40 protein-coding genes and 1 riboswitch (2 of these 41 running past the window's edge) are annotated in these 57,671 nt (G+C 58.2%); of the genes, 23 read left to right on the top strand and 17 right to left on the bottom strand.

Annotation, left to right across the window (positions count from 1 at the left end):
- The 4 genes in view from TU76_RS13990 to TU76_RS13975 are tightly spaced (at most 30 nt apart) and all read right to left on the bottom strand, a layout consistent with a single transcriptional unit that may run on beyond the window.
- Positions 1-332 carry the start of a sugar kinase gene (locus tag TU76_RS13990; protein ID WP_048351877.1) on the bottom strand. 628 nt of this gene lie to the left of the window's left edge, so the window shows 332 of its 960 coding nt (coding positions 1-332); the start codon lies at positions 330-332; its stop codon lies beyond the left edge, outside the window.
- A gap of 1 nt (position 333) precedes the next feature.
- A complete protein-coding gene (locus TU76_RS13985; protein WP_048351876.1) occupies positions 334-1,863 on the bottom strand; it encodes a UxaA family hydrolase in 1,530 nt (509 codons plus the stop codon).
- A 30-nt stretch (positions 1,864-1,893) separates the two neighbouring features.
- Positions 1,894-3,033, bottom strand: a complete 1,140-nt coding sequence (locus tag TU76_RS13980; protein WP_048351875.1) for a mannitol dehydrogenase family protein — start codon at positions 3,031-3,033, stop codon at positions 1,894-1,896.
- A gap of 10 nt (positions 3,034-3,043) precedes the next feature.
- Entirely contained in the window at positions 3,044-4,054 is a 1,011-nt protein-coding gene (locus TU76_RS13975; protein WP_048351874.1) for a zinc-binding alcohol dehydrogenase family protein, read from the bottom strand.
- 469 nt (positions 4,055-4,523) lie between these two features.
- Between TU76_RS13975 and TU76_RS13970 the strand changes: the two genes are divergently transcribed.
- Complete coding sequence (locus tag TU76_RS13970) at positions 4,524-5,195, top strand: GntR family transcriptional regulator (protein ID WP_019827248.1); 672 nt, start codon at positions 4,524-4,526, stop codon at positions 5,193-5,195.
- A gap of 63 nt (positions 5,196-5,258) precedes the next feature.
- Here the strand turns inward: TU76_RS13970 and TU76_RS13965 are convergent, their stop codons facing one another.
- Both TU76_RS13965 and melA read right to left on the bottom strand, forming a co-directional pair.
- A complete protein-coding gene (locus TU76_RS13965; RefSeq protein ID WP_019827249.1) occupies positions 5,259-6,569 on the bottom strand; it encodes an oligosaccharide MFS transporter in 1,311 nt (436 codons plus the stop codon).
- 176 nt (positions 6,570-6,745) lie between these two features.
- Positions 6,746-8,071 carry an alpha-glucosidase/alpha-galactosidase gene (melA, locus tag TU76_RS13960; protein ID WP_019827250.1) on the bottom strand — a complete coding sequence of 442 codons (1,326 nt, stop codon included), beginning with the start codon at positions 8,069-8,071 and terminating at the stop codon, positions 6,746-6,748.
- A 146-nt stretch (positions 8,072-8,217) separates the two neighbouring features.
- Here melA and TU76_RS13955 point away from each other — a divergent pair, with 146 nt between their 5' ends.
- The 9 genes from TU76_RS13955 to TU76_RS13915 all read left to right on the top strand — a co-directional run bounded on the left by TU76_RS13955 (position 8,218) and on the right by TU76_RS13915 (position 17,189).
- Complete coding sequence (locus TU76_RS13955) at positions 8,218-9,150, top strand: helix-turn-helix transcriptional regulator (RefSeq protein WP_037032591.1); 933 nt, start codon at positions 8,218-8,220, stop codon at positions 9,148-9,150.
- Between the two features lie 148 nt (positions 9,151-9,298).
- Positions 9,299-9,943: a T3SS effector cysteine hydrolase SpvD family protein gene (locus tag TU76_RS24465; protein ID WP_048351873.1), complete on the top strand. Its 645-nt coding sequence runs from the start codon at positions 9,299-9,301 to the stop codon at positions 9,941-9,943.
- A gap of 491 nt (positions 9,944-10,434) precedes the next feature.
- Positions 10,435-11,253, top strand: a complete 819-nt coding sequence (locus TU76_RS13945) for an ABC transporter substrate-binding protein (protein WP_019827253.1) — start codon at positions 10,435-10,437, stop codon at positions 11,251-11,253.
- 10 nt (positions 11,254-11,263) lie between these two features.
- Positions 11,264-13,036 (top strand): cis-3-hydroxy-L-proline dehydratase, encoded by a 1,773-nt coding sequence (gene lhpI / locus TU76_RS13940; protein WP_048351872.1) that lies wholly within the window; start codon positions 11,264-11,266, stop codon positions 13,034-13,036.
- The gene (locus TU76_RS13935) at positions 13,029-13,694 is read left to right on the top strand and encodes an amino acid ABC transporter permease (protein WP_048351871.1); all 666 of its coding nucleotides are present in this window, start codon (positions 13,029-13,031) and stop codon (positions 13,692-13,694) included. Before lhpI ends, TU76_RS13935 begins: the two co-directional genes overlap by 8 nt.
- 10 nt (positions 13,695-13,704) lie before the next feature.
- Entirely contained in the window at positions 13,705-14,355 is a 651-nt protein-coding gene (locus tag TU76_RS13930; protein ID WP_019827256.1) for an amino acid ABC transporter permease, read from the top strand.
- Entirely contained in the window at positions 14,348-15,070 is a 723-nt protein-coding gene (locus tag TU76_RS13925) for an amino acid ABC transporter ATP-binding protein (protein WP_019827257.1), read from the top strand. Before TU76_RS13930 ends, TU76_RS13925 begins: the two co-directional genes overlap by 8 nt.
- 65 nt (positions 15,071-15,135) lie before the next feature.
- Positions 15,136-16,164: a trans-3-hydroxy-L-proline dehydratase gene (locus tag TU76_RS13920; RefSeq protein WP_048351870.1), complete on the top strand. Its 1,029-nt coding sequence runs from the start codon at positions 15,136-15,138 to the stop codon at positions 16,162-16,164.
- 107 nt (positions 16,165-16,271) lie between these two features.
- Positions 16,272-17,189 carry a dihydrodipicolinate synthase family protein gene (locus tag TU76_RS13915; RefSeq protein ID WP_019827259.1) on the top strand — a complete coding sequence of 306 codons (918 nt, stop codon included), beginning with the start codon at positions 16,272-16,274 and terminating at the stop codon, positions 17,187-17,189.
- A gap of 195 nt (positions 17,190-17,384) precedes the next feature.
- On the opposite strand, the gene TU76_RS13910 is transcribed toward TU76_RS13915, so the two are convergent.
- The 3 genes from TU76_RS13910 to TU76_RS25620 form a co-directional block, all read right to left on the bottom strand.
- The gene (locus tag TU76_RS13910) at positions 17,385-18,392 is read right to left on the bottom strand and encodes an Ldh family oxidoreductase (RefSeq protein WP_046809020.1); all 1,008 of its coding nucleotides are present in this window, start codon (positions 18,390-18,392) and stop codon (positions 17,385-17,387) included.
- A gap of 61 nt (positions 18,393-18,453) precedes the next feature.
- On the bottom strand, positions 18,454-20,580 hold the full coding sequence (mtlD, locus tag TU76_RS13905) for a bifunctional mannitol-1-phosphate dehydrogenase/phosphatase (RefSeq protein ID WP_048351869.1): 2,127 nt from the start codon (positions 20,578-20,580) through the stop codon (positions 18,454-18,456).
- 625 nt (positions 20,581-21,205) lie between these two features.
- Positions 21,206-22,480, bottom strand: a complete 1,275-nt coding sequence (locus TU76_RS25620) for a hypothetical protein (RefSeq protein ID WP_048351947.1) — start codon at positions 22,478-22,480, stop codon at positions 21,206-21,208.
- 398 nt (positions 22,481-22,878) lie between these two features.
- Here TU76_RS25620 and TU76_RS13895 point away from each other — a divergent pair, with 398 nt between their 5' ends.
- From TU76_RS13895 to TU76_RS13875, 5 genes are all read left to right on the top strand, one after another.
- Positions 22,879-25,068, top strand: a complete 2,190-nt coding sequence (locus tag TU76_RS13895) for a TonB-dependent siderophore receptor (protein WP_048351868.1) — start codon at positions 22,879-22,881, stop codon at positions 25,066-25,068.
- 366 nt (positions 25,069-25,434) lie between these two features.
- On the top strand, positions 25,435-26,679 hold the full coding sequence (gene mexE / locus TU76_RS13890) for a multidrug efflux RND transporter periplasmic adaptor subunit MexE (RefSeq protein WP_019827265.1): 1,245 nt from the start codon (positions 25,435-25,437) through the stop codon (positions 26,677-26,679).
- 15 nt (positions 26,680-26,694) lie between these two features.
- A complete protein-coding gene (locus TU76_RS13885) occupies positions 26,695-29,874 on the top strand; it encodes an efflux RND transporter permease subunit (RefSeq protein ID WP_019827266.1) in 3,180 nt (1,059 codons plus the stop codon).
- On the top strand, positions 29,871-31,280 hold the full coding sequence (locus tag TU76_RS13880) for an efflux transporter outer membrane subunit (RefSeq protein ID WP_046810712.1): 1,410 nt from the start codon (positions 29,871-29,873) through the stop codon (positions 31,278-31,280). Before TU76_RS13885 ends, TU76_RS13880 begins: the two co-directional genes overlap by 4 nt.
- Positions 31,281-31,572: 292 nt before the next feature.
- Positions 31,573-32,628 (top strand): tetratricopeptide repeat protein, encoded by a 1,056-nt coding sequence (locus TU76_RS13875; RefSeq protein WP_019827268.1) that lies wholly within the window; start codon positions 31,573-31,575, stop codon positions 32,626-32,628.
- A gap of 219 nt (positions 32,629-32,847) precedes the next feature.
- Here TU76_RS13875 and TU76_RS13870 read toward each other — a convergent pair whose 3' ends face one another.
- The 5 genes from TU76_RS13870 to TU76_RS13850 form a co-directional block, all read right to left on the bottom strand.
- Positions 32,848-33,225, bottom strand: a complete 378-nt coding sequence (locus TU76_RS13870; protein WP_003445176.1) for a response regulator — start codon at positions 33,223-33,225, stop codon at positions 32,848-32,850.
- Positions 33,226-33,291: 66 nt separating this feature from the next.
- Positions 33,292-34,485, bottom strand: a complete 1,194-nt coding sequence (locus tag TU76_RS13865) for a hybrid sensor histidine kinase/response regulator (RefSeq protein ID WP_046810719.1) — start codon at positions 34,483-34,485, stop codon at positions 33,292-33,294.
- Complete coding sequence (locus tag TU76_RS13860) at positions 34,479-35,066, bottom strand: chemotaxis protein CheB (RefSeq protein WP_048351867.1); 588 nt, start codon at positions 35,064-35,066, stop codon at positions 34,479-34,481. The genes TU76_RS13865 and TU76_RS13860 overlap by 7 nt, the downstream gene beginning before the upstream one ends.
- A 17-nt stretch (positions 35,067-35,083) precedes the next feature.
- A complete protein-coding gene (locus TU76_RS13855) occupies positions 35,084-35,899 on the bottom strand; it encodes a CheR family methyltransferase (RefSeq protein WP_019827271.1) in 816 nt (271 codons plus the stop codon).
- Positions 35,900-39,376, bottom strand: coding sequence for a response regulator (locus TU76_RS13850; RefSeq protein ID WP_048351866.1), 3,477 nt, complete (start codon positions 39,374-39,376; stop codon positions 35,900-35,902). It lies immediately after the preceding gene.
- Between the two features lie 176 nt (positions 39,377-39,552).
- Between TU76_RS13850 and TU76_RS13845 the strand changes: the two genes are divergently transcribed.
- The 5 genes from TU76_RS13845 (at position 39,553) to cobM (ending at position 42,490) form a co-directional block, all read left to right on the top strand.
- Positions 39,553-39,915 (top strand): response regulator, encoded by a 363-nt coding sequence (locus tag TU76_RS13845; protein WP_046810714.1) that lies wholly within the window; start codon positions 39,553-39,555, stop codon positions 39,913-39,915.
- Between the two features lie 133 nt (positions 39,916-40,048).
- Positions 40,049-40,260: riboswitch (cobalamin riboswitch) on the top strand.
- Between the two features lie 95 nt (positions 40,261-40,355).
- Complete coding sequence (locus TU76_RS13840; protein WP_019827274.1) at positions 40,356-40,544, top strand: CbtB domain-containing protein; 189 nt, start codon at positions 40,356-40,358, stop codon at positions 40,542-40,544.
- Between the two features lie 11 nt (positions 40,545-40,555).
- The gene (locus tag TU76_RS13835) at positions 40,556-41,257 is read left to right on the top strand and encodes a CbtA family protein (RefSeq protein WP_019827276.1); all 702 of its coding nucleotides are present in this window, start codon (positions 40,556-40,558) and stop codon (positions 41,255-41,257) included.
- A complete protein-coding gene (locus tag TU76_RS13830) occupies positions 41,254-41,679 on the top strand; it encodes a cobalamin biosynthesis protein (RefSeq protein ID WP_048351865.1) in 426 nt (141 codons plus the stop codon). The genes TU76_RS13835 and TU76_RS13830 overlap by 4 nt, the downstream gene beginning before the upstream one ends.
- 64 nt (positions 41,680-41,743) lie before the next feature.
- The gene (gene cobM / locus TU76_RS13825; protein WP_048351864.1) at positions 41,744-42,490 is read left to right on the top strand and encodes a precorrin-4 C(11)-methyltransferase; all 747 of its coding nucleotides are present in this window, start codon (positions 41,744-41,746) and stop codon (positions 42,488-42,490) included.
- Between the two features lie 207 nt (positions 42,491-42,697).
- On the opposite strand, the gene nfuA is transcribed toward cobM, so the two are convergent.
- Both nfuA and TU76_RS13815 read right to left on the bottom strand, forming a co-directional pair.
- The gene (nfuA, locus tag TU76_RS13820; RefSeq protein ID WP_019827280.1) at positions 42,698-43,282 is read right to left on the bottom strand and encodes a Fe-S biogenesis protein NfuA; all 585 of its coding nucleotides are present in this window, start codon (positions 43,280-43,282) and stop codon (positions 42,698-42,700) included.
- 111 nt (positions 43,283-43,393) lie between these two features.
- Positions 43,394-45,691, bottom strand: a complete 2,298-nt coding sequence (locus TU76_RS13815; RefSeq protein ID WP_048351863.1) for a fatty acid cis/trans isomerase — start codon at positions 45,689-45,691, stop codon at positions 43,394-43,396.
- Between the two features lie 154 nt (positions 45,692-45,845).
- Between TU76_RS13815 and metH the strand changes: the two genes are divergently transcribed.
- On the top strand, positions 45,846-49,556 hold the full coding sequence (gene metH, locus TU76_RS13810) for a methionine synthase (RefSeq protein ID WP_048351862.1): 3,711 nt from the start codon (positions 45,846-45,848) through the stop codon (positions 49,554-49,556).
- A gap of 38 nt (positions 49,557-49,594) precedes the next feature.
- Here metH and TU76_RS13805 read toward each other — a convergent pair whose 3' ends face one another.
- Positions 49,595-55,984 carry an NEL-type E3 ubiquitin ligase domain-containing protein gene (locus tag TU76_RS13805; RefSeq protein ID WP_048351861.1) on the bottom strand — a complete coding sequence of 2,130 codons (6,390 nt, stop codon included), beginning with the start codon at positions 55,982-55,984 and terminating at the stop codon, positions 49,595-49,597.
- A gap of 161 nt (positions 55,985-56,145) precedes the next feature.
- Here TU76_RS13805 and TU76_RS13800 point away from each other — a divergent pair, with 161 nt between their 5' ends.
- Positions 56,146-56,364, top strand: a complete 219-nt coding sequence (locus TU76_RS13800) for a DUF2970 domain-containing protein (protein WP_048351860.1) — start codon at positions 56,146-56,148, stop codon at positions 56,362-56,364.
- Positions 56,365-57,566: 1,202 nt separating this feature from the next.
- Positions 57,567-57,671, top strand: partial view of a nitrite/sulfite reductase gene (locus tag TU76_RS13795; RefSeq protein WP_019826450.1) — the beginning only. The gene runs 1,554 nt beyond the window's last position; only the first 105 of its 1,659 coding nucleotides appear in the window; the start codon lies at positions 57,567-57,569; the stop codon falls past the right edge of the window.

Below are 57,671 nucleotides of genomic sequence, written 5' to 3'. Positions count from 1 at the left end.
TACTCGATGTCCGGGTCGCCACCGTCGGAACGGCGCGACTTGAACATCAAGCCGGTGGCGTGTTCGTTGTCTTGCGCGGTATGCCGGTGATCAATGCCGTCACGGGTCATGACCTCACGCAGCCAGTGGCCGAGGGTGTCATCCCCCAGGCGACTGATGTAGCCGACACGAAAACCAAGACGTGCCAGGCCGGTGGCCACATTCAACTCAGCGCCCGCCGCGGCGCGCACATAGTGCTCGGCCTCACGCAGGCTGCCGTCGGTCTGGGCGCTGAACAAGCCCATCGCTTCGCCGCAGGTCACAATATCGATCGTTTCAGTGGAATGGCTCATGTCACATCACCGCACCGATTTGCCACGGCAGAAACTCGTTGTCGCCCATGCCGTTTTCTTCGCTGCAAGTGGGGCGACCCGACGCGGTTGCGAGCATCAAGTGGAAGAGACGCGCACCGGCTTCGGCCACCGACTCTGTACCCTCGACAATCGCACCGGCATTGAAATCCATGTCCAGCGTCATGCGCTTGAACAGCTGGGAATTGGTGGCGATTTTCAGCGACGGCGTCGGTTTGCAGCCGTAGGTCGAGCCGCGACCGGTGGTGAAGCAAATCAGGTTCGCACCGCCCGCCACCTGGCCGGTAGCAGACACGGGGTCATAGCCTGGGGTGTCCATGAACACCAGGCCTTTTTGCTCGATCGGCTCGCCGTATTCGTAAACCCCCATCAGGCCGGTAGCGCCCGCCTTGGCTACGGCGCCAAGGGACTTTTCAAGGATGGTGGTGATGCCGCCGGCCTTGTTGCCCGGCGACGGGTTGTTGTTCATGTCGCCGTCATGATGGCGCACGTAGTCTTCCCACCAATGAATCCGGCTCATCAGTTTTTCAGCGATTTGCGGTGAAGCGCAACGGGCGGTCAGCAAGTGCTCGGCGCCATAGATCTCCGGCGTTTCCGACAAAATCGCCGTACCGCCGTGGCGTACCACCAGATCCACCGCTGCCCCCAAAGCCGGGTTGGCGGTGATCCCCGAATAGCCATCCGAACCACCGCACTGCAAGCCCACAGTGAGGTGTCGGGCCGACACATTGCTGCGCTGCTGAGTGTTCACAGGCGCCAGCATTGCCTGCACCAGCGCGATTCCCCGCTGCACGGTTTCACGGGTACCGCCCGCTTCCTGGATCACCAGGCTGGCCTTGAGTACTGCCGGACGATCGGCCAGTTGCTCCATCAACGGGGCCAATTGGTTGACTTCACACCCCAGGCCAATCACCAGCACACCGGCAAAATTCACATGATCTGCATAGCCGCGAAGGGTGCGCTTGAGGATCTCGATGCCATCGCCCTTGGCGCCCATGCCACAGCCGCTGCCGTGGGTGATTGCAACCACACCGTCCACATTGGGGTAATCGCGCAGGTAGCCGGCATCGAACGCCGCAGCGATCTGCTTACACACCGTGGCCGAACAATTGACGCTGGAAATGACCCCGATGTAATTGCGCGTGCCCACTCGGCCGTCGGCACGGACATAGCCGTCAAAACTGACGTCGTTGTCGTTGAAAACAGTGGGCTGGTAGACGTTGGCCAGGGTGTGGGTGGAACTGCCCGAGGGCATTTCAAGGTTGTGTACATGGACGTAGTCACCGGGCTTCACGACGGTGGAGGCCTGGCCGATGATCTGACCGTATTTGCGAATCGGCTGCCCGCAAGCCACACCGCGCAGGGCAATCTTGTGGCCCGAAGGAATGTCGGCCAGGGCGATGATGGCCAGGCCGTCGGCATGCAGGACCTGACCTTTGGCGATATCGCCGCGTGCGACTGCGACGTCATCGCCGCTTGTCAGTACCAGTAAGGATGAGCTTGCAAGGTTCATGGTGGATCCTCAACGGTTATGGCGCGCCACTCAGTGCTGGCTGAGCAGGACGGCCCGCAACATCGGCTGCTCAAGACCCGGCGCAAGCTGTGCAGCAAGTTCGACCAGGGGCAGCAAACGGCGCTCTTTCTTGTCTTTATGGTTAACGGCAATATCGGCGAGACGGTGTTGCAGAAACGGATTGCCAAAGCGCTCGCGCACGCTGTCGACATAGCGTCGGGCTGCGTCGAGCTGGCCGAGGGCATCGAACACCGGCAACACTTCGCTGGCCCACAGGGCTTCCAGGTCGGCGCGCAATGCAGGGTTTTGCATCGCCTGGTAGACGGTCTCGGTGGCAGGCCGACCATCACTCAACCAGCGTTCGGCCAGATAGCTGTGGCCCAGGTTCAGGGTGAACAGCTTGAGGCGCTCGAAATCGTCCAGGCTATCGGTCAATACGATGGCGTCATGACTACACGGCAGCGTCAGCCCCTCCTGGCGCTCGATCGCCCACAGGGCATAAGGTTCAGCCACCGCCCCCACCGGTTCCAGGGCCTGGGAAACAATGCGGTCGACCAGGGAGTTCGCCCAGCGGCAGTTCTGTATCAGGTAGGTCTGGAATGCATCGTCCAGCGCCCAACTGCGCGCCAGCGCTACCAGCAGGTCACGCAGTACATCGCCGTTACGCGCTACCAGTTCACAGGGGAACAGCGACAAGGTGGACTGCGGGCTGTGTTTCCAGCGGTCATGCAGCAGCACCAACAGTTTGGCCGGGAAGCTGATCGGGGCCGGGGCATGCGCAGCGAGCAACGCCTGAGTGTCCCGTGAATCCAGTTGATAACCCCGGTCCCCGGTATTGGAAACCACGACCTTGACGTGCTCGACAAAGCCCTGGCGCAGCAGCGGCCATTGCTCGGTGGCATGCACGGCGCGGCAGATTGCCGAAGCCCAGTGGCTCTGCTCCACCACCTGGCCCTTGTCGATGCCCTGGATCAACACCCGGTACGGCGTGCCGCTGGCCAACGCTGCGGTCCGCGCAGTACTGGCCGGGCTGTCGGTGCTCTGGACTACGGCGATCCGGCCAAGGGCTTCGCCACGTTCAAGTGCTTGAGACACGAATAAGTCAACGTGAGCCTGAAGAAATCGACTGGTACCGAATTGCAGGATCGGCGGAAATTGGCTATCGCTCATCACCACGCTCCTAGCACTCGATGATGGCTTTGACCACGCCTTGCTGCGGATCCAGCAGCGTGGTGAATTGGTTAACGACTTCGCTGAGCGGGATGCGGTGGGTATTGAGCGCTTGGTCCGGGATCAAGCCATCACGCAGGCATTGCTCAACGTAGCGGAAGTCTTCGACGGTGGCGTTACGGCTGCCCATCAGGGTGGCTTCGCGCTTGTGGAACTCGGGGTCAGAGAAGGTGATCGAGTCACGCACCACCGAGATCATGACGTAGGTGCCGCCGTGGGCGATAAATTCAAAACCGCGTTCCATGGCACGGGCGTTGCCGGTGGCGTCGAACACGACGTCATAGAAATCGCCTTCAGTGAGGTCGGCGAGCGCCTCTTTATCCCCTTCGCCAATTTTCACTGCCGCGTGAATATTGAGGTGCTTGCGGCAAAAATCCAGGCGGTCGTCACGGGTGTCGAGCACGGTGACAATGGCCCCGCGCAATCCTGCAAAAATCGCTGCTGCCATACCAATCGGCCCAGTACCGACGATGAGCGTGCGTTGCCCGGCCTGAATGTTCGAGCGCCTCACAGCGTGGGCGCCGATGGACAGGAACTCGATCATTGCCGCCTGGTCCAGCGACACACCCTCGGCCTTGTGGATGAACTGATGGGCAACGCTCAGGTATTGGGTAAAGGCGCCGTCGCAATGCACACCCAGCACCTGGATACGGGTGCAGCAGTTGGTCTTGCCCTGGCGGCAGGCGATGCAGGTGCCACATGAGATGTAAGGCATGACGTAGACCACGTCGCCAGCGACCAGACCACTGCCCTCTTCACTGGCTTCGACGATGCCGGAAAACTCGTGGCCCATGACCCGTGGGTACTCAAGGAAGGGCTGATTGCCGGTGTAAATGTGCAGGTCGGTGCCACACACACCTACGCGCTTGACCCTGATCAGGGTTTCGCCGGGCTGGCGGTCGGGAATCGGACTTTCGATAGCGGTGAGCGAGCGCGGCTCGTTACAAATCACAGTCAGCATTTTTTATTCTCCGTCGTTAGCCCAAGGGCTACGGGGTACAGGCGAGTTCAAAGAGGGGTGACAAACAGAGGGGGCTGCAGCAACGCAGACGAAGAGACAGGGCATCTGGATCTCCTCTTATTGTTTGCAGGCTTGAGTGCCGCTTGGATGATCACGGTTCGAAAACTACACGCAGCCAAAAATATTGGCAAGACCAATTGTTAATTTAATTAAATTGGCCTTACCAGATTGAAATGGAGCGAGGCATACCGAGAAAGGGCATTCGAAGCCCGCAAACCCTGCGTTGTGAGGCGTGCGTTACTGCGCGGGAATGGTTGCGAACAAAGATGGAAGCTCGTGCGGATTCATTTCATCGGTGCGGGGAATAATCAACAACAGCGCTACACAAAGGCCCGGCCGACCATCGGCACAAGGAATACCAGTCAAATTTCGTATACCATATCTTTTTTACCTGCGAATGATGACGACCGTGGCCCACCCAAAATTCAACGCTCCCGACCTGGGCAATTCACCTTCCACGTCGGAAATCATCACCCTGCATCTGCGCGACGCCATCGTCGCGGGGCACTTCGCTGAAGATGAGCCTATTCGTCAGGACGAAATCGCCCGCCAGTTCAATGTCAGCAAGATTCCTGTGCGCGAAGCGCTCAAGCGCCTGGAAGCTGAGGGCCTGGTCATGTTCCAGCGTAATCGCGGGGCCATGGTCACACGGATTTCCGAGGCCGAACTGGCCCAGATGTTTGAAGTGCGCATGCTGCTCGAAGACAAGTTGTTGCGTCTGGCCATCCCCAACATGACCGCGGACACCTTCGCTCGCGCCGAACGCATCTGTCAGGAGTTTGTGGGCGAGGATGACGTGGGTCGCTGGGCCGAACTCAACTGGGAGCTTCACGCCTGCCTCTACGAGCCGGCGCAGCGGCCCTTCATGATCAGCCTTATTCGCTCGGTCAACGACAAGCTTGAGCGTTATCTGCGCATGCAAATGAGTTTGTCGGCAGGCAAACACCGCGCTGATCACGAACACCGGGAAATACTCGACGCTTGCCGCGCCGGCGATGTGGAACGGGCTGTCGGGCTGCTGGACGAGCATATCGCCGGGGTCTGCAAAACCCTGTTCGAGCACCTTCCCCAAAGTCACTGACCCCGAAACCAAAAGGCGCGCAGCCCGACGAACAGGCCACGCGCCGGGGTACAGGCGGGAATGTTACTTGGCACCTACTGGCCGCAGCGCCTGCTCATCAACCACCACGTTTAGCGGCTTGCGCAAGTCCAGCCGAGCAGGCTTCCTGTGCTTGCCACTGTCGAGGCTGAACATGGAGATGATGGTGAACAACAAGGCCGAGCTCCCCAGCACTATGTAGGTGTGGCGAAAGCCGAAGACTTCGTACATGTGCCCAGCCAAGGGTGACAGCAGCGTTGCCCCTACCCCCTTGGCAAAGACAAACCCCACCATGTAAATCGTTGCCGACAGGCGTGTACCGAAGACATCCCCGATGTACTTGAACATGCCGATAAACACCAGAGGCACTTCCAGGGCATGCAGCATCTTCAACGCCACCATTTCGTAAGGCGTGGTTGCGAACCCTGAACCGGTGATCCGCACCCACATCACCAGCCCCGCAATGATCAGGGCATTCTTGCCGCCGATTCGACTCAGCACGCCGGGCATCAGAAACATGCCCAGTGCAACCATGCACTCCGTGAGCGTGGTGACAAACCCGAACACTTGCATGCCTTGCTGTGGCGACTTGAAGAAGCTGCGGAAGTAATTCACAAATTGCTGATCAAAAATGTCGTACAGGCAGGCGACACCGACCACATAAAGCACCAAAAACCAGAAGCGCCTATCCAGCAACAGGCTCCCGATGGCGGCATAGGACACCGGTGCCGATTTCGTCGCCGACTCACCCGTGGACAAGACGCCCAGGCGTGGTTTGATCCGGTAGACAAGCACGGCCATCAGCACCGCACACAGTGAGCCTATCCAGAAAATCGATTCGGGACTGGTGCTGATCAGCATCCCCGAAATCGCCGCCGAGAAGCCGAAACCAATAGCACCGAACATCCGCACCCGACCATAAGGTATATGGTTGGCCCGGCAGGCTTTTTCGATGTACACCTCCAGCGCGCCACCTCCAGCGGCGAAGGTAATCCCCAGGTACACGCCCCCCACCAGTGCCGCTAGCATCAGGTGGGTGCGTAGCAGCGGCGCAAAGACCCAGTTCATGAAAGGCGCCAGCAGGATCAGCAGACCGATGACCACACACAACAGATGCTTGCGGTGATCCAGGCGATCACTCAGCACACCAAACAGCGGCTGAAACAGCATTGCAAACACCGCCTGAGTGCCGAACATCAAACCGATGGAGCCAGCATCCAGTCGGCCGACATCTCCCAGCCAAACCGCGAGAAAAGGCCCCGTCCCGCCTGTGATGAAATGGTAGAAAAAAAAGATCATGCCGTATCTAAAAAACGGCAGAACCCCGCCAATTGCAGTACCGAGCGTCACGTTCATAGGTCCACCCTGGACTCATTGTTTTTATGGACAAACGTGCCTTGAGTGCTCACTCGCGCAAGCTTGAGCGCCAGGCCCGGCGGATCCGCAGATCGCGCAGGGGCTGGCCACCGTTCAAGACAGTTTGACTGGTACTTCGGGTAGAATTTCAGGCCAAGACAGCAGGTTTCCTGCGCTTAACCCAAGTGCGGCAACCAGCCTTCGTGGGCCTCGATCAGGTCATCAACCATGGTCGCGATTTCGTCGAGGCTCAGCTCTGCGGCCGCGTGGGGATCAAGCATTGCGGCCTGTTTGACATGTTCACGACGACCGCTGGCCAGGGCTTCAACGGTCAGGAGTTGAACATTGATATTAGTTTGCATCAGAGCGGCAAGACCTACCGGAAGATTGCCCACCCGGGTAGGTTGAATACCATTGTGATCCACAACGCAGGGCACCTCTACGCAGGCATTATCTGGCAGATTAGCGATCAGTCCAGCGTTGATCACGTTGCCGTTAATAACGGTCGGAATACCTGTGAGCTCGGCCTCGATGATTTTTGAGGCGTATTCATGGCTGCGGCACACCTCGAGCCCCTCACCGTTGATCAGCGCCTGCTCTTGCACGCCCCACTCGCTGATCTGCTCTTCGCAACGACGCAGGTATTCATCCAGCGGGATGTTGAACTGTTCGATCAGTTCCGGGCGATTGCGCTTGATGAACCAGGGCACATACTCGGCGAGGTGTTCGGACGATTCGGTCGGGAAATGGCCGAAGTGCTTGAACACTTCATAGCGCACCCGGTTCCAGTCCGGGACCTTTCCTTCATCAACAACGGCGCGAATACGCGGGTAAAGATCCTCGACACTGCCATCGGCCAGCAAACGCTCGAACGAGGTGTAGAAGGACATGTGGTTGATGCCGGCACAGCGGTATCGGATTTCTTCTATCGGCACGCCGATATCCAGCGACAGCTCTTTGGCCGTGCCCTGCACGGAATGGCAGAGCCCCACTGTACGAACCTCAGGAACGAAGCGATTGAGTGCCATGCAGTTAATGGCCATCGGGTTGACGTATTGCAGCATCAAAGCTCCGGGGCAGAGTTCGCGCATGTCCTTGGCGATGTCCACCAGCACCGGAGCGGTGCGCAAGCCACGCATGATGCCGCCAATGCCCAAGGTGTCGCCGATGGTCTGGCGCAGGCCAAAACGCTTGGGAATCTCGAAGTCGGTCACGGTGCCCGGTTTGTAGCCTGCGACCTGAATCATCGTGACCACATAATCGGCTCCTTCCAGCGCACGCCGGCGGTCGGTCGTCACTTCGAATCGAGGTGACACACCGAGGGACTCGGCAATCTTGCCCGCCACCATTTTCGAAGTTTCCAGGCGATGCAGATCGATATCCATCAACGCAATGTGCGCATGGCGCAACAGTTCGATGTGCAACAGATCGCCCAGCACGTTTTTCATGAATACCGTGGAGCCGGCACCTATCAGGGCGATCTTCGTGGTCTTGAAAGTCATCTGCTTATCCTTGTTCTATTCGCAGTGGACACAGGTAAAAAAATATCAGAGCATCACCGCGGTTCATGCCTGTAGAGGCCAGCCGGGAACCGCTTGATACCTATGGTAGGAGGCGACCCACCACCTGAATAGACGAGTTTTATGCGATGACGGGTAGTTTTGTGCTCAGTGACATGATGGCTAGAGGGCCGTCAACGAAAGTCATTTCCCTGCCCCGGGGCAGGCACCAACTGCACACCATGCCCACCAATGCCGGTTACGACCGGGCGCTGGATGCTTCCTATTGCTGGGACGGTCGCAGGCGTGGGGACACTCCCTTTGTGATCTTGCAGCACACCCTTGCCGGCGAAGGCAATTTGCGTTTCGAGGGGCGCCACTACCGTCTCCACGCCGGGGACACCATGTTGCTGCTGGTTCCCCATGACCATTGCTACTGGCTGGAAGCAGGCAAAAGCTGGGAGTTCTTCTGGATTGCCATGTACGGCAAGGAGGCACTGCGGCTGCAACGGGCATTGCTGGCAGAGCGCGGGCCGGTGCTGCAGCTGAGCAACCAGACCATTGACGCGCTTGCCACTACTATTGATACCTTGATCCACACCCCGGACCTGACCGCAGGCCGGGCATCCGCGCTGGCTTATGACGCACTGATGCTGCTGCATGATGATTTGAGCGTACAGGATTGCACGCTCCCCACCCGAGGTTCAGGTGTGGTCGCGACCATCCAGAATCATGTGCACGCCTGCCTGCAAACGGGGCCGGACAGACACACTCACCCCACAGTCACGGATGAGCTGGATGTGGCCAGTCTTGCCCGCATCGCCGGCTTGAGCCGTGCCCATTTTTCTCGGGTTTTCACTCGCAACGCCGGTATGTCACCGGCAGAGTATGTTTTGCACGAACGCATGAAACGTGCGGCGCACCTGCTCGAATTGACCGATCTGTCGATCAAGGCGGTGGCATTGTCAGTGGGGATTGGCGACCCCAATTATTTTTCCAAGCTGTTCCGTCGTGCCTTCTCCCTGTCCCCCAGTGAGTTTCGCTTGAGCGGTTTTTACGTCAACAACCTGGGCACCCCCTAGTCCGGCTGCTGCGCCTTGATGGAACAGATTTGCGGTTTGGCTCACTAATGCCTGAACCGGCTGCAGCGCAGCCGTGATTCGGGACTGGCAGCTGACGCGACTGTCATCCCTGACCTCGCCAACCCGTGAACTTGAACGGACATTGCCCATGAAAGTATTTGGCCCCGCTGCACAGGATCATGCTCAAGCCTTGCGCTTCACCCAGCGCCAGATTGAAGACAATGAAACCCATGACCTGAACAGAATCAAACAGTCCCTGCACATTGCCACCGACCCTTCCCCCCTGCCTGAACACCTCGACATCGAAAGCCTTCGTCAACTCGCCAGCTTCACCAATTTCACCTATCTCCATTATTCAGGTAACTGCTGCCTGTTATCGGCATGCGTTCATTACAACATTGAGAACAACGCCAGCATCCTGCGTACTGAAAACACGTCACAGCCTCATATAGGCCTGGAGGGCGATGTGGTTGATGAAGTGATCTTCGGTAAAGTACTGCCCAGTTCGTACCCGCTCTTCTCTATTGATGAGGTCAGTGCCGAGGTCCTCAGGCGTTATGAAGTCAACGGTGAACGATCCTGTATTGTCAGTACTTACAATTACATCATTCCCTTGATTGGCGAATCCGGTCATGACTTCAATGCCGTGGTCGTACTGGACTCGCAAAACAAGCCCGCCGTGCAGTACCTCGATGCATGGAAAACCTCCAACACAACCCCCGACAGTAAGGCGCTGGAGGCCCGTTTCCCGCCATCGGCGCGCTTTACCCTGCGCTCATTCGGCAGAGTTTGAGCCCTCGACGAATTCGTTTACCCAACGTGTTTTCCCAACGAATGACGACGACCGTGGACCGCCTTGAATTCAACGTTCCGGTCCTTGGCCACTCGCCTTCCACATCGCCAGTGATCACCCTGCTTCTGAACGACGCCTTGGTTGCCGGGCACTTCGTTTAAGATGAGCCGATATCGCCTGGGCGTGCAAAACCCAGTTCGACAGGGCATTGCGCCAATAATGTTGCAGGCGCTCGCCCACACTAACTGCATGACCCTTTCTCAAATGTTTCCTTGTGGGGCATTTCCTGTGCGAATGCTCCCTTCTGTAACACCGCCCCGCTACACAGCACCTCAATTTCGCAAGCCGTCACCACCTTGGAAACCGAAAATCACCGCCTGCGCACTATTTGCGGGCCTGCAGGAAAATCGGCACACGATTTGCTAATTAAATATCGTATACGAAATCCTCAATCCGATTTTCAACAGCACTTCAACGACTCCGAGGCTTCCATGAAAAACCCCGTACTTGCCGTAGCCCTCAGCGCTGTTCTAAGTAGTTCATTTGTCGCCACGGCCCAGGCTGACAAGCTCGACGACATCATTGGATCGGGCAAACTGCGTTGCGCCGTTACCCTGGACTTCCCGCCGATGGGCTCGCGTGATGAATCCAACAAGCCGGTCGGCTTCGATGTGGACTACTGCAACGATCTGGCAAAGGTGCTCGGAGTCGATGCTGAAATCGTCGAGACCCCCTTCCCTGACCGTATCCCGGCGTTGGTCTCGGGCCGGGCCGACGTCATCGTGGCATCCACCTCCGACACCCTGGAGCGCGCCAAGACGGTGGGCCTGAGCATCCCTTACTTCGCTTTCCAGATGGTAGTGCTGACCCGCGACAACACCGGCATCAACAGCTTTGAAGACCTCAAGGGCAAGGCCGTGGGCAATACCAGCGGCACCTATGAAGCCATCGCCCTGGAAAAAGATGTGAAGAGCTGGGGCAACGGATCGTTCCGTGCCTATCAGTCGCAAAACGACACCCTGCTCGCCGTTGCCCAGGGCCATATCGAAGCCACCGTCGTCACCAACACCGTGGCCGCGGCGACCATTAAGTCTGGCAAGTACAAAAACCTGAAAGTCGCCGGTAACGCACCTTACGTGGTTGATTACGTTTCCCTGGGCGCCAAGCGCAACGAGTACGGCCTGCTCAACTACCTCAACCTGTTCGTCAACCAGCAAGTACGCACCGGGCGCTACAAAGAGCTGTGGGTTAAATGGGTCGGTACCGAGATTCCACCGGCTGATCTGACCGTACCTCACGTCTACTACTGAGGTATCCAGCATGTCCGGGATTACTTCTCTCTCCGGTCGCAGCCTGGTTGAGGGTGCGGCTGTTGGCCCACTGCTCTACGCCGATGTCGGCCTGAGCTTCTGGGGCGGCGTCGACCCGTTCAGCGGCGAGGTGATTGACCGTCACCACCCGCTCAGTGGCGAATGCCTGGCTGGCCGGATACTGGCGATTCCAAGCGGGCGCGGCTCTTGTACCGGGAGCAGCGTGCTAATGGAACTGATCAGCAACGGTCATGCCCCCGCCGCGCTGGTGCTGGCTGAGGCCGACGAGATCCTGACCCTTGGCGTGCTGGTAGCCCAGACCCTGTTCGAACGTTCCTTGCCGGTGCTGTGCATCGGCAAGGAAGCCTTTGCCGGTTTGCGCGGCAAGGCATTCGCCAGTGTCAATGGCACACACCTGGGTCTGTTCGACGCGCTGCCCGCCGATACGGACGCACCCTCACATCGCGAAGTGCACGTTGAAGACTCAAGCAACGGAATCGAGCTGACCGAAGACGATCGGGCACTGTTGGATGGCCACCACGGCAAGGCCGCACAAGTTGCCATGCAAATCGTTTTGCGCATGGCGCAGCTGCAAGGCGCCGTGCAACTGATCGACATTAACCAGGCGCATATCGACGGCTGCATTTATACCGGGCCTGCGAGCCTGCGCTTTGCTCAACAACTGGTGGAATGGGGCGCGAAGGTGCGGGTGCCCACGACCCTTAACTCGATTTCCGTTGACCAGCGCCGCTGGCGTGAACTGGGGATCGACCCGGCACTCGGCGTCCCGGCCAGCGCCTTGGGCGATGCCTATATGGCCATGGGTGCGCAACTGAGCTTCACCTGTGCGCCCTACCTGCTCGACAGTGCGCCCAAGGCGGGCGAGCAAATTGTCTGGGCCGAATCCAATGCCGTGGTCTATGCCAACAGCGTGCTGGGTGCGCGCACACTCAAGTACCCCGACTACCTGGATATTTGCATTGCCCTCACCGGCCGCGCGCCGCTGATTGGCTGCCACCTGGAAAGCCAGCGCAAGGCCCGCCTACACATCGAACTGCCGCCTCTGGCTGACCTCGATGACGCTTTCTATCCCTTGCTGGGGTACCACGTCGGTGCTCTGGCGGGCAGTCGCATTCCCTTGGTGTCGGGGCTGGAACAGCACCACCCTGATCTCGACCATCTCAAAGCATTCGGTGCGGCCTTTGCCACCACCAGCGCCGCCCCGCTGTTTCATATCGCCGGCGTTACCCCCGAAGCGCTGGATCCGGCCTCTGTACTGGATGGCCCAGTAACTGTGATCAAGGTCAGCCTCAAGGACTTGCTGACCAGTTGGCATGAACTCAACAGTGCCTGTGATCCACGGGTCGATGTTGTGTCGCTGGGCAACCCGCATTTTTCCCTGAGCGAGTTCGCCCATTTGGCCGGCCTGTGCCAGGGCCGTCATCGCCACCCTGATGTGGTACTGGCGATCACCTGTGGCCGTGCCGTGCTGGAGCAGGCACGCGAAGCCGGGCATATCGCCGTACTCGAAGCCTTCGGCGCCACGCTGGTCACTGATACCTGCTGGTGCATGCTGGGTGAGCCGGTGATCCCGCCGTCCGCCCAAAACCTGATGACCAATTCGGGCAAATACGCCCACTACGCACCTGGCCTTGTGGGGCGCAAGGTCCACTTCGCCAGCCTCGCCGAGTGTGTGGATGCGGCGTGCAGCGCCACGGCCAGCGGTCGCTTGCCGCTGTGGCTGCAAACTGCTGTCTCACTGGAGAACTACGCCCATGTTTGACTACACCTTCCAATGGCGATCTGCAATCCGCGCCTTGCCGGACATGCTTGCAGGTGCCCTGGTCACCTTTGAGACCGCAGCACTGTCCATGATCTTCGGCGTCGTGATCGCCCTGGCGCTGACCGTGATGCGCGAAACCAAGAACCCGTGGTTGCGCGGCATCGGCAATACCTGGGTATCCATTGCCCGCAACACCCCGTCGCTGTTCCAGATCTATGTGTTGTACTTCGGCCTTGGCTCCCTCGGCCTGCATGTCAGTTCATGGATCGCCCTGCTGGCCGGGATCACGTTCAACAACGCCGGTTACCTGGCCGAAAACTTTCGTGGCGGCCTCAAGGCCGTGCCCGAAACCCAGGTACGGGCCGCCCGCTCGCTGGGCATGAGTGCATTCCAGACCTACCGCATGATCGTCGTCCCGCAATTGTTGCGCATTGTGTTCTATCCGCTGACCAACCAGATGGTCTGGGCCGTGCTGATGACCTCGCTGGGCGTGATCGTGGGACTGAACAATGACCTCACCGGCGTGACCCAGGACTACAACGTCAAAACGTTCCGCACCTTCGAATACTTCGCCATGGCCGCGGTGCTGTATTACCTGATTGCCAAAGCGATCGTTGCAGTAGCCCGGCTCCTGGCCTGGCGACTGTTTCGTTACTGAGGACTAACCCATGTTTTCAACCAGTTTTACCTGGAACGACTTTTTGTTTTTGCTGGAAGGGGCCTGGGTCACCCTGCAACTGACAACCTGGGCCATTTTGCTGGGCACCGTTGCCGGGCTGCTGTTCGGCCTGATGCGCGCTTTGCTGCCGCGGGCCAGTCTGCCGCTGGCCTGGGTGCTGGATGTGTTTCGCAGCGTCCCGCTGCTGATCCAGTTTGTGCTGTTCAACTCGCTCAAGAGCATTGTCGGCCTGAACATCAGCGCCTTCACCGTGGGCTGCATCGTGCTGGGGGTCTACGCTGCCGCGTACTTCACCGAGATCGTGCGCAGCGGCGTGCTCGCCGTGCCATTTACCACACGCCGGGCCAGCCGTTCCCTGGGCCTGAGCTACTTGCAGGACCTGCGCTATATCGTGTTGCCGATCGCCATGCGAGTGGCCTTCCCCGGCTGGCTCAACCTGGTGCTCAGTGTGATGAAAGACACCGCCCTGGTGATGTGGATCGGCATCGTTGAATTGTTGCGTGCCTCGCAAATCGTCGTCACCCGCATTCAGGAACCGATGCTGGTGCTGTGCATCGCGGGCCTTATCTATTACGTCATGAGCCTGGTGGTTGCCCGCCTTGGCGCTCGCCTGGAAAAAAGGTGGCAAGAAAATGATTGAGATCGACAACGTGCATAAATCCTTCGGCGACCTTGAAGTGGTCAAGGGCGTGAGCCTGACCGTGAACAAGGGCGAAGTGGTATCGATTATCGGCGGTTCCGGCTCCGGTAAATCCACCCTGCTGATGTGCATCAACGGTCTGGAGCCGATCCAGAAGGGTCATATCCGCGTCGACGGCATCGAAGTCCACGACCGTGCCACCAACCTCAACCACCTGCGGCAGAAAATCGGCATCGTGTTCCAGCAATGGAACGCCTTTCCGCACCTCACCGTGCTCGAAAACGTGATGCTTGCACCACGCAAGGTGCTCGGCAAAAGCAAGGCCGAAGCCGAAGCGCTGGCAGTGCAGCAACTGACCCATGTGGGCCTTGGCGACAAGCTCAAAGCCTTCCCGGGCAAACTGTCCGGCGGTCAGCAACAGCGCATGGCCATTGCCCGTGCCCTGGCCATGTCGCCGGACTACATGCTGTTTGACGAGGCCACCTCGGCCCTCGACCCGCAACTGGTCGGCGAAGTGCTGGACACCATGCGCATGCTCGCCGAAGACGGCATGACCATGGTCCTGGTGACCCATGAAATACGTTTTGCGCGGGATGTGTCGGACCGTGTGGCGTTCTTTCGCAACGGCCTGGTGCACGAAATCGGCTCCCCCGATCAAGTCATCGGTAACCCCGTGCACGCGGAAACGGCGGCCTTCCTCAAGTCGGTTAAATAACGTTAATCCCTGTGGGAGCGGGCTTGCTCGCAACAAGACCCACATCATCACAACAGGAGCAAGCCATGCGGTCATCGAAAATCGTTCATGTGGTCAGTTGTCACGCCGAGGGAGAGGTCGGCGACGTGATTGTAGGTGGCGTGGCCCCGCCGCCGGGTGCCACCGTGTGGGAACAGTCGCGGTGGATTGCCCAGGACGAAACCCTGCGCAACTTCGTCCTCAACGAACCTCGCGGCGGCGTGTTCCGTCACGTCAACCTGCTGGTTCCGGCCAAGGATCCACGGGCACAAATGGCCTGGATCATCATGGAGCCGGCCGATACGCCGCCGATGTCGGGTTCCAACTCGATTTGCGTGTCCACGGTATTGCTCGACAGCGGCATATTGCCGATGACCGAACCGCAAACCCGACTGGTACTCGAAGCCCCCGGCGGACTGATCGAAGCCGTGGCCGATTGCCGGGACGGCAAGGTGCAACGGGTCGAGATCAAGAACGTCCCCTCTTTCGCTGACCGACTGGATGCCTGGATAGAAGTCGAGGGCCTTGGCTCGCTCAAGGTCGACACCGCCTATGGCGGAGACAGTTTCGTGCTCGCCGATGCCAAAGAACTGGGGTTTTCGATCACCCCGGATGAAGCCAAGGATATTGTCGAAGTCGGCCTGAAAATCACCCGTGCGGCCAACGAGCAACTGGGTTTTGTCCACCCGCTGAACCCTGACTGGTCGCATATCTCCTTTTGCCAGATTGCAGCCCCCGTGGAGTACCAGAACGGGATTGCCAGTGGTGCCAACGCGGTGGTGATCCGTCCGGGCAAGATCGATCGTTCGCCCTGCGGCACCGGGTGCTCGGCGCGCATGGCGGTATTGCAGGCCAAGGGCGTGCTCAAGGTTGGCGATCGGTTTGTCGGGCGCTCGATCATCGGCTCCGAGTTTAATTGCCGCATCGACTCCATGACCGAAGTCGCCGGACGCACCGCAATTTACCCGTGCATCTCTGGCCGGGCCTGGATTACCGGCACCCATCAGTTACTGCTGGACCCAAACGACCCGTGGCCACAAGGCTATCGCCTGTCAGATACCTGGCCGGGCGCGTAATACCCTTCACCCCCACACCGTTTACCCCCACAAAGAAAGCCAGAAGCCTATTTTTGCAACCTAAATCGTATACGAAATACCATAAACGTAACCGGAGGCAACAAACAATGAGCAAGCGCATCAACTGGAGTGGCGTCTTCCCTGCGGTGACCACTCAATTCAACGATGACTTCACCATCAACCTGGACAAGACCCACCAGGTGATTTCCAACGTTATTCGCGACGGCGTCTCGGGCCTGGTGGTGTGCGGATCGGTGGGGGAAAACACCTCGCTGACCGCTGAGGAAAAAATCGCCGTGACCGAAGTCGCGGTGGATGCCTCTCGCGGTCGTGTACCGGTGATCTGTGGCGTGGCGGAGTTCACCAGCGTGCAAGCCGCCAAGGTGGCCAATGCCGTGCGCAAAGTCGGGGTCGACGGCGTCATGCTGATGCCCGCCCTGGTATATGGCTCTAAGCCGTTTGAAACCGCCGAGCATTACCGTTATGTGGCGAAAAATGCCGACGTACCGCTGATGGTCTACAACAACCCGCCGATTTACAAAAATGATGTCACGCCAGAAATCCTGATTTCCCTGGCCGATTGCGACAACGTGGTGTGTTTCAAGGACTCCTCGGGCGACACCCGGCGCTTTATCGACATTCGCAATGAAGTCGGCGACCGTTTTGTACTGTTTGCAGGTCTGGACGACGTGGTGCTCGAAAGCATCGCCGTGGGTGCTGAAGGTTGGGTATCGGGCATGTCCAACGTATTCCCCAAAGAAGGCGAAACCATCTTCCGCCTGGCCAAGGCCGGGCGCTTTGCTGAAGCCATGCCGATCTATGAGTGGCTGATGCCGATCCTGCACCTGGACGCCCGTGCCGATCTGGTGCAGTGCATCAAGTTATGTGAGGCCATTGCCGGTCGCGGTAGCGCACTGACTCGCCCACCGCGCCTGGCCCTGCCCCGGGAAGACCGTGAGTTTGTCGAACGGATCATGGCCAAGGCCCTGGCCAACCGCCCACAGTTACCCGACGTCGGTTTGTAGCCGGTGAGGCGATCCGTAGCAGTTGACGAGTAGAACTAGGCTACGTTCGATCGCGTAGCGGTCGTAAACCGGCGCACGGGGTATGCCTGACTAACCGTGGAAACCGATTTTACGACGGCTACGCCGCCGAACGCAGCCTCGCACGGCTCGTCAGCTGCTACAGGTTTTACCACCTGCACCGCCTGCACAATGTCCTCAAATCAACAATGCCCGCAGATCGTTGTACAACGCCTGCGGGATCTGCACGCCTTCCACCTCGCTGCGCGCCCGTGCCTCGTAACGGCGTTGTGACGGCAAACGTGCGCCCTGCCCTTCGATACTCTCAAACAACACTTCTGCCCGTGCCAGATGTTGCTCGGTCGCAGCCCCCAGAAAACGCTGCGGATCAAACGCGATAATCAGCTCGCCATGGTAAGGCGACGACTTGCTGCCCGCGTCGTAGGCCAGGGATTCGGCACTGGTCAAATCCCCGATCAAAGGCCCCGCAATCAATTCCACCATCGCGGCCAGCGCCGAGCCTTTGTGCCCGCCGAACGTCAGCATCGCACCCGTATCCAGTACCACATTGGGATCGGTGCTCGGCACCCCCTGAGCGTCAACGCCCCAGCCTTCAGGAATCGACTTGCCTGCCCGGCGATGCAACTCGATATCGCCACGGGCAATTGCACTGGTGGCAAAGTCAAAGACAAATGGCGTATTGCCCGCCCGTGGCCAGCCAAACGCAATCGGGTTGGTGCCAAATACCGGCTGGCTCCCGCCGGCAGGCGCAACCCAGGCATGACTGGGGTTACAGGCCAATGCGACCAGACCGGCCGCTGTCAATTGTTCGATCTCAACCCACAGTGCCGAAAAATGCACACAACGATTGATCGCCAACGCCGCAATACCGTTAGCCCGGGTTTTCTCCTGCAATAACGCCAGGCCCGCCTGGAATGCCAGTTGGGAAAAACCGCCCCCCGCATCCACTCGCACAATTGAAGGCGCCTGATCGATCACGCGCGGCACGGCGTCGGCCGAGACCTTGCCCGCGCGCAGCGAATTGACACAACCCAGTACACGGTACAAGCCGTGGGACGCGCAACCATCACGCTCCCCGGCCAGCACCGTTTCACTCACCGCACGGGCATGGGCCGGATTGAAACCGTTATGCAACAAGATCGATTCGGCCAGCTCGTAAGCCTGGGCCAGGGTCAGTCGGATCATGATCAGCTCCTTGAACAGACCTTACAGACTGGCTCATTGCAGGCCCTGCGGCTTGATCGATTCAAGCCATAGGCATGACGAATTCAGCACAAACGGGGCCATGAAAATGAGCGCTGACAGACTCGATCAGCGCTGCATCCTTTACCGGGTCCAGCCCCGGATACGGCTGGCCGTTGTAGCTGCCCGCATAGGTGAGCACCGCCTCAACGCTGCCGCTTTCCTGATACAGAGTGCGCATGAGCTGGCACTCCTGATCCTTGCTGTCGGTTGTGCGCAATGCGTAATGAAGTGCCAGCGCGGTGCCGAGCTCCAGGGCGCTGCTGTCAATCCCGTGTTTTGTGGCCAGATCGATACTGCGGAAAATCCGCTCATTACGTTGCAGCTTGCGCAACGGATCTCGCCCTACACGGGCACAGGGGTCCTTGAAAGACGTGTTGCAGCGCTCAAGAAAGGTGGACGAAAAACCGGCCACGGCATCGCTCATGTGCGGATTTTCCGCGATCAGTGCCGGTCCTACTGCCTGGCCTATCAGGCGCTGAGCCAGCGCACTGACACGGGGGTCACCCATGCCCTGCCCCAACCAGGAATAGCCGAGCAGGCTGGCGTACCAGGCAATGATCGCGTGAGGGCCATTCCACAGCAGATTCTTGATCACCTGGGTCTGGGTGATGTCGTCCACCGTCTTCACCTGGCGCAACCGCTCAAGCAAATTGCTGCAACGCTGCGCATACAGAGGCATGTCCGGTTCGCTGTTGAACAGAATCAGGTGCAACTGGCTCAACGCATTACTGGACTGTGCAAACGGTCGAAAGCGACTGATCAGGCGCTCGTATTCGGGCGCCGGTGTCCTGGGGGGGGCCTTGGGTGTATCCACCTCGTCATTCAAGCTGTTCTGGAACATCTTCGACTTGATCCGCAACTGGCGCACCAGTGCTTCGTTGGACAACTTGGAAACGATTCGACTGACCACTGTCTCGACAAAATGAGTGTTGTCCAGAATCTTCTGGCACAGCGTGGGCGCAACCAGCAGTTCCAGTTGCGCCTGCACATGGCGACGCACGAAGTCCGCACCGCCAACCTTGTTCAGCACGATAAGTATCGTCAGCTCGCGCCCCCGCCGTTCGTAACGACGGATCAGGCCCTTGGCAATCACTCCCGCCTGCTTGCGGATCGCCGTTTCCGGGAGGCTGAGGCCGACAATTTCAGCCACGTCGTACATCCGGATCACCGCTTCGGCGTCGTCCATGTCGATCATGCTGAGGTTTTCAATGGTCTGGTCGAAGGACGTGGCGCTGTAGCGCACGCTAAAGCGGCCAAACGCCTGGATGGTCTCGCGCAGCATCCGGGAGCGAGTTGCGGCGATTATCTCGCAAGGACGTGTGTAGCCATCCCAATGGGAAAAAATTTGCGTCAGATAGCCGCCACCCATCGCGCCAAAACCATGAATCCCGGCACTGAATTGATTGAGTGTCGGCGGGAAGCTCTCGGTCAGCGCCGGAGTGCCGAGGTCAGGCATGCACTCATTCAGGTCGCCCAAGAAACCGTGCATGGTCAGGTAAGCCTTGAGCGCACCGGCCTTGACCTCCGGTGCCGGCGGTTTGATGTCTTCGATCAGGATTGGCTGACCCTCGGCGCGGATCGCCGACAACATGCCGTTTTCCGAATCTTCCAGCATCAAGCAATGCTGTGGCAGGCAATTAAGGGCACTTGCAGCTTTGAGGAAGATCTCGGGATGGGGCTTGCCCTGACTGACTTCATCGCCACATACGGTGACGTCGAAATACTTGAGTACATTGGCATTGATCAAGTATTCCTCGGCGATGGCCCGGCGGCTAGACGTAGCCACGGCCATGGTCAAACCGTACTTGCGCAAGCGCTCCAGCACTTCCAGCAAGCCGTCCTTGATTGGCACTCCATGATTACGCACATGGGCCAGTTCAAGCTCGTCGGCGCGCTGCCTGACTTGGGCATACGGGAAGTCTTCACCGTGATTTGCCTTGGCCAGGGCTTCGGCTTTTTTGGCACTCAAGCCCAATGATCCCATCAGTGTTTCTTCACTGAGCGGTGTGCCGTAAATCTCGAGAGCGGCTTGCTTGAGGGTTTTGAAGCGCAAGCGCTCGGTGTCAAACATGGTGCCGTCCATGTCGAAGATGGCACTGAAAATTCTTTTACCCTGAAAATAGATCATGAGCACAGCTCCTTGTAATGCGAGGCTTTTTGGTTCGCTCGCTGAAACGCTTCGGATCGAAAAGTGGTTTCAAATACAAATACCGGGCAGCAGGACGCGCCGTTAAAAGCGGGGCGTTAGCACACCGGAATGGCGAGTGGTCAGCAATAATCAGGCGGAGGGAAGTAGCAATGGCGCCAGTTGGCGCAGCTGCCCGAGAAGCAGGGTCTCAGGAGCGGTAAAGCGGTGTTTGCAAGAAGGCGAGAAACAAACCCTGTGACTGCATTGATGCAGCGTTTGACGTGAGGCCCACAACTCGCAATCAGGGATGCAAAGTGTGAGCCGAACGGGCGATTGATACGTGTGATTCCATCCATATGACGTTGAAAATTCCTACATTACTGTGAGTCGACTTTTTAGCTATACCTCATCCAGAGCCTATAAATCAAGGTTCGCGCCACTATTGGCCTGCAGGCGGCAAGGCTGAAACCGCTGCTCCAGGCCGGGATGAACAGCGCTTTCAGAAACACTTCAACCGTGGGAGCGAGCCTGCTCGCGAAGGCATCACCGCGATCATTCGGATAAACCGAGTTGCCTGCATCGCGAGCAGGCTCGCTCCCACGGGGGGGGCTGAACGCAAACAGCCTTAGACTTCGCTGTTCCAGACAACCGTGATATTGCCCTTGTACGTGCTGCCCGAGTGCTCATCAATCATGCTTGTGACCTGATCGCGAGCCACTTCAAAGTGCAATGCTGCGGGTCGGTTGTCCACGTAGTGGCTGGGTGAAAAAACCTGAGGGCTGGTGCTCAACAGAAGTCGGTTGACCGGTTGGTTTGAGGCATCGCGTAGGCCATTGGGCAGTGTCACTCGCGTCTCAACAGGAACTTCATGCCCGGCGGGGTTTTTGATCGCGCACTGATCGCTCAGCGTGTATTCGCATTGCAGTTCAATACTGAACGCCGTGGAGGCCCACATTTTGAAATCCTGGGCGGCCGCCAGCTTTTGCGGACGGCGCCCGTTGTTCAACCATTGCTGCCAACCGCCGGCCGGGTTGAGGACCACGGAACCGTACCCCGCCGGAAACTGAAACTTGAGGGTATGTTCAACATTCAAGGTGAAATTCATGGTGACTAAGTTGTCAGTAGCGGCCAGATTATCGCCAAAGTCGAAATCCCCGCCCGGCCCCACTGTGTAGGTGATCGAACCTCGGTAAATGCCGCTCTCCATTCTCAGAGGATCAGGGCTGATCATCAGGTACGAAACGCTGATGTTGTACATTGTTAATGAGTCGATCTCGTAGGCTGGAGAAAAGCCACAAGGCACAGACTGCGGGGTAAACCAGAAGAAATTCGCGAATGCGGTTCCCGCATACATCCCCGCCCCCCTTGGACATGCTGCTGGCGAACTCCACCCCCACGGGTTCCCGTCCCAAAGTACGCTGTGAGCGTAATTGTGTTCCGCTGTTGGCAGACCTACAAGCAACCTGACGTCACGGGTACGGTTGCTTGCGCTCAGTGCCGAAATAGCAAAAAACACCTCCGCCACCTGCCCGCTCGCGCTGGTCACTTGCACGGGTCTCGGATCGGCCGGAACCTTGAACATTGCACCGTCTCGAATATTGGAATGTTTGGCCAGAATCGGGGACTGCGTTGTCGCTTCGAGCCCGCTCAAACCAATGCTGAAATACCCCCTTGAACTGCAAACCAGAGGGTAGGTCTTGCAAATACCAGAATTAGGCGTTGTGTTTTTAAACTGGTTAATCTGAGGATTGGCCGAATCAGGAGAAAAAGTGGCAGAAATCTCCACTGTTAGCGCCTGAGCCTGGATCGCGCAAAGCCCTGCCAGAACAGCCAGACCACTGCTCAGAAAACACCTTGCAAGTACACGCCCTCTTGAACGCGTGCTCTCAAAAACCTTCATGAATTGAACCCTCAAATTGATGCTCTTGCAGCCCTCGATCAGCTCAAACGTATTCAGGGCGCTGAGGGGGGAATGTGGACAATAAACCACTGTGTGAGTGGGGTGCTGCTGGCGCGCGGGGACGGCAGAAAGCTCGGTGGACGCAGCGGGCATGAACAATGATAAAGCCGGTTTTAATTGTCAATTAATTGGCCGAATCACGCGTATCAAATCATGTCAATAACTATCAAAATTAAAATTCTGTTATGTCAGGACTCAATACCGAAGGGGATGAATGATGGCCGCTATCGCTCCCTGCGTAAGTGTCAGAGGGTGTAATGCCCGGGCGGTTCGGTATGATGGCGCGCTTGATAAACAGGCCTTGGATTCGAGCCTGTCCCACCCTTCTGGAGCTGTGCATGAAGATGCTTTACCGGACTTTCACCCAGGCAGAGTCCGCACCGCGGTTCACGCGCAGCTTGCTCAGCGTTGGCATCCTGCTGGCCAGCACTCTGCCGGTAGCACACGCGGCAAAAACCGAACTGCCTGCGACTGCGGTCACCGCCCAGGATAACGGCGCTTACCAGGCCGACAACGCTTGGGTGGGTGGTTTTGAGGCGGCGCCATTGCTCGATACCCCCGCAGCGATCGCGGTGTTTACCGATGCGTTGATTGAAGATCAACACGCCCGACTGCTCAGCGACGTACTGAAAAATGACGCCTCCGTGGGAGAAAGCTATGCCCCCGTCGGCTATTACGAAAATTTCGTGGTACGCGGCTTCTCGTTGAATTCGGCCAGCAGCTACAAGATCAACGGTCGCACCATCACCGGCGAGCAGAATGTAGCGCTGGAAAACAAGCAGCAGGTGGAGTTGCTCAAAGGGCTTTCGGGCTTGCAAAGCGGAGTTTCCGAACCCGGCGGCGCGGTCAATTACGTGACCAAGCGCGCTGCAGATGTGCGCTCGGTCACTGTCTCGACCGATGATCGTGGCAGCGGTTACATGGCCGCCGATGTAGGTGGCTGGTTCGGCAGCGAGCAACAGTTCGGCCTGCGTGCCAACGTTGCCCATGAAGACATTCATTCCTGGGTCGATCACGCCAATGGCCAGCGTGATTTCGCGTCCCTGGCGTTCGACTGGAACATCAGCCCCGCTGCCCTGCTGCAATTGGATGTGGAGTACCAAAACAAGGAGCAGCGTTCGGTCCCTGGCTATCAGTTGCTCGGCGGCACCGAACTGCCCCGCCACGCCTCCCCGAAAAAACTGCTGGCGCACCAGAGCGGCTCCAAACCGGTGACCATTGATTCGCTCACTATCAACGGCAACTTTGAGTACCGTTTCAGTGACAACTGGAAAGGCAGCCTCAGTGCCTCGCGCAGCAAGGTGGTGATTGACGATTACAGTTCGTTTGCGTGGGGTTGCTACGGCTCAGACAGTTGCGCCAGTACGGCGGTGCCCAACTACTTCAGCCCCGAAGGTAATTACGACATCTACGACTTCCGTAGCCCCGACGATACCCGGCGCAACGATGAGGTTCAGGCAGCACTCAGCGGCATGTTTGACACTGCCAGAATCGGCCATGAGCTGACGGTGGGCACCAGCGCCTTCAGGCGTGTGGTCGATCAGCGCGAGTTGATCAACGAGATGATCGGCACCGGCAATATCGATAGCGAACCCGTGAATTTTGAGCGCTACCAAGGACCGGTCAAAGACAGTTACCGCCGCCTGGACAGCCGCCAGTACGGGGTATTTTTCAATGACCTGATCAGCTTTAACGAGCAGTGGCAGACCATGATCGGCGGACGTGAGGTGCGCCTGGACGAAAAAACCTTCGACAGCAATGGCGACACCACCCGCCATACCCAACGCTATGAGTTCCTGCCCCAGGCCGCGCTGATCTACAAACCGGTGCAAAACATGACGCTGTACACGCGCTACAGCAAGGGCCTGTCCCTGGGTGGCGAAGCACCGTGGTTTGCCAGCAATGCTTTTGAGATTCTCACGCCCACCGTATCGCGGCAAATAGAGGCCGGAATCAAGTACGACTGGCAGCGCATCAGCTTGAGCGCCACGCTGTTCCAGATTCGTCAGGCGTACCAGTACTCCCAGCCCCAGAACGACGGCTCATTCACCTTCGTCCAGCAAGGCCAGCAGAAAAACACCGGACTTGAGCTTGCAGCCAACGGCTGGGCCACCGAGCGCCTGCAGGTTGCCGCCAGCGTCGCGGCGATAAGATCAAGGGTCACCGGCAGCGGTACTCCGGAATATGAAGGCCATCAGACCATCAACGTCCCTACCCTGCGCGCCAGCCTCTATGGCGATTACGCCCTGCCCTGGGTCGAGGGCCTGGCCCTACTTGGTGGCGTGCAATACAGCGGCAAGAAGTACGCCAGCCAATTGGGCCAGACACAGGCCGATGCTTACGCCATTTTCAATATCGGCAGCCGCTACAGCACCCGTATCGACGGTTACGACACCGTCTTTCGCCTGACTGTCGATAACCTGTTCGACAAGCGTTACTGGCGCGATGTGGGCGAGTACATGGGCGACAACTATGTATTCCAGGGGGCTCCGCTGACAGCAAGGCTGAGTGCTTCGATCAATTTTTGAGGTTTGCACTCCCGCAACCGTGGGAGCCTGCTCGCGATGTGTGCCGCGGTGGATCATTCGCGAGCAGGCTCGCTCCCACAGGAGCCCCGGCGCCCACAGCATTTGAGCCTTGCAGCTGATTATTGTGGGAGCGAGCCTGCTCGCGAAGGTCTTGTCAGGTGTCTTCACGAGCAGACTCGATCCCACGAAAACGAAATATTCATGCACATTTTAATTGATAGCCCCCTAACAAAAAGCGCAGGCTAGAGGGCTTGGTAACGCTTTGTATCATTCCGGATGATATTGATCTTCGTTGGGTTCGATTCGTTCCCCGGCACGCGCGCCAGCATTATCCGCCCATCTCAATAGATTGGCGGACTCCCCCTCATGGAACAGTCACTTAAACATTTGCGCTTCCCACTCGCGGCTTTGGCCATCGTGGTGATGAGCGCATGCGGCAAAACCCCTGAAGCGACTGCTCCTGCTCCCGCTGCAAAAGTCAGTGTGGCCAAGGTACTTGAACAGCCGGTCAATGAATGGGACGAGTTCACCGGTCGCCTTGAAGCGCCGGAAACAGTTGAAATTCGTCCACGCGTGTCGGGCCAGATTGATCAGGTCGCCTTTACCGAGGGCGCCCTGGTGAAAAAGGGCGACCTGCTGTTCCAGATCGACCCTCGTCCGTTCCAGGCTGAAGTCCGCCGTCTTGAAGCCGAAGTGCAACAAGCCCGCGCCAACGCCACCCGTACCGAAAACGAAGCCCAGCGCGGTGAGCGTCTGCGCCAGAGCAATGCGATCTCGGCTGAACTGGCAGACTCGCGCAGCACCGCAGCCCAGGCCGCACGCGCCGGTGTCGCCGCCAACCAGGCACAACTGGACCTGGCAAAACTCAACCTGAGTTTTACCCGCGTCACCTCCCCAATCAGTGGCCGCGTCAGCCGTGCCGAAATCACCGCGGGCAACATCGTCACCGCTGATGTCACACCGCTGACCAGCGTGGTATCTACCGACAAGGTGTACGCCTACTTCGACGCAGACGAGCGCGTGTTCCTCAAATACACCCAGCTTGCCCGTCAGGGTCAGCGCGGCCAGAGCACCCCGGTTTACCTCGGCCTGTCCAACGAAGACGGTAACCCGCACCTGGGCCAGATGAACTTCGTCGACAACCAGGTCAATCCCAAGACCGGCACCATCCGTGGTCGCGCCGTGTTCGACAACACCGACGGCAGCTTCACACCGGGCCTGTATGCCCGCTTGAAACTGGTTGGCAGCGGCACCTACTCCGCCGTGCTGATCAATGACGAAGCGGTGGGCACCGACCTGGGCAAAAAGTTCGTGCTGGTGATGGATGCCGACAACAAATCGGCGTACCGCGCTGTAGATCTTGGTCCGAAAATCGAAGGCCTGCGCATCGTTCGCAGCGGCCTGAACAAGGACGACACCATCATCGTCAAAGGCTTGCAGAAAGTCCGCCCCGGCTCACCGGTGACGCCTGAAGTGATCCCGATGGCCAACGAACAGACCCTCGCCGCACTGGCACAACAACGACAAGCCCTGGAAGCCAGCAACCTGCCACCTGCCAAGCCTGCCACTGGCGCGCCGAAGCTGGCCAGCGTCGCGACTCCTCGCGGTTAAGGGACGAAAACTCCGATGAATTTTTCCCAGTTCTTCATCCAGCGGCCGATTTTCGCCGCTGTGCTCTCACTGTTGATCCTGATTGCGGGCGGCATTTCGCTGTTCCAATTACCTATCAGTGAATACCCAGAAGTCGTTCCGCCTACCGTCGTAGTGCGCGCCAGCTTCCCGGGTGCCAACCCCAAAGTGATCGGCGAAACTGTCGCCGCGCCGTTGGAACAAGCCATTACCGGCGTCGAAAACATGTTGTACATGTCTTCGCAGTCCACCGCTGACGGCAAAATCACCCTGACCATCACCTTTGCCCTGGGTACTGACCTGGACAACGCCCAGGTACAGGTGCAAAACCGTGTCACCCGGACCCAGCCCAAGCTGCCCGAGGAAGTGACGCGCATCGGTATCACGGTGGACAAGGCTTCGCCCGACCTGACAATGGTTGTGCACTTGACCTCACCGGACCAGCGCTACGACATGCTGTACCTGTCCAACTACGCCATCCTTAACATTAAGGATGAACTGGCACGGCTGAACGGCATCGGCGATGTGCAGCTGTTCGGCATGGGCGACTACTCGTTGCGGGTGTGGCTCGATCCAAACAAAACCGCCTCACGTAACCTGACCGCGACCGATGTGGTCACCGCCATCCGTGAGCAAAACCGCCAGGTTGCGGCCGGTGCACTGGGCGCTCCGCCTGCGCCGAATGCCACCAGCTTCCAGCTGTCGGTTAACACCCAGGGCCGTCTGGTCAGTGAAGAAGAGTTCGAGAACATCATTATCCGCTCCGGCGAAGATGGTCAGATCACTCGCCTCAAAGACATCGCCCGGGTGGAACTGGGTTCCAGCCAATACGCTTTGCGTTCCTTGCTGAACAACCAGCCGGCGGTGGCGATACCGATCTTCCAGCGCCCCGGCTCAAATGCGATCCAGATCTCCAATGACGTTCGCGCCAAAATGGCCGAACTGAAACAGAACTTCCCCGAAGGCATGGACTTCGACATCGTGTATGACCCGACAATCTTCGTTCGTGGTTCGATCGAAGCGGTAGTCCATACCCTGTTTGAAGCACTGATTCTGGTAGTACTGGTTGTAATCCTGTTCCTGCAAACTTGGCGCGCCTCGATTATTCCGCTGGTGGCCGTGCCCGTATCGCTGATCGGTACGTTTGCCGTCATGCATATGTTCGGCTTTTCGCTCAACGCCCTTTCGCTGTTCGGGCTGGTGCTGGCCATCGGTATCGTGGTCGACGATGCCATTGTGGTAGTGGAGAACGTCGAGCGAAATATCGAACTGGGACTCAACCCCGTGGACGCTACCAAGCGTGCCATGCGTGAGGTGACCGGTCCAATCATCGCCACCGCACTGGTACTGTGCGCGGTGTTTGTCCCGGCCGCGTTTATCTCGGGTCTGACCGGACAGTTCTACAAGCAGTTCGCCCTGACCATCGCGATTTCCACCGTGATCTCGGCTTTCAACTCGCTGACCTTGTCCCCTGCCCTGGCCGCTGTATTGCTCAAAGGCCATAACGCGCCAAAAGACCGCTTCACCCGCCTGCTCGACCGTCTGTTCGGAGGCTGGCTGTTCGGCCCGTTCAACCGCTTCTTCGTCAAGGCCAGCAATGGCTACGTGGGCACCGTGCGCCGGATCATTCGTGGCAGCGGAATCGCGATGCTGGTGTATGCAGGTTTGATGGCGCTGACTTGGGCCGGTTTTGCCCACACCCCGACCGGCTTTGTACCGCCGCAAGACAAGCAATACCTGGTGGCCTTCGCTCAACTGCCTGACGCCGCGAGCCTGGACCGCAGCGAAGAGGTGATCAAGCGTATGTCGGAGCTGGCCCTCAAGCAGCCTGGCGTTGCCAACTCGATCGCCTTCCCCGGCCTGTCGATCAATGGTTTCACCAACAGCCCGAACAGCGGCATCGTGTTTGTCGCGCTCAAGGACTTCGATCAACGCAAGGACCCAAGCCAGTCAGCCGCAGCCATTGCCGCCACGCTCAATGCTGAGTTCGCGGACATACAGGAAGCCTATATCGCGATCTTCCCGCCACCGCCGGTACAAGGGCTGGGCACCATTGGCGGCTTCCGCCTGCAAGTCGAGGACCGCGCCGGCCTGGGCTATGACGAACTGTACAAAGAAGTGCAGAACGTTATCGCCAAGAGCCATAACGTGCCGGAACTGGCCGGGTTGTTCACCAGCTATCAGGTCAACGTACCCCAAGTCGATGCTGCCATTGACCGCGAAAAAGCCAAGACTCATGGCGTTGCCATCAGCGACATCTTCGACACCCTGCAGATCTATCTGGGCTCGCTGTATGCCAACGATTTCAACCGCTTCGGTCGTACTTATCAGGTCAACGTGCAAGCCGAGCAGCAGTTCCGCCTGGAGCCCGAGCAGATTGGCCAGCTGAAAGTACGCAACAACAAAGGTGAAATGATTCCGCTGGCGACATTTATCAAGATCAGCGACACCGCAGGTCCTGACCGCGTCATGCACTACAACGGTTTTGTCACCGCTGAAATCAACGGCGCAGCAGCACCGGGCTACAGCTCGGGCCAGGCTGAAGCGGCGATGGAGAAGCTGCTCAAGGAAGAACTGCCTAACGGCATGACCTTCGAATGGACTGAGCTGACTTATCAGCAAATCCTTTCGGGCAATACCGCTCTGTTCGTGTTCCCGCTCTGCGTGCTGTTGGCGTTCCTGGTACTGGCGGCCCAATACGAAAGCTGGAGCCTGCCTCTGGCGGTGATCCTGATCGTACCGATGACGCTGCTCTCAGCAATTACCGGGGTAATTCTGTCGGGAGGCGATAACAACATCTTCACTCAGATCGGATTGATCGTACTGGTGGGGTTAGCCTGCAAGAACGCGATTTTGATTGTGGAGTTTGCCAAGGACAAGCAAGAAGAAGGCATGAGCCCGCTGGATGCGGTACTGGAAGCCTGCCGCCTGCGTCTGCGCCCGATCCTGATGACTTCGTTCGCCTTCATCATGGGTGTGGTGCCTCTGGTGCTCTCCAGCGGCGCCGGTGCAGAAATGCGTCACGCCATGGGTGTAGCGGTGTTCTCCGGGATGCTGGGGGTGACCTTCTTCGGCCTGCTGCTGACGCCAGTGTTCTATGTCTTGATTCGCCGTTATGTAGAGCGCAGTGAAGCGCGTAAAGCGGCCAAGCACCTCAAGTTGGAGTCGCAACAATGAGCGTGAAAGTTTTTCTGCCGAGCCTGTTGGTGCTGGCCTTGAGCGCTTGCGCCGTAGGCCCGGACTACAAGACCCCAGCCACAGAACCGGCCCATATCAGTGCAGATAACCTGAAGGGCTTTGACCGGGCGCATTTTGAAGGGATCTGGTGGCAGCAGTTTGATGACCCGACCCTCAACCAGCTGGTGACTCAGTCACTGGCCGGCAACCGCGAGCTGCGCGTGGCCTTTGCCCGACTGCGTGCAGCCCGGGCGATTCGCGATGACGTCAGCAACGACATCATGCCGACGATCACCAGCCGTGCCAGCAGCGATGTCGGCAAGGGACAGATCCCGGGTACGACCGAGAAGCGTGTCAACAGTGAACGCTACGACCTGGGCCTGGACATGGCCTGGGAAGTCGATCTGTTTGGCCGTATCCAGCGAGAACTGGAGGCCAGCGACGCCGACGAGCAAGTGGCTGCAGCGGATCTGTACCAGCTGCAAGTGACCATGATTGCCGAACTGGTGGATGCCTACGGTGAATTGCGCGGCGCCCAACTGCGTGAGCGGATTGCCCTGGCCAACTTGAAGAACCAGCAGGACTCCAAGGCCATTACCGAAAGCCTGCGTGACGCAGGTGTTGGCGATCAACTGGACGTCATGCGTGCCGACGCCCGCTTGGCCGCGGTTGAGGCCAGCGTGCCGCAACTGCAGGCCGAGCAGGTGCGTGAGCGCAATCGCATCGCCACTCTGCTGGGCCAGCGTCCTGAGCAGCTCAGCGTTGACTTGAGCCCGGCGCAGTTGCCGGCCATTGCCAAGGCACTGAACATCGGCAACCCCGGCGACTTGCTGCAGCGCCGGCCCGACATCATGAGCGCCGAGCGCAAGCTGGCAGCGGCCACCGCCCGAATCGGTGTGGCCAAGGCCGATTTGTTCCCCCGGGTCAGCCTGAGCGGGTTTCTCGGCTTTACCGCCGGACGCGGTTCGCAGATAGGCTCGGCAGCAGCCAATGCCTGGGCGCTGGGTCCGCGCATTACCTGGCCAGCGTTTGATCTGGGCAGCGTGCGCGCACGACTGCGCGGTGCCGGTGCAGAGGCCGATGGGGCACTGGCCAGCTACGAGCAGCAAGTGCTGTTAGCGCTGGAAGAGTCCGAAAACGCCTTTAGCGATTACGGTAAACGTCAGCAGCGCCTGGTCTCGTTGATTCGTCAAAGCGAATCCAGCCGAACCGCAGCGGATCTGGCGGCTATTCGCTATCGCGAAGGCACGGTGGACTTTCTGGTTCTGCTCGACGCCCAACGCGAGCGTCTGGCTGCAGAAGACAGCCAGGCTCAGGCCGAGGTTGAGCTGTATCGCGGCGTAGTCGCCATTTACAAAGCGCTGGGTGGTGGCTGGCAAGCCGAGACCGTCGCAAGCGCACACTGATTCAAGAGCTCCTTTGGTTGGCCGCAACCAACCATTTTTTAGCCCCGCGTTCATTCGGTCGCGGGGCTTTTTTTTGCCGCGGATTCGCCTGCATCCTGTAGCAGCCTTCGGCAGCTGCTTGGAAAACGGCAACTGTGGGAGCGAGCCTGCTCGCGAAGGTTGTTCGCGAGCAGGCTCGCTCCCACAACAGGGCTTGACCTACAATAGAGTATCTACAAGGGTCTGCGTTTGACTCAAGCCCCCGACTCACCCAATCTTGCACTCCATACGCACGCATGCTTCTGGATATTGGATGACCCAGCCTCGCCGCTACCTCGCAATCAGCTTTCTGTCAGCGCTTATCGCCGCCGGTCTTTGGTATTCGATGCGCCCTGATCCTGCCCTTCCCACGCCGTCCGTAAGCCAGCGCTACTCCATCGCTCTTGAGATGGCCCATAACGGCAAGCCCGGGGCCGCGCGCGTTCTGTATCAACAACTGGCCCGCAATGACTTGTCAGAGACCCGGCGCGCCAGCCTGCATGCCGAGCTGCCCAACTACCCAAGCCCACAGGCACTGAAACTGGCAGACGCTGACTTGCAAAACCCCTCGCCCCTGGTGCGCAAGGCCGCGATCCAGAGCATTGTTGGCCTGGTGCCCAGCGCCCAGCGCACTTTGCTGCTGGGCCCGATGCTGGATGACGCCGATCAGAGCGTGCGTTTCGCTGCCGCCAATGCATTGCTCGGCCTGTCGCCAGATGAACAGGGGCTGTACTTCGGCCCGTTGCAGCAAGTGATCGACGAGTTCGAGCGCGAGCTCAAAACCAAGCCGGACGATCCACAGGCTCAGGGTCAGCTCGCCCGCCTGTATTTGCACGAAGGTCAATTGGATGATGCCCAGGCTGCACTGGAACACGTGACCCGCCTGGACCCGAATAACCTCAAGGCGGTCGTGGCGCAGATTGAGCTGCTGGACAAGCGCGGCGAAGGAGAACAGGCCCGTCAATTACTGGCCAGACAGCTGCAAGCCCATCCCGACTCAGCGTACCTGCAACATGCCCTGGGGATCTGGCTGCTAAATCATGGTCAGACGGAGTACGCCCTGCTGGGCCTGGCCAAAGCCGTTGAGCTGGACCCCGACAACAGTGATTACCGGTACAAGCTGGCAACCGCACTGCATGACCTCGACCAGCTTGAAGCCGCGCAACGCCAGCTCGAAGAGCTGCTGCAACGCCAACCGGCCAATCGCAAGGCGCGGGTATTGTTGATCAGCTACTGGAAAGAGGCCGGGCAATTACAGAATGTGCAAGTGCTGCTGGCGCAGCTGGAACAGCAAAATCCGGATGATCCGGCGTTGCAGCAGGGGCTTTGACTCAAGGCATCCCAAACCCTGTAGCCGCTGCCGCAGGCTGACTTCAACGTCAAGCGGGCCAGCCGCGAAGCAATTCGCCAGCAGGCTCGCTCCCACTGGGACTTCGGCGCCCACTGAATTCAAGCCTTGCAGGAGTTATTGTGGGAGCGAGCCTGCTCGCGAAGAGCATTTGCGAGCACTCTCCATACTGGGGGGCTTTACAGGTAACAGAGTGCAGTATCAGGCCAGCAGCTTCTGGATTTGCTCTTGCAGGGTATCGAGATCGAACGGTTTGGCCAGGATCGGTGCCGTCAGGGTGATCGGGCTGCCTGTATCGCGGATTTCGGCCGGGTAACCGCTGATAAAGATCACTTTCAGGTCCGGTCGCAGCTTCAGCGCAGGCTCGGCAATCTGCACCCCGGAAATACCGCCCGGCAGACGAAAATCAGTCACCATAAGATCCAGATGCGGCTTGCTCGCCAGAATCTCGAACGCCTGCTCGCCATTTTCGGCCTGCAAGACCCTGTAGCCCTCGCCTGACAGGTAGGCGCTGAGGACCATTAGAATCGAGGGATCGTCTTCGACAATCAGAACAACATCTTGCGCATCTTCACTCATGGGGAACCTTAATTCATGCCGTCGCTGCCAGTATGACCCCGCGTGCGGTCATAGGTTGCGCCGAATTTAAGTCTTTTGTGCAAGCGGCAGGCAAACCCTGAACAAGGCGCCCTCACCCAGTTCGCTCTGCACGCTGATTGTGCCGCTATGTGCCGCAACGATCTGTTCCGAAATAAACAGCCCTAAACCGAGCCCCGCAGCCACTTGGCTGGCTGAAACCCGCTCAAATTGCTGGAAGACACGCTGCTGGTTTTCTTGACTGATGCCAATGCCCTGATCGCGCACATCGACCACCGCCTGATTCCCCTCGATATAGACCGTTACATCGATGGGCTTATTGGCACCATAACGCAGGGCATTGGTCAGCAGATTGGAAATCACCTGCTCAATCCTGAACTCATCCCACTGCCCCACTACCGGGTACTCTGCGGTGAAATTCACACTCGATTGTGCAGCGCTGATCTGTGCCGAGAAATTCTCCAGCAAGCGATCGACCGTACGGGCCAGATCAAACTCTGCAGGACGGATCGACAGCTTGCCGGTGCGGATACGCGACACGTCGAGCATGTCTTCGATCAAACGGATCAGGCTCAAAATCTGGCGTTCATCACGATCAACCATGGCGTGCATCTTTTCCATGGTGAACGCCGCTGCGTTATCTCGGGCCAGGTGCATCTTGCGCAGCTGAGTTTCCAGGATCAGCCCGTTGAGCGGTGTACGCACTTCATGGGAGACGATCGACATGAAGTCATCGCGCATGCGCACCGCACGCTCAAGCTCGACCTGGGTAAGTTGCAACTGCGCCAGCAACGTTTCCTGCTCGCGACGGCTCTGTTCCAGGGCCTCGACCTGTTGTTTCATGGCCTTGCTCTGGCGATACAGCTCGACGAATACATTGACCTTGCTTTTGACCGCGTGGATATCCAGCGGCTTGTGCAGAAAGTCCACTGCGCCGCTTTCGTAGCCCTTGAAGGCATAGTTCATCTCGCGCCCTGCGGCACTGACGAACACGATCGGGATGTTTTTGGTCTTCGCCGTGCCGCGCATCAACTCAGCCAGTTCAAAACCGTTCATGCCGGGCATTTGCACGTCCAGAATGGCCATCGCAAATTCATGCTGCAACAGCAGCGACAGTGCCTCATCCGCAGACAAGGCCTTGTACACGATGCGATCCTCGCGCTTGATCAACGCTTCGAGGGCCAGCAGGTTTTCCGGCAGATCGTCGACGATCAGCAGCTTGGCTTGAATATCATTTAGCAGCATTCGGTATGTTCCAGCTCGACAAGCAAACGGCCAATGCCGTGCAAAGGAAGGACGCAGTCCGGTTGGCAAAGATCCAGTGCCGCTTGCGGCATGGTCGCTGCCTGCGCCTCGTCAGGGTCCTGGACGATGGTCAGACCGCCCAACTGCTTGACCACACTCAGCCCCCGCGCACCATCCCGATTGGCGCCCGTCAGTAAAATCGCGGCCAGCCGCTGTTGATACACATCGGCCGCGGACTCAAAAAGGTAATCAATGGCAGGTCGCGAGAAATGCACCGGCTCCTCCTGACTCAAGGAAAAACTGTGATCGTGCTCAACTGAAACATGATAGCCGGGGCCTGCAAAGTACACGGTACCCGGCACAATCGGCTGTTTGTCCCGGACCTCCCTGACCGTCAGTGGCAGGCGCCGGGCAAAGACTTCGGCCAATTGACTGCGACGCTCTTCAGGCAAGTGCAGAACCACGATAATCGGCAGCCTGAAACCCGGCTTCAGCTCGGAAAAAATTGTCAGCAACGCTTCAACCCCGCCCGCAGAGGCACCGATTACCACAGCCTCTACAGGTCTGCGATCAGTCATGTAACGGTCCTTTTTTGTCATAGCTTGCGGTAGATCCGTTCTTGCTTGAGCACGGGGGAAAATTGTTTGCTGTAGTCCGAAAAATCGAGGGTCTCTTTGCTTCCAAGCATCAGAAAACCGCGATGGCATAACGACTCTTCGAACAGACCAAAGGCTCTGTTTTGAAGGTTTTTATTGAAATAAATCAACACGTTACGACATGAAATTAAATTAGTTTCTGAGAACACGCTGTCGGTTGCCAGGCTGTGATCGGCGAACGTCACGTTCTCGCGCAGCGACTTGTCAAAAATGGCGTAGTCATAGGCTGCGGTGTAGTAATCGGCAAACGAACGCTGACCGCCGGCCTTTTGATAGTTGTGGGTATAGGCCCGAATATTGTCCAGGGAGAAAATCCCCTGCTTGGCTTTTTCCAGAGACCGCGGGTTGATATCGGTCGCATAGATGATCGTACGGTCCAGCAGGCCCTCTTCGCGCAGCAAGATGGCCATGGAGTAAACCTCCTCGCCAGTGCTGCAACCCGCAATCCAGATCTTCAGCGACGGGTAAGTCTTGAGGATCGGCACCACCTCCTGGCGGATGGCCAGAAAATGCTCCGGGTCACGAAACATCTCGCTCACCGGAATGGTCAGGTACTGCAGCAACTGCATAAAGGCCGTCGGATCATGGAGGATGCGCTCCTGCAAGGCCGAGATGGTGCTGCAGTCGAACTGACGCAACGCATGATTGACCCGGCGCTTGATCGAAGCCCCGGAGTAATCGCGAAAGTCATAACTGTATTTGAGATAGATCGCTTCGATCAGCAGCCTTAACTCGATGTCAGTGTTTCGTTGCACTTAGAGTCGTTCCATTTTCGGTAGCCAGACCCGGATCAACGAAAACAGTCGATCCAGATCAATCGGTTTGGCCAGGTAGTCATTGGAGCCTGCTTGCAGGCAGCGCTCCTGATCGTCCTTCATTGCTTTGGCCGTGACCGCAATGATTGGCAGCTTGCGCCAGCGCGGGTTTTTGCGAATTTCCACGGTGGCTTCGTAGCCATCCATCTCCGGCATCATCACGTCCATCAACACAAGGTCGATGTCTTCCATTTCTTCAAGGCGCTCGATGGCTTCGCGGCCATTGCGCCCAATCACCACAATGGCGCCCTTTTGCTCCAGGGCACTGGTGAGGGCAAAGATGTTTCGTACATCGTCATCCACCAACAGAACCTTGCGCCCCTCGAACACCTTGTCGCGGCTACGAGCGGTCTTGAGCATCGTTTGCCGGTCATGGGACAACTGAGATTCAACTTTGTGCAGAAATAATGTCACTTCATCGAGCAAACGCTCGGGTGAGCGGGCGCCCTTGATGATGATGGAACGCGAATACTTGCGCAGCTCGGCCTCTTCATCCCGGGTCAGATTGCGCCCGGTGTAGACGATCACCGGCGGGAACGAGCAGATATCTTCAGTGGACATGCGCTTGAGCAGGTCGTTACCCAGCATGTCGGGCAACTTGAGGTCGATGATCATACAGTCGTAGATAGTGGTGCGTAGCAGGTCAAGCGCCTCCTGGGCAAAGCCAACTGCGGTGATTTCAATGTCATCGTCGCCGATCAGGCGGGCAATGCTGTCGCGCTGCAGGTCATCATCCTCAACCAGCAGCACCCGCTTGACCTTCTGTGTCAGCTTGGCCTCCAGGCGGGCAAACACGTTCCTCAGTTCTTCACGGGTAGTCGGCTTCAAGGCGTACCCCACCGCGCCCATATGCATGGCGGCTTCGACCCGGTCCTCGGCGGAAATGACATGAACCGGTATATGCCGGGTCGGTGCCATTGCCTTAAGACGCTGCAACACCGTAAGCCCCGGGTGATCCGGCAGGCGTATGTCGAGCAGGATGGCATCGGGAATGAACTGCACCGCCAGGCTGAAACCTTCGTCCGCACCATGGGCAACCAGGCAGCGATAGCCCAACTCATGCGCAAGATCGAAGAGGATCTGTGCAAAGTTGGGTTCATCTTCAATCACCAAAATACAGCGTGTGGTAAATGGCGCCTGTTCGCGGTCATCCAGGAATCGCTCGATTTCAACGGGTGCATCCACCGCCAGCAATGGCCGGGGTTCGGTCACCTGCAACACAGCCCGGGGTGAGTGGCCTGCAGGCAGTTGCACGGGCTCCTCTTCGTGCTCCACATAGTGCTCAGGCAGGGTCAGGGTAAAGAGGCTGCCTTTACCTGGTTCACTGCTGACTTTGATCGAACCGCCCAGCAAAGTCGCCAGATCACGGGAGATCGACAGGCCGAGCCCGGTGCCGCCGTAACGGCGGTTAGTGGTGCCATCGGCCTGACGGAAGGCTTCAAAGATGCAGTCCTGTTGTTCCTCGCAAATCCCGATTCCGGAATCGCGCACCGTAAAGGCAATACCTTCGCCCGGCTGACGGGATACCGTCAGGCTGACCTGACCTTTTTCCGTGAACTTGACCGCGTTGGACAGCAGGTTTTTAAGAATCTGCTCCAGACGCTGGCTGTCGGTGTAGATCATCGGCGGCGTGCCAGGTTGCAGCTGGACCTCAAAGTCCAGGGACTTATCGCCCGCCAGCGGCTGGAACATGCTGCGCAAGCCTTCGACCACACGTGCCACGCTGGTGTGCTCGGGGCGTACTTCGAGTTTTCCGGCTTCGACCTTGGAAATATCCAGAATGTCATTGATCAGGTTAAGCAAATCGTTGCCCGCCGAGTAAATCGATTCGGCGAACTTGACCTGTTCTGCAGTGAGGTTCTGGTGCGGGTTTTCGGAGAGCAGCTTGGCCAAAATCAAGGAGCTGTTGAGCGGTGTGCGCAGCTCATGGGACATGTTGGCCAGGAACTCGGACTTGTACTTGCTGGATCGTTGCAGCTCTTCTGCCCGCTCTTCGAGCTGCACTTGCGCCTGATTAAGCTCGCTGTTCTTGAGGTCCATGGCATCTCGCTGACCGGCCAACTCCTCGTTGGTCTGCTCCAGCTCGGCCTGCTGGGTCTCAAGGCTGGTCTGCGACTCTTTAAGAATGCGCGACTGCTCTTCGAGCTCCTCGTTGGCGGTTTTGAGTTCTTCCTGCTGCACTTGCAGCTGCTCGTTGAGCTGCTGGGTTTCGGCCAGTACCTCTTGCAGGCGCTGGCGATAACGGGCCGCTTCAATCGACATGCCGATATTGTCGGCGATCAACTCGAACAGCTCTATGTCCCGCTCGCCCAAAGGCCTCAGGAAGCCCAGCTCAATGACCCCGTTGACTCGATCATCGTCACTGGTGGGCACCACCAGAACACTGCGCGGGCTGCCTTCGCCCAGCCCGGAGCTGACCTTGAAGAAATAATCGGCGGGCACGTCGTCCAGACGAATCAATTTATCCTGGCGCACTGCCTGCCCGATAATGCCTTCACCATTGTGGATCAACTGGCCCTGAGCCTCTTGCTCGCGGGAAAAGCCATAACTGGCTACACGCTTGAGGTCACCGTGATCTTCACGCACATACACGGCAGCCACTACAGACCCCAGGTACTGGGCACAAAACTGCAGGATATTGTGACCCAGCATATTGAGGGTCAGACGCCCCAACACCTGTTCAGCCAGTTCAGTCTGACCGTTGCGCAACCATGCCTGTTGTTCCAGGCGCTGCGCGGTCTTGATTTGTGACTCGAAGGCATTGTTGTAACTCTTTGAAAGTTCGAGCAAATCGCGACGACCGATATAGGCTAAAAAGCCCCCCAGACCCAGTACAAAAATCAGATACAGGCCAATACTGATGATCGTGGTCCGACTGACCTCCTCACTGCGGGCCACTCGCAATTGCTGCTCCATCTGGATGAAGTCGTCATACTCCTTGCGAATTTCATCACTCAGGCGCTTGCCACGGCCAGCTTGTATCGCGGACCGGTAATCACCGTCCTGGCGGCGGATATCGACCATCGATTGCGCGTAGGTGTTCCACTCGTTTTGCAGTGCCTCAAGGCGTTTCAGGCGGTCGATCTGCTGCGGGTTGTCACTGACCAGTTCCTGCAACCCCTGCAACTGGACCCCGATTTGCGGCTTGGCCACGGCGTAGGGGTCCAGAAAATGCTCATCACCGGTAATCAGGAACCCGCGCATGCCGGTTTCAAGATCGACTGTCAGCCGAACGGCTTCGTTGGCATTGCTGATAACCCGGTCGCTATGCTCAACCCACCTGATGACTGACAGCAAATAGCTGACCATGATCACGAATAACGCGGCACTGAGCACACCAACCGCCAGGGGCAAGCCAACGTTGCGACTCAGGAGCTTGCGAAAGCTTCGCTCATCAATTGATGCAGGTGAGTTCATTTTCAGGCCTGTGAGCAGTCTTAAAAAACTGGAGTTTGCCGGATTACCGAGCAATAGTTCTATTTTCTTACCCTCATAAAGCACTTTTTCGTACAAACAGGCACACTCAAACGCAGGTCAAGGCTATCCTTGCTGCTTGCCAGACCCACGCTTAAATTTTTATCGAGATCATGATTATGTCCGCCACACCCTCCACCATCCTTGTGGTCGAAGACGACGCTATTGTTCGGATGCTGATCGTTGACGTGCTGCAAGAACTGGAGTTCAGCGTGCTTGAGGCCGATGGCAGCGAGCAGGCCATGGAAATGCTAGAGGATGCGGCCCAGCACATTGACCTGTTAATGACCGACGTCGGATTACCGGGCATGGACGGCCGGGAGCTGGCAAGCAAGGCCCGCCAATTGCGCCAAAAACTGCCCATCCTGTTCGCCAGCGGCTATGCCGAAACCCTTGAGGTTGCAGAGGGCATGGCGGTGATTGGCAAACCTTTTTCCATTGACCAACTGCGTGACAAAGTCAAAAGCATGCTGACCGCCTGACGTGTAGTCGCTGCCGCAGGCTGCGAGGGCTGCGTAGCGGCCCCGCTTTTTGAAGGTCCTGCGGCCCTTATCGCAGCCTGCGGCAGCGACTACACCCCCCCTTTAAATTGACGACTCTCCTGGGCTGTGGTTTCCTACACATCTTGTATCAGGTGCCCTTCACAGGGTGAAACGGGAAACCGGTGCGTCAGGCGTTCAGTCCTGACAAGTCCGGCGCTGCCCCCGCAACGGTAAGCGAGAGAAACATCAGATCCACTGTGCCGTGTGCATGGGAAGGAGATGTTTGCAGGCTCAACCCTTGAGCCCCTCGCAAGCCCGGAGACCGGCCTGGTTATTTGAATGACAAACCCGCGGTGGGCGGGCGCTGTTTAACCCTGCGGGCTTCGTTCGTGGGGTTTTCTTGCGCTTTGCTGCCCGTCGTCTGACCAGAGGCAAGCGCCATGTCCATTAGCACCAGCCGTACCCATTCCGCTGCTACCACTGCCACTCAAAGCCAACGCATTGTGGCTGCTGTCGGCGCTGCGGTGCTGGGAGCCTTTCTTGTCTACTTCGCCGGGTTCTCGCATATCGATGCGGTCCACAATGCGGCCCATGACACCCGTCACAGCTCCGCCTTCCCGTGCCATTGAGACTGCCTGCCATGATTAAGCGTATCGCTCAAACCGCAGGCTTCACCGGCTTGCTGGCCGCCCTGCTGCTGACCTTGATGCAAAGCCTGTGGGTTTCCCCGCTGATTTTGCAGGCCGAAACCTATGAAAAACCTGCCGCCACAGAAGTGCACGAGCATGCCGACATGGCCATGCCTGCCCATGAACACGACGCCGAGGCCTGGGAGCCGGAAGATGGCTGGCAGCGCGTGCTGTCCACCACTGGCGGCAATCTGGTGGTTGCTGTCGGTTTTGCCTTGATGCTGGCGGGTCTTTACACCTTGCGTGCCCCGACCCGCACGTCCCAGGGTCTGCTCTGGGGGCTTGCCGGTTATGCGGTGTTCTGCCTGGCACCAACCCTGGGACTGCCGCCCGAGCTGCCGGGCACTGCAGCGGCCGACTTGCTGCAACGCCAACTCTGGTGGGTCAGCACCGCAGCCTCGACCGCAGTGGCAATCGCATTGCTGGTCTTTGGCAAGCATTGGGCGCTGAAAGTGCTGGGCGTGGCGATTCTGGTGGTACCGCATATTTTTGGGGCGCCGCAGCCACTGGTGCACTCAAGCCTGGCTCCTGAAGCACTGGAATCTCAGTTCAAGATTGCCTCGCAGCTGACCAACTTCGCTTTTTGGCTGGCACTGGGCGTGATTAGCGCCTGGCTGTTTCGCCGCAAGTCTGAAGGCCAGTACTCGGCATGACGGTAACGGGCACAGTGCCAATCCTGGTGATGGGTCTGGGCTGCCGCCAGGGATGCAGCGTTGCGCAGCTTTTGAGTTTGATCGAAAGCTCCCTGGCTCGGGCCGGGATCGCACTGAGCGCGGTCAGTGGCTTGGCCAGTATCGATCTCAAGCGCCAGGAACCCTCGCTGCTGCAACTGGCAGCCCAACTGAACCTGGGGTTTGAGGTCTTCAATGCTGAACAGCTTGCCCCGTACGCGTCACAGCTGAGTCATCGCTCCGACATTGCGTTTGAGCACACCGGTTGTTTCGGCGTTGCCGAAAGTGCCGCACTGGCCCTGGCCGAGCAGCTCGCAGGCGCACCCGCGACCCTGCGGATTACGCGACAAAAATCACCCGGGGCGACCTTTGCGTTGGCCTCTTTTGAGCAAAACCCGCGATAATCACCCGCCTCACTATGAGCGTTGTTCAAGAACAGCTCTATCTCGCCCCTTTCAAGAGACTGCCATGACTGTTTATTTCATCGGCGCCGGACCCGGCGATCCTGAGCTGATTACCGTCAAGGGCCAGCGCCTGATACGCAGTTGCCCGGTGATCATTTACGCAGGCTCACTGGTCCCCGAAGCGGTACTGCAAGGCCATCAGGCCGAGCAGGTGATCAACAGTGCGCCGTTGCACCTTGAGCAAATCATCACGCTGATCAAGGCCGCCGATGCCAAAGGTCAGGACGTCGCCCGCGTACACTCCGGCGACCCCAGCCTGTATGGGGCCATAGGCGAACAGATCCGCTGCCTGCGCGAGCTGAAAATTGCCTTTGAGATTATTCCGGGCGTAACGGCCACCGCAGCCTGCGCGGCCATCCTGGGCGCAGAACTGACGCTTCCCGATATCTCGCAAACCGTAATCTTGACCCGCTACGCAGAAAAAACCGTCATGCCGGCCGGAGAAGAACTCGCCAGTCTGGCGCAGCACAAGGCGACCATGGCCATTCACCTGGGGGTCAAAAACCTTGAGAGCATCGTTGCCGAACTGACCCCGCACTACGGCAGCGATTGCCCGATTGCAGTGATTCATCGTGCCAGCTGGCCTGATCAGGACTGGGTGCAAGGGACCCTTGAAGACATTGTGGCCAAAGTCCAGGCCAAAGGTTTCAAGCGCACGGCGCTGATTCTGGTGGGCCGGGTCCTGGCCAGCGACAGCTTTTCGGATTCGTCGCTGTACCGCGCGGGACATGCGCATTTGTATCGGCCTTGAACGCTCTCGCCCCTGTGGGAGCGGGCTTGCTCGCGATGCAGACGGCGTTGTCTGTCAGGTAAACCCCATTGCTGCCATCGCAGGCAAGCCAGCTCCAACAGGTTCTGCTGCGCCCGCACAATCCGAATCTCGCAGCCATAAAAAAACGGTGCTCACGGGGCACCGTTTTTTCTTCAGCTTCGCAGCGAACACCCTGTTACCGATAACTCAGTAGTAGGCGTTTTCTTTCTGCGAGTGGTCGGTCACGTCACGAACGCCCTTGAGCTCCGGCACACGCTCAAGCAAGGTGCGCTCGATACCTTCACGCAAGGTCACGTCCGCCTGGCCGCAGCCCTGGCAACCGCCACCGAACTTGAGCACCGCGATACCGTCTTCTACCACTTCAATCAGGCTGACCTGACCACCGTGGCTGGCCAAACCGGGATTGATCTCGGTTTGCAGGTAATAGTTGATGCGCTCGTTGATCGGGCTATCGGCATTGACCATCGGCACTTTGGCGTTGGGCGCCTTGATGGTCAACTGACCACCCATGCGATCGGTGGCGTAATCCACCACGGCATCGTCAAGGAAGGGTTCGCTGAACGAATCGATCCAGGCAGTGAAGCTTTTAAGGCCGATGGCGGTATCTTCAGATTTGACTTCAGCCGGCTTGCAGTAGGCAATGCAGGTTTCGGCGTACTGGGTACCGGGTTGGGTGATAAAGACGCGGATGCCGATACCGGGGGTGTTCTGCTTTGACAGCAGATCAGCCAGGTAATCGTGGGCAGCGTCGGTAATCGTTATGGCGCTCATGGAATCTCCTCGCAGACATGGGACGCAGTTTACGCCAATCGGCGCCCCTGACAAAGTCCTAGTGTTTTTGTCAGGAAAGCCACACCCCATGCATCCAAATCTAGTGGCTGATTACAGGTTTTCGTAGCGGTTCATATCCAGCACACCTGCCTCCACCGGGTCGGTTTCGCTGATGTATTGGCCAATATCGTGAAAGTACTGCCAGAACTGCGGATGGCTGCGGCGAATCCCCCAACGCTCGACGATGGTGTCAAAGCTCCCTTGATCCTTAGATTTTTCCATGGCTTCAACAAAGGCCTCCACATCCCCGGTCGGGACATTGAACATAAAGTTCGGGTAGCTGCTGAGCACCCCTGGGTAAATGGCCAGGGTGTCCAGCCCTGGTTGCAGGCGGTATTCCTCACCCATCATGAAAGCCACGTTGGTGTGCGCGCGATTGCGCAACATGCTGTACATCTCGCGCTTGCCGTCAGTGCCTTCGATCCGCAGCATGCTGGCTTCTGGCAGTTGATTGATCACCGCGAGCCCGGCTGCAGGGCGCGAGGTCAAACGGCTCAGGGCCTGCTCGGCGTATCTGAACTCTTGCGCGATATCAGGACGTGAACAGTACGCGCCAGTGCAACGGTTGATCGGGTCTGGCCGTGCATTCAGAGTGCCGGTGCGCTCAATCAGCTTAAGAGCAAAGTCCCGTTTGGGGTCGACGGGATCGAGTTTGATGCCGCTCGGTGTGTCGTTATCAATTTTCTGATAGTCCATCCACATCTTCAGCTTGCCGCTGTTCTGATACCAACTGCTCAAGATGCCTGAACGGGAGTCAGCGGGCATCAGGCGCAGGAAGTTGACCTCGGCGCCGTTGCGGATCAAGTCAAAGTACAAGCGCGTCTGTGCCTGGTGCGAGACGTTGCCGAACACATCGAAGTTGACCGCCAGTTGATAGTACGTCCGCTCAAGCAGGGGGTAGTCAAACAGCCACAGGGTCTTGGGGATTTCGCCGATCAGGCCCTTGCTGACGCTGGCACTGTCGAAGTGACGGAAAACGGTCAACAAGGCGTTGTCGTTCCCCGCCCACAGGGTCGACCAGCTCGGCGGCGGCATGTCGGCATAGGCTTGCTGGCGCAATTTTTCATAGTCATTGCGCTTGTTGCGATAGCGGTGCCACAGCGAAATAACGCTGCCGACGTCGTCGATCTGGCCCGGCATGGCCAGCAACGGCGTCGCAGCGCCTCGGTAGGCCGCGTCGGTGACATAGCGATCATGAGCAGGCTCCTGAAACACGGTCCAGAAGTTGTCGCGAATCACGTCTGTTGCAATTTGCCCACGGCACACTGGCCCACGGATAAAGGTGCGTACGAAATACTCGGCGTTGTCGAGCATGAACTGGTAACGCGCCACCGCCGGTATCGCTTCAAAGGTTTCAAACGGGTTAGCCCGGCCACGCGGCCCATAGCCCGGCAAGCTCGTGGCATGCCAGTCGCCGCTGTAGAACAGCTGCTTGACCCGCGCCAGCTTGTGCGCGCCCATCGGATAGGTGATGTGGGTTTTGTGCACGATCACACCCTGCACGGGCATCAACCGATAGTAAAACAGGGTGCCCGGATCGTCGTTTGGACGGCGGGTGGCAATCAGGTCAATGGGCTGGCCGCTTGGGGTGCGTGAACGTACCCACTGGAAGAAATGCCCCGGTACACCGTTGTCGAAATAGGTATGGGCCAGAAACAAATGCTCATACAACCAGCGCGCCACAAGGGCTTCGGTTGAGCCCGGACGGTTGAGCAACTCCTCCCATTCGCTGATCTGTGCCGCCTCGACCGCGGTGGGCTTGATCGCATGTTGATCCACGGGTGCACCCTGGGCCAGCCAGGTTTGCACGGTGGTGTATTGTTTGTCAGTCAGCCCGGTCACAGCCAACGGCATGCCTTCTTTCGGATGGCGCTGCGCGTAGGCATTGAACTCCCCTGGCGCCGCACAGACGTTCTCGCGATTAAGGCCCAGGACGATCTCCTGAGGCAGCTTGGCATTAGGGGTCAACGGGGTGCTGTGGCCCAACTCCAGCATCCGCGCCATCAAGGAAGCCTGGGCTCCCTGGGCGTCCAGCACCGAATAGAAACCCTTTAGCCGCCACTCCTGCTGGCCATCGGCATCATAGAAAATTCGCGTCGGTTCAACCGCATCGACACGATCTCCTTTATAGACCGGCACCTTGCTGGCACCCCGGGTCGCGCCCTCCGCGCTCCCCAGGTTCAGCTGGCAGGCTGCGTCGTTGCATGCATGGCAGGCAACGCACTTTTCGGTGAGGATCGGCTGAATGTCCCGGGTGTAGGAGATTGCCGGACTAACCAACGGGGCCTGTGCCAACGCTGTACTGCACGCCACCAGCGTCACGGCGCTGGCGAGTAGGCGAAAAAACATGTGCCAGTGTCCTGATATCAAAAATATGTCGCGATTCTACCTGTCGCTGACCCGCTACAACGTGAATGAAATTCATGTAAATCAGCGAACGCTCAAATCCCACGCAGGTTTGTTATGATTTCGCATCTTTTGCATGGCTCTAACAGGTAGTCCTATGTCTGACCGCAGCGCTCGTCTCCAAGCACTTCAGCAAGCCCTCAAAGAGCGCATTCTGATTCTCGATGGCGGCATGGGCACTATGATCCAAAGCTACCGCCTAGAGGAACACGACTATCGTGGCACACGCTTCGCCGACTGGCCGAGCGACGTCAAAGGCAACAACGACCTTTTGATCCTCAGCCGCCCCGATGTGATCGGGGCCATTGAGAAGGCGTATCTGGATGCCGGCGCCGACATTCTCGAAACCAACACATTCAACGCCACCCAGGTTTCACAGGCCGACTACGGCATGCAGGCTTTGGCCTACGAGCTAAACGTAGAAGGCGCACGCCTTGCGCGCAAGGTGGCAGATGCCAAGACCCTCGAAACCCCAGATAAACCACGATTTGTCGCAGGCGTGCTCGGCCCTACCAGCCGTACGTGTTCGCTGTCGCCGGATGTCAATAATCCGGGCTACCGGAACGTCACCTTCGATGAGCTGGTGGAGAACTACACCGAAGCCACCAAGGGCCTGATCGAAGGCGGCTCTGACCTGATTCTGATCGAAACCATTTTCGACACGCTCAATGCCAAAGCCGCAATCTTCGCTGTACAAGGCGTATTCGAAGAGCTGGGCATCGAGTTGCCGATCATGATCTCAGGCACCATCACCGATGCGTCGGGCCGTACCTTGTCAGGCCAGACCACCGAAGCGTTCTGGAACTCGGTGAGCCACGCCAAGCCGATTTCGGTCGGTTTGAACTGCGCCCTGGGCGCCAGCGAGCTGCGTCCGTATCTTGAAGAGCTGTCGAACAAGGCCAGCACCTACGTCTCGGCTCACCCGAACGCCGGCCTGCCCAACGAATTCGGTGAGTACGACGAACTGCCGTCCGAAACCGCCAAGGTCATTGAAGAGTTCGCCCAAAGCGGCTTCCTGAATATTGTCGGCGGTTGCTGCGGCACCACCCCGGGCCATATCCAGGCCATCGCCAATGCCGTGGCCGGTTACGCCCCGCGCCAGATTCCGGACATCCCCAAGGCCTGCCGCCTTTCAGGTCTGGAGCCGTTTACCATTGATCGCAGTTCGTTGTTCGTCAACGTCGGCGAACGTACCAACATCACAGGTTCTGCCCGCTTCGCCCGCCTGATCCGCGAAGACAACTACACCGAAGCCCTGGAAGTGGCGCTGCAACAGGTTGAGGCCGGTGCGCAGATCATCGACATCAACATGGACGAGGGCATGCTGGATTCGAAGAAGGCCATGGTGACCTTCCTCAATCTGATCGCTGGCGAGCCGGATATCTCTCGCGTACCGATCATGATCGACTCCTCCAAGTGGGAAGTGATCGAAGCGGGCCTCAAGTGCATTCAGGGCAAGGGAATCGTCAACTCGATCAGCATGAAAGAAGGCGTCGAGCAGTTCAAAGAACACGCCAAACTGTGCAAGCGCTATGGCGCCGCAGTGGTAGTGATGGCCTTCGACGAAGCCGGTCAGGCCGACACCGAAGCGCGCAAAAAGGAAATCTGCAAACGCTCCTACGACATCCTGGTCAACGAAGTGGGCTTCCCGCCGGAAGACATCATCTTCGACCCGAACATCTTCGCCGTGGCCACCGGCATTGAAGAACACAACAACTACGCTGTGGACTTCATCAACGCCTGTGCCTATATCCGCGACGAGCTGCCTTATGCCCTGACGTCGGGCGGCGTGTCCAACGTGTCGTTCTCGTTCCGTGGCAACAACCCGGTGCGTGAGGCGATCCACTCGGTGTTTTTGCTGTACGCGATCCGCAACGGCCTGACCATGGGTATCGTCAACGCCGGCCAGCTGGAGATCTACGACCAGATCCCGACCGAGCTGCGCGACGCGGTGGAAGATGTAGTGCTCAACCGCACCCCGGACGGCACCGACAATTTGCTGGCCATTGCCGACAAGTACAAGGGCGATGGCAGCGTCAAAGAGGCTGAAACTGAAGAGTGGCGCAGCTGGGACGTCAACAAGCGTCTGGAGCACGCACTGGTCAAGGGCATAACGACTCATATCGTTGAAGACACCGAAGAGTCGCGCCTGTCCTTTAAGCGCCCGATCGAAGTCATCGAAGGCCCGCTGATGTCGGGCATGAACATCGTTGGCGACCTGTTTGGCGCGGGCAAAATGTTCTTGCCGCAGGTGGTGAAATCCGCCCGTGTGATGAAGCAGGCCGTGGCGCATTTGATCCCGTTTATCGAACTGGAAAAAGGCGACAAACCCGAGGCCAAGGGCAAGATCCTGATGGCTACCGTGAAAGGCGACGTACACGACATCGGCAAGAACATCGTCGGCGTGGTACTGGGCTGCAATGGCTACGACATTGTTGACCTGGGTGTGATGGTGCCCGCAGAAAAGATCCTGCAGGTCGCCAAGGAGCAGAAGTGCGACATCATCGGCCTCTCGGGCCTGATCACGCCGTCGCTGGATGAGATGGTCCATGTGGCGCGCGAGATGCAGCGTCAGAACTTCCATCTGCCTCTGATGATCGGCGGTGCCACCACCTCCAAGGCGCACACTGCGGTCAAGATCGAACCCAAGTACCAGAACGATGCGGTGATCTATGTCACTGACGCCTCCCGCGCCGTGGGTGTAGCCACGCAGTTGCTGTCCAAGGAGCTGAAACCGGCCTTTGTCCAGAAGACCCGCGATGAGTACGTTGAAGTCCGCGAACGTACCGCCAACCGCAGCGCCCGTACCGAGCGTTTGAGCTACCCCGCAGCCATTGCCAAAAAGCCACAGTTCGACTGGGCCAGTTACCAGCCCGTCAAACCCACCTTTACCGGGGCCAAGGTCCTGGACAACATCGACCTCAAGGTCTTGGCCGAGTACATCGACTGGACACCGTTCTTTATCTCCTGGGACCTGGCGGGCAAGTTCCCGCGCATCCTGACTGACGAAGTGGTCGGCGAAGCGGCAACGGCGCTGTACGCCGATGCCCAGGAAATGCTTGCCAAGCTGATCGACGAAAAGCTGATCAGCGCCCGGGCGGTGTTCGGCTTCTGGCCGGCCAATCAGGTCAATGATGACGATCTGGAGCTGTACGGTGACGATGGCCAACCCTTGGCCAAGCTCCATCACCTGCGCCAGCAAATCATCAAAACCGATGGCAAGCCGAACTTCTCGCTGGCCGATTTCGTGGCACCCAAGGACAGCGGCGTAACGGACTACGTGGGCGGTTTTATTACCACTGCCGGCATCGGCGCCGAAGAAGTGGCCAAGGCCTACCAGGACGCAGGTGACGACTACAACTCGATCATGGTCAAGGCCCTGGCCGACCGTCTGGCCGAGGCCTGCGCTGAATGGCTGCACCAGCAAGTTCGAACCCAATACTGGGGCTATGCCAAGGACGAGCAACTGGGTAACGATGAGCTGATCAAGGAGCAATACAGCGGCATCCGCCCTGCCCCCGGCTACCCGGCGTGCCCGGATCATACTGAAAAGGGCATCTTGTTCCAGCTGCTCGACCCAGAAGCTGAAGAAATGCGCGCTGGCAAAAGCGGAGTATTCCTCACGGAGCACTACGCCATGTTCCCCGCGGCAGCGGTCAGCGGCTGGTACTTTGCTCACCCGCAAGCGCAATACTTTGCAGTGGGCAAGGTCGACAAGGACCAGATCGACAGCTACACGGCACGTAAAGGTCAGGACCTGAGCGTGACCGAGCGCTGGCTGGCTCCCAACCTGGGCTATGACAACTAAGTAACCCGGCTACAGACAGCTCCTGCGGGGGCTGCCTGTCAAACCGGCGCGATCTCATCGCGCTCACGCTGCGACAAGCGAGTCAGTAGCGCCCGCTGTTCGATTTTCCTTCTCTCGCCCATGGCGACTATTTCGCGACTGTAGGCTTCATCCAGCTCCGGGTGCTGATCCTGCAGGGCTTCAGCCTCCTGCTCATATCGCAGCTCAAGCCGTGAAAACGCCGATGCGTACTTTCGCTGCAGATAGCTCACCCAGTAATCCTGACTGATCAGTTGCTCCATCAAGAGCGGCGAGTTTTGTGCCGCAAGCACCTTGCTACAAGCCGTGTCGATATCTTGATCTGTCACGCCAGAGGCATTTCTGAACAGCATGTCCGTTGGCTGCTTGGGCAAATCCAGGCGCTTTGCCAAGCCAATGCGATAGGCCAGACGAATCTCTGCAGGGTCACGCTCAGGATGCAGGCTGATGTCGGTACGGGAAATCTCTTCCACCTGGCCCAGACGGAACAGGCCGGTGGCCAATTTGAGCAGTACCGGGCCTTCTGCACCGGGGACGACTGAGCGAAGCGCGTTGAACTCATGCACCTTCACTTCATGATCGCTGAACAACAAGATTCGCCCGTCCCCGCAGGTCATGGGCGAGCGGGCGATGATAAACAACTCGTTGCGTAGCATTGAATCCATCTCGCCAGCTTCAAGAACACTCCACACCCGACGGGCAAGATCAGCCTTGTCCTGGATGAAGTCACGGCTGTGCTTCAACTGCGCGAGTAAATGAAACAGGCCTTCGCTCCCTTCCTCGGCGCGCAGGGCATCCCAGACCCCATGCCTTGGCGAGTCCGCAGGAATGTTTTCAAACCAGCGCGCCTTCTGCTGATCCTGGGGCTCGGCGCTTGGGTGAACCAGATCTTCATCCGACTCATCGGATGAGTCCACGGCTTCACCCTCCTCCCTCAATGCGCTTTCAATATCTTCACGGTCGTAACCAAGGCTATTGCCCGAAAGGTCCAGATAGTCCCGCAACTCCGAGAACCCTGAGGCCGACAACAGGTTATCGGTCAGATCGGTACTGGCCATGAGCTCATCATTGTCGCCATCAAAGAGCTCGACAGGGATGTACTCAATCTGGTTGTTGCTCAGGTTCAAGTTCCTCAGGGTTGGCGTATTGAGTACACCCATGGGCCAGCGCACCAGCCGGTTACCCCTTAATAAAAGGGTGTGCAGCCGGTTCAAGCCCGTCAGGTCAAAGTTTTCCAACCTGTTGTAATTCAGGTCCAGCCACTCAAGCCGTGTCAGCGACTGCAACTGATGGTGCAAATGCTCGGCATCTTCCAACTGGTTGTAACACGCCTCAAGCCGGGTCAAGGTGCCCAATGAGCCAACGGCATCGGGCAAGTGGCTCAAGGCGTTGTTATTAAGTCGCAAGGTGTGCAGCCCGGTAAATCCGCTGATAAACCCGTTGGAGCCTTGGGCGCTGAGCCTGACCCCATTGAGGTTCAGTGTGGTGACATGGGCCAGCGGCTGATCCAGTTGCGGCAGATCGCCAAGGCACAGATCCGAGAAATCAAGGGTGTGGATTTCGTCTTCGTCCGAGATTGCTTCAGCCCCCAACGTATGGCGCCACGACCGGATGATTCGGTCTGCTGCCCGCCTGCGGTCGACTGCGCTGACCCAGCGCCCACCTTCCCTGTAGCTGGGCATGTCTATCCAGCGATTGAGCCGCAGGATCAAACCGTCATGCTGGCGGCTCCACTCAAGCAGTTGGGCATCGATTTGCAGCGCGCCCACTCCTTGCCCACGTATTTGCTCGATACGGTCAATCGCCTCACTGAGCGCTAAATCGGGGTTCAACCGTTGCAACAAAGCGGCCGGGGTCACTGGCGAGTCACCGCGTTCGGACACTTGACGTCCGGGTAACAACAATTCGGGGTTGTCAGAAACCTCTTCGGGGAAAAACTCGGGTGAGCCACCGGTTCTCCCGGTCGCCAGCAAAAACGGACTGATATCGCCAGCACTCTGGCGCCCTGTGCGTTGCGCGTAAGCGAGCAGTCGGGCGCAGCTTTCAGGGGTCAATCGGCATCCGCGCAATTGCGTGCCCGACATCAGGTCTTCATGCCCCTGCAAGCCTGCCGCCGGAATATCGGTGATGGCGCTGCGACTCATGTTCAATTGCCGCAACTGCGGCAACTGCAAGACGCCCGCGGGCCATTGCTTGATTGCGCTGTGGCTCAGGTCCAGTGACTCCAGGCGCGTCATGGCGCTGACATCCAATGCCGTGACGCGATTACCCTGCAAACTCAACTTCTTCAGTTCGCCCAGGCAATCCAGCAGACCCTGCATCGAGGGTGTTACCGTCAGCTCGTTATAGGTCAGGTCCAGGTCAGTGATCCGAGTGAGGCGTCTTAGCACAGTAGGCAGTGAAGTCAGACCGTTACGACTGAGGTTCAACACGTGAACATTGGCAAACGAACCCAGAAATCGATCTAGCACGTCCAGAGGCATGCCCAGGTTGTTCAAGTCCAGATGCTGCACATGGGCAAACCCGCTCTCGGGCAGCTGTGGCAATTCTTCCAGCCGACCTCCCGACAGGTCCAGGTGTCCGGCATTTGAAACGTGCCGCCACGAAGGGCCTGCGCTCACGGCTTCAAACCCCAGTCGGCGGGAAATACCGAGACTCCAGCAGTGTTGGATTTTGTCTACCACCTGGCGGCGAAAAAACACATCGGCGGTCAATGGCCTGCTGCTCAACCAGGCATCCAGCGCAACGTTGAGTGCCTGATTCTCTTCATGGAGTGTATTTACGCGCCCAAACAACTCAGTCATCCCCTGCTCTCTGAGGGCGAATTGGGCCACTACTCTCTCGGCAAATGGCTGGTTGTGAGGGATAAATCGCTTCAGACAACCTTGGCAGTAACCGGCTTTCCACTGCTCGACATCCATCAAATGCCCCGGGTTATCGCGCAGGTACTCATAGGCTCGACGGACAGCCCGGGGGTGGATCTTTGACCACTCAAGGCGCAATCCGCGCCACACACGCGGGTGCCCCGAAAACAGTTGCTCGGGCAGTGACTCAATTATCGAGCCAGACAGGTCAAGGACGTCCAGATGCTCCAGCTCAAATAGCCCGAGGGGCCACTGCCCCAGAGTGCCTGCAAGGCGCAAGGCACGCAGCTGGGGCCAACCACTGACGTCCAGCACCCCTACGGGGCCCGTCAGCGACAACCGCTCGATCTGCGGCACCGTCTGCAGTCGATTGATAAAGAGCTGCGAGAACCCTTGCCATCCAGCGTCCAGGGACAATTCTTTGACTGCGGGTAACAAACTCAAACCCTCGGCCACTCGCAGTTGATCTGAGTGGTGGAGGTTCATTTCAAGGCGCTGCACGCCGCTAAAACGTTTCACGAAGCCCATTTGCGGCTCGCTCAGCATCAAGCCAGTGTCCAGTTTTAAGGTCCTGACGTGCGAAAAGTCTGCCTCCAGTACCGGGTAATCGCTGACCCAGCCAAGGTCAAACTCAAGGTTGAGGTAGGAAGAAGGCTCACCGTTGCGCAGCAGGCCTTCCCGCCAACACGTTACCAGCCTGTCGGTGGCATGGCGGCGCATCCTCTGGCTGAATGCGTCCCTGGCGCCGCCGACCCACTGATCCAGCGCGGTGCGCAAGGTCTCCAGTTCGCGCTGTTGGGTCGTCAGAAAATGATAAATCTGTTGATCGGACTGGCCTTCATTCAGACGGCTGCGTATGTAACGGCTGACCTGCTCGTCGGTCATGTTGGGATAGACATCGCGCATCCGTGTAATCAATGAGGAATCAACCTCCAACACCTCGCCTCTGCCTGATAGCGGGTAGCCGATCTGGCCATTGAGCTTTTGCAGCCTTGGGCTGGACCGGGGAACGCGCAGTTTTAAAGCGCGGGCCATCTCACGGCGATGGGAGGTCGCGTATCGCGCCACTGCCTGGGGTAGTTCGGCGCCTGAAATACCCGGCAATTGCGCACGACAGCGTACTGCCAATCGTTCACTGTCGAGGGACGCCAGACTCTGCCGGTAGAGGCCCGCCAACGCGCGGTTCAATCGACCTTGCTGGGCCAGGGTGCGGGCCAGATCGTCGATTTTACCCGGCACCTGCCGGGTCTCGCGCAGGCGCACCAGGTCATGCCCCCCGACCTGTCCCAGCACCTCCCGGGCCGAGCGTTCCGTGAGCATGGGATGCCTGCGGCGAAGCAAATCGACATCGGCGTTTGGCTGCAAGCAGTCCTGCACACGCTCAAGCCCGAACTGTTCAAGGGTATCCATCAACACTGCTGGCACCGGCAGGCCATCAATATGGATCTTGCGCAGTTCATCGTCGGAGATACCGCTCACATCGCCAATCTGGGCCAGTATCTGGCCATCGAACGCCTCGGTATCGTGACCCAGACGGCGCAGCAGCGTCTCGCGCGGCCATTGCAAGGGTTGTTCATGATGATGCCGCCAGGCCCCGCCATCATTGTGCTTGAGCAGCGGCTGATACGCCGTGCTGTCTGTAGGGTGTTTGATCCGCCAGGCTTTGAGCGCGGGATCGAATGTCTGCTCGTAGACGTACCGGTCGATCCGCACCCAGGTTTTGCCATCGACCAGGTACTGCCCCAGCGCATTGGGCTTAACCTGTGGGCCGAACGTCACATCACATTGATAAGGCCTGAGGTCGGGCATCCAGAGTCGGGTTTGAGCATTGGGCAGTATGATTTGTGTGAGTTTGTCGGCCCATTTGCTCAGGTTTGCCGTTGGAATTTTCCCGACTCCATAACCGGCGCCGCCCATGGCACCCGCCAGCCCTACATTGATGGCGACTGACTGCAGATGCGCCCAGGCACCCTCCACATCGCCAACACTCCAAGATTCGATGCCGTGATAGATCTCCATCCCCATTTGCAGGGCCATCACCGCCATCATGACCTCGCCCACACCGGGAATAAAAAACGCGGCCACATTGACCGCGTCCATCCCCAAACCCAGCCAGTAATCAAGACGCTGCTGCAACAATGCGCTGTCGGCATCCGCCGTGGGCACCGCGAGTAACCGGGCGTTGGCCTTGAGCCGCTCCAGATGCAGGTCATACAACGCTGTAAATAGTTCACCGGGTCGGGGCTCGATGTAAGCCTGACCCAGTTTGAGATCCACCTTATCTACATACACCGGCGCTTCTTTTCCCTTGGGGTCGGGTGTCTTGCGGTAAAGCTGATGGTTGAGCCGTGAAACAAATGCCTGAGCATCTCCTTGGGGCACCCGCTGGGCGAACAGTTCCTGGTAGGCCGGGGTGCGCAGGTTCAGGCCCAACTCATACTGAAACGCTTCCAGCGACGGGTACTCCTTAAGTGGATACAGGGGGGCACCGGGAATCCAGACCACCAAGCGTTCCATATCGGGTTTTTTCATGACGGGCAACTGGACCCCGAAGTCGGTGTCCACCCACTCCGTCACCGGCAGCGTTGAGCGATACGGCCCCATGATCAACACCTGATCCAGGGTAAATCCATACAGTTGCAGCTGGCTGAAGACCACCGGCTTTGCGTTAAGCATGGGGCCAGGGTCGCCATCCAGCACGGCACGTACCATGTCATAAGCCTGCGTAGAGACATGCTGTTGCATGAGTGCCGCGTGCAAGTGGACAGCCAACAGGGCTTTTTGCGCCTCCTGCAGGTGGTGGCGCACGCTGGATGCTCGATTGGGTGCGTCGAACACCTCGCTTAGATGGTCCTGATACTGCTGCCCCAAATCCAGGGCGCGGCATATCTGCGAAAACACCTGGGGAGTCATGGCCAGCTTTTCGCGATAACGAAAACCGGGCACAGGTTTGAGGTTGTCCTGCGCCTGCTTGAACGTACTGATAACGGGTTTTAACCCCCGAACCAGCACATCTGCGATCTGGAGAGAAACGGGATAAGCCGGTACTGGTGTCCAGACATCAAGCGGCAAAGCACCTTCAGGTGCCAGGGCACTGACCTGACCGTTGACCGCCAACGAAAAGGCTTCATTGCCTTCAAAGTTCATCAGCGCGGCTTGCAACAGGCTTTGATGCTGCACGGGCTGGTTGCGCCGCAGATAGAACAGCCGGTTCTTGTTGACATCCATGGCCTGGCCGGCGGCGCTGTGACTGTGCAAAGCCTCCTTGAGCCGGGGTTCGGCAAATTCGGTGATCCCTTGCAGCCCCCCGAGGGTTTTGGCCAGGGCCGTATTCGCCCGACGACTGCGATCCTGGCTGGCAATCAGTGCCTGGCGTAACCACCGAGGCGCAAGGGTGAACCACTCGGGCGGCTCATCCCGGGACGCCAACCCCGGCGACAGACGTTTGATATCGTTCACATGAATGTGTTTGATCCAGCCTGGCAGCTTGCCTTTGATCAATGCAGCGTGCGGCCCCAGGCCGTTGCGTGTGTAAGAATTGCCCATTGAGTAGCCTTCCTGAAACCCGTTTGAATGAGCTTCACTACAACCAAAGGCCGCGCGCAGCGGGCGTTAGATATGTACAACCTGGCGAAATACCCGCCCATTTGTATGGGTATTAGCTACGCTGTGTTTAGCAGTCCCCCTACCGGATAGCCGAGGGCCCTATGGACGATCCAGCCCAAAACAAACCACCTACCTTCTGGCAAGTGCTGCACAGCGTGATGGCGGCAGCGTTTGGCGTGCAAAGCGCAAAAAATAGAACCCGGGATTTTTCCCACGGCAAACCCAGCCAGTTTTTACTCCTGGGCCTACTGTTTACCGGGGTATTTGCGTTGACCCTGTTCGGGATCGTCAAACTGGTGCTGTATGTGGCGGGAGTATAACTACCCGCCCGCGTTGTAGCCGCTGACGAGTAGAACGAAGCTGCGGCTTGTATGTTGGCGCTAAAACGTTTTGCGCAAGGTTCTGTGGCGTCTGCGATGGATTTTGCTTTTGCTTTTGCTGGAGCCATACGAATGTCCAGACGACGCGAATGCCCATCACAGAAGGCCGAACGCAGGTGCTGTTATGGGGGTGGCGCGGCAGGACGCCGCGCCAGCCGCGATGGGCCATGGATGGCCCGTCGCGGCGTGCCCCCATGACAGTGCCGGAGTGAGGGAACCACCGAGTCTGGGCGAGGCGGCCGTATGGTAGGGCAAGCCTTTTTGGTTACTTTTTCGGCGTCTGGAAAAAGTGACCCGCCGTAAGGGCGGAACCCGTAGTAGGTCGTGACACATCGAATGGATATGTACTCGGCATCGCTGCGGGCGCTTCGCAAAACAACGGGCACACGGGGTACATATCCGGCATTTGCGGTTAACTGAAATGATGGTTTCGCTTTTACAGCGAGTCACTTTGCAAAAGCGGCAAAGTAACCAAAGCGCTTTCGCCCCCGTGTACGGCCCTCGCTGCGCTCAGGTTCCCTCATTCCGGTCCCGCTCCGTGGGCACGCCGTGACGGGCCATCCATGGCCCAACACGGCTCTCCCGGCATCCATGCCGGTCGACCCACTACGCAGAACCTGCGCTCGGCCTCCCGAAGGGCAGGCAGATCAAAAACCAGTGCAAAAACAAGATCAACGGCCCGCCGAGGCGGCCTACAGGCCGACCTTTTTAGCGGAGCACATTGCTCTGAACAGGTCAGCTGGCAACAGAGTATCTACAGGACAACATCAACTCCAGAGCGGCGCGGCTACTGGTGACCGACCCAGAACACCGCTGTAGCAACTACCAGAATGATCAGAAAAAAAATTGCCCACGCATCGACCTTGCTGTCGCTTTTACGCACTTTCACGGGAGTACTCATCGCATCGCCTCTTTTCGGTTTTATGGGTGATTGCTTGAAGACTTCCAAACAGTTAAGTCCAGCAATGCCCCAACCACAAGTAAGGGATTGAGAATCAACCTCTTATAGTCCTTTTGGTTCTTTGCATATGCTTAAACATCACTTTTGCGCATAACTACAAACTGGTATCGTGCCTCGCTCCGTGGGGAGTGCGCGGCCGTGCGCGCAGATAAGCTGTTAGCAGCCTGAGAACAGGACCTATATGTACGTATATGACGAGTACGATCAGCGGATCATCGAGGACCGCGTAAAGCAGTTCCGTGATCAGACCCGACGCTATCTGGCAGGTGAGCTGAGCGAAGAAGAG

This window comes from Pseudomonas psychrophila, from assembly GCF_001043005.1.
GTDB classification, from domain to species: Bacteria; Pseudomonadota; Gammaproteobacteria; order Pseudomonadales; family Pseudomonadaceae; genus Aquipseudomonas; species Aquipseudomonas psychrophila.
The sequence above is the reverse complement of the archived record's forward strand: the minus strand, read 5'-3'. Positions and strand labels throughout refer to the sequence as shown.

Bases quoted from the DNA above. Each gene is read 5' to 3' on its own strand.
- TU76_RS13985 (WP_048351876.1), bottom strand. From the start codon at position 1,863: ATGAACCTTGCAAGCTCATCCTTACTGGTACTGACAAGCGGCGATGAC.
- TU76_RS13980 (WP_048351875.1), bottom strand. From the start codon at position 3,033: ATGAGCGATAGCCAATTTCCGCCGATCCTGCAATTCGGTACCAGTCGA.
- TU76_RS13975 (WP_048351874.1), bottom strand. From the start codon at position 4,054: ATGCTGACTGTGATTTGTAACGAGCCGCGCTCGCTCACCGCTATCGAA.
- TU76_RS13965 (WP_019827249.1), bottom strand. From the start codon at position 6,569: ATGAACGTGACGCTCGGTACTGCAATTGGCGGGGTTCTGCCGTTTTTT.
- melA (WP_019827250.1), bottom strand. From the start codon at position 8,071: ATGACTTTCAAGACCACGAAGATCGCCCTGATAGGTGCCGGCTCCACG.
- TU76_RS13955 (WP_037032591.1), top strand. From the start codon at position 8,218: ATGACGGGTAGTTTTGTGCTCAGTGACATGATGGCTAGAGGGCCGTCA.
- TU76_RS24465 (WP_048351873.1), top strand. From the start codon at position 9,299: ATGAAAGTATTTGGCCCCGCTGCACAGGATCATGCTCAAGCCTTGCGC.
- TU76_RS13945 (WP_019827253.1), top strand. From the start codon at position 10,435: ATGAAAAACCCCGTACTTGCCGTAGCCCTCAGCGCTGTTCTAAGTAGT.
- lhpI (WP_048351872.1), top strand. From the start codon at position 11,264: ATGTCCGGGATTACTTCTCTCTCCGGTCGCAGCCTGGTTGAGGGTGCG.
- TU76_RS13935 (WP_048351871.1), top strand. From the start codon at position 13,029: ATGTTTGACTACACCTTCCAATGGCGATCTGCAATCCGCGCCTTGCCG.
- TU76_RS13930 (WP_019827256.1), top strand. From the start codon at position 13,705: ATGTTTTCAACCAGTTTTACCTGGAACGACTTTTTGTTTTTGCTGGAA.
- TU76_RS13925 (WP_019827257.1), top strand. From the start codon at position 14,348: ATGATTGAGATCGACAACGTGCATAAATCCTTCGGCGACCTTGAAGTG.
- TU76_RS13920 (WP_048351870.1), top strand. From the start codon at position 15,136: ATGCGGTCATCGAAAATCGTTCATGTGGTCAGTTGTCACGCCGAGGGA.
- TU76_RS13915 (WP_019827259.1), top strand. From the start codon at position 16,272: ATGAGCAAGCGCATCAACTGGAGTGGCGTCTTCCCTGCGGTGACCACT.
- TU76_RS13910 (WP_046809020.1), bottom strand. From the start codon at position 18,392: ATGATCCGACTGACCCTGGCCCAGGCTTACGAGCTGGCCGAATCGATC.
- mtlD (WP_048351869.1), bottom strand. From the start codon at position 20,580: ATGATCTATTTTCAGGGTAAAAGAATTTTCAGTGCCATCTTCGACATG.
- TU76_RS25620 (WP_048351947.1), bottom strand. From the start codon at position 22,480: ATGAAGGTTTTTGAGAGCACGCGTTCAAGAGGGCGTGTACTTGCAAGG.
- TU76_RS13895 (WP_048351868.1), top strand. From the start codon at position 22,879: ATGAAGATGCTTTACCGGACTTTCACCCAGGCAGAGTCCGCACCGCGG.
- mexE (WP_019827265.1), top strand. From the start codon at position 25,435: ATGGAACAGTCACTTAAACATTTGCGCTTCCCACTCGCGGCTTTGGCC.
- TU76_RS13885 (WP_019827266.1), top strand. From the start codon at position 26,695: ATGAATTTTTCCCAGTTCTTCATCCAGCGGCCGATTTTCGCCGCTGTG.
- TU76_RS13880 (WP_046810712.1), top strand. From the start codon at position 29,871: ATGAGCGTGAAAGTTTTTCTGCCGAGCCTGTTGGTGCTGGCCTTGAGC.
- TU76_RS13875 (WP_019827268.1), top strand. From the start codon at position 31,573: ATGACCCAGCCTCGCCGCTACCTCGCAATCAGCTTTCTGTCAGCGCTT.
- TU76_RS13870 (WP_003445176.1), bottom strand. From the start codon at position 33,225: ATGAGTGAAGATGCGCAAGATGTTGTTCTGATTGTCGAAGACGATCCC.
- TU76_RS13860 (WP_048351867.1), bottom strand. From the start codon at position 35,066: ATGACTGATCGCAGACCTGTAGAGGCTGTGGTAATCGGTGCCTCTGCG.
- TU76_RS13850 (WP_048351866.1), bottom strand. From the start codon at position 39,376: ATGAACTCACCTGCATCAATTGATGAGCGAAGCTTTCGCAAGCTCCTG.
- TU76_RS13845 (WP_046810714.1), top strand. From the start codon at position 39,553: ATGTCCGCCACACCCTCCACCATCCTTGTGGTCGAAGACGACGCTATT.
- TU76_RS13840 (WP_019827274.1), top strand. From the start codon at position 40,356: ATGTCCATTAGCACCAGCCGTACCCATTCCGCTGCTACCACTGCCACT.
- TU76_RS13835 (WP_019827276.1), top strand. From the start codon at position 40,556: ATGATTAAGCGTATCGCTCAAACCGCAGGCTTCACCGGCTTGCTGGCC.
- TU76_RS13830 (WP_048351865.1), top strand. From the start codon at position 41,254: ATGACGGTAACGGGCACAGTGCCAATCCTGGTGATGGGTCTGGGCTGC.
- cobM (WP_048351864.1), top strand. From the start codon at position 41,744: ATGACTGTTTATTTCATCGGCGCCGGACCCGGCGATCCTGAGCTGATT.
- nfuA (WP_019827280.1), bottom strand. From the start codon at position 43,282: ATGAGCGCCATAACGATTACCGACGCTGCCCACGATTACCTGGCTGAT.
- TU76_RS13815 (WP_048351863.1), bottom strand. From the start codon at position 45,691: ATGTTTTTTCGCCTACTCGCCAGCGCCGTGACGCTGGTGGCGTGCAGT.
- metH (WP_048351862.1), top strand. From the start codon at position 45,846: ATGTCTGACCGCAGCGCTCGTCTCCAAGCACTTCAGCAAGCCCTCAAA.
- TU76_RS13805 (WP_048351861.1), bottom strand. From the start codon at position 55,984: ATGGGCAATTCTTACACACGCAACGGCCTGGGGCCGCACGCTGCATTG.
- TU76_RS13800 (WP_048351860.1), top strand. From the start codon at position 56,146: ATGGACGATCCAGCCCAAAACAAACCACCTACCTTCTGGCAAGTGCTG.